Origin of the sequence: Carboxydothermus pertinax (assembly GCF_001950255.1) — a bacterium.
Lineage (GTDB): Bacteria > Bacillota > Z-2901 > Carboxydothermales > Carboxydothermaceae > Carboxydothermus > Carboxydothermus pertinax.
The window spans coordinates 1-46,413 of the sequence record NZ_BDJK01000015.1; the positions used below are offsets into that span (position 1 = coordinate 1).

Sequence of the window (46,413 nt, forward strand, 5' to 3'; positions counted from 1 at the left end):
CACTTTAATAATACCCGAGGGATACCCACCTTTTTCAATGCCTGTTTTAGCTTAAAAAAATATTGTGAACGATTCTCTGGCCTATCTACAATGGTAATTAAAAAAATACTTGACATTAACGACGAAATGTAATATTATAAAAGCAAATAAAATACCCCCGGGGGGTATAGGAGGTGCAAATGTACGTTCGCGATAAAGAAGGCATCTTAAGACGATTAAAGCTTTTGGAAGGACAAATTAGAGGCATTGCTAAGATGGTAGAAGAAGACCGCTACTGTATTGATATTTTAAACCAGATTGAGGCTTGTAAAGGTGCGCTGGAAAAGGTTGCCCTTTTAGTTTTGGAAGGCCATTTAAAAGGCTGTGTAAAAAGGGCAATAAAGACCGGCGAGGAAGAGCCGGTGATTCAAGAGCTGTTAGAGGTTTTAGATAAATTTATTAAATAAAGGGGGACGAGTTATCATGTGTGAAACTTGTGGAGCTCACAGCCACAATGCTGAGCAAACGGTAGTTTTAAAAGTTGAGGGCATGACCTGCAACCACTGCAAAATGTCGGTGGAAAAGGCCCTCTATAAGGTAGAAGGGGTTAAAATGGCCGCTGTAAATTTAGCCGAAGGGCTAGCAACGGTTTTATTTGACCCTAACTTAGCTACTGTTGAGCAAATGAAATTAGCGGTAGAAAAAGCAGGTTACGAAGTTGTAGGGGTACAATAAAACGTACCCCTTTTTTAACACAAAAAATTAATTAGGCGTTTAGACGCAAATTTTGGGACGGTGATGGCTATGGAGACGGTTAATTTAAAAGTTTACGGGATGAGCTGTGCAGCTTGCGTGAAAAAGGTAGAAAAGGGTGTATCGGGAATTCCCGGGGTAGAGCAGGTAGTGGTAAATCTCATCAATAATCAGGTAGCAGTAAAATATGACCCGGGAAAAACTGGTATTAAAGATTTTGCAACGGTCATTGAGGAATTAGGCTATGAGATGGGAGTTAATGACTACAAGTTCCGGGTGGAAGGCATGACTTGCGCTGCTTGCGTACAGAAAGTGGAAAAAGTGGCCCGGGGCTTTAATGGCGTCCTGGAAGCCACTGTGAATTTGCCGGCACAAACGCTTACGGTTAAAGCTTACGAAGGGGTTTTAGATGTTGGACGCCTTAAGAGGGAAATCCGGGAACTGGGGTATGAAATCTTTAATTATGAGGAAATTGACCCCTTGGCCAGGGAGCGAGAAGCCCGGGAAAAGGAAATTCGCCATCAAAGGCTAAAAATGCTGGTGGTCTGGCCGTTGGCGCTGTTGGCAATGCTGGGAACGATGCATAATTTATGGATTTTTAAATATTTCGTGCCGGAATTTTTGGGAAACAACTATTTCTTAATGGCCATAACCACGCCGGTGGTTATTTATGGTGGTTATGAGTTTTTTGTTAAAAGTTATCAGGGTTTAAAACGCGGAGTTACCGATATGAACCTTTTGTATGCTACCGGTATTGGCTCAGCCTATATAATTGCAGTGATTAATACCTTATTTCCAAAAGCTGGTTTTGGCGGACCCAAAGCTACTTTCTTTGAATCTGCCGCTCTTTTGACTGCATTTATTATCCTGGGGCGGTATTTAGAAGCTTTAACCCGGGGCAGAACTTCGGAAGCTTTAAGAAAATTAATCAGTTTAAAACCAAAAACTGCCCGGGTGCTAATTGACGGTGCGGAGAAGGAAATTCCTGCTGATGAGGTGGAGATTGGTGATTTGGTAGTAGTGCGACCCGGGGAGACGATCCCGGTGGACGGGGTTGTTGAGCGGGGAACGGCTGCTGTGGACGAATCAATGTTGACCGGTGAAAGTCTACCCGTGGATAAAGAAGAAGGAAGTCATGTTTTGGGAGGCAGTATCATAAAAACCGGTGCTTTAACCATCAAAGCAACTCGGGTGGGAAAAGAAACTTCGTTATCCCGGATAATAAAACTTATGGAAGAAGCTCAAACTACCAAAGCTCCTTTGCAAAATCTTGCCGATGTGGTGGCGGGAAACTTTATTCTGGGCGTGCATTTACTCGCGCTGGCCGCGTTTTTCTTCTGGTTTTTTTACGGCTACCAGGCGTTTTTCACTCCTGAAACCCGCTTTTTAATGTCTCCCGCGAAGATTGCCGAAGTAGGGGTTTTTGGTTTTTCCATGCTGGTAAGCTTAACGGTGCTGGTAATTTCCTGCCCCTGTGCAGTGGGCCTTGCTATGCCCAGTGCTATCATGGCGGGGACCGGTAAAGGAGCCGAATACGGAGTTTTGTTTAAAAACGCCGAGGTAATTGAAAAAATGACCAAAGTAAAAGTAATAGCCTTTGATAAAACCGGCACCATTACCAAAGGAGAGCCGGAAGTGACGGATCTCATTCCTTTCGAAATAAACGAACAGCAACTGCTTGAACTTGCTGGAGTAGCCGAAAAATTATCGGAGCATCCCCTGGCTCAGGCCATCGTCAAAAAATACCGCGAGGTAAACAAGGCTGAGCCTGCAGAGCCTACGACCTTTCATAATATACCAGGAAAAGGAATTATTGCTTCCTTTGCCCGCGTCAATATTCTGGCGGGGAGTGAAAAGTTTCTGCTGGAAAACAATGTCGATACGGCGCTTACCAGAGAAATTGCCGAAAAACTAAAAGCTGAAGGGAAAACCCTGGTTTATTTTGCTGCCGATCATCGGTTAGTCGGAGTTATAGCCCTTGCTGATACCGTTAAAGAAAGTTCCGCCAAAGCAATTGAACTTTTAAAGAGAAAAGGATACATTCCGGTAATGCTGACCGGGGATAATGAAGTTACCGCCAGGGCTATTGCCCAAAAGGTGGGAATTTCCGAAGTGGTGGCCGGCGTCTTACCCGAAGGCAAGGTGGAAGCAATTAAAACTTATCAGGAGAAGGGATATCTGGTAGCCATGGCGGGGGACGGTATCAACGATGCACCTGCCTTAACAGCTTCCGATGTGGGGATAGCCATGGGTACCGGTACTGACATTGCCAAGGAAGCTGGAGAAGTGGTTGTGGTAAAAGGGGACCTATTAGATATTGTCAATGCTTTAGACATTGCCCGGGCAACTTTTGGTAAAGTCAAGCAAAATTTCTTCTGGGCTTTTGTGTATAACACCCTGGGAATACCTTTTGCAGCGGGAGTCTTTTATCCCTTCACCCATTCCCTGGTAAGCCCGGAGCTGGCTGCTCTACTGATGGCTTTTAGCTCGGTGTCGGTGACCTTAAATACTCTACTCTTAAAAAGATTTAAGCCTTCCGGAAAGGCGGTGGTGTAAATGACCGAGCAAGAGGCTTTAAAGAAAAGCCGCGTAGTGTACTGGACGTTATCATTATTAACGGGTTTACTCTTTTTGGGGCTGGCTTTCTTAACGGGTAACTACCGGCCAACAGAGTTAATTGGCGGTTTTCTATGGGTAACTTTTTTAATGCTGATAGTTACAATGCCATTGGTGATACCGTATTATAAAAATAAGGCAAAATAAAATTAAGGGCTGACCGCTAAAAAACCGGTTCAGCCCTTTTTTATTTACTTAAAATGGATTAGAGTTGGATACGGTGATTTGTGGTAAACTACTATTATTATCGATTGTCTGCCCGCTTCGGAAGAAAAAATATTTTTTTTTTAAGTAAAGGTAGATTGAAATATGTTAATTGGTGCAGGGATTTAAAAAAATAAGACGAATTTATTTATCGAGGTGAAACGTATGTTTGATTTAAGCCCGGAACTCCAAAATAAACTTCGTGAATTAAATAGTTTATTAAAAAACCGCCGGGAAAATTTAAAAAACCGGGTGGCCATAAGAGAAATGCTTAAAAAGCGTGGAGCTAAATTTATTAGCCTTAAGAATTATGCCAGCAACGAAAACCTCCTCATTACCGGAATAGATGGTTCGGTAAATTACTACGGAGTCTACCCCTATCGCATCTTTTTTTTCCAGGCCTATGCGGCAACTCCAAAAGGCGATAAAATTATAGTAAGCGATGTTAAAGCACCTTTTTTAGAGGATAAACCAGATGATGATCCCAAAGATCGTGTGCTGCCGGCTTTAGAGCTTGAAGCTTCTTTAAAAGCAATAGACCGGTTTAAGCCGGATGTAATGCTTTTTGATGGGGGGTTTATCCGTTACCGCCGGCACGCTCCCGAAAGGTGGGAACAGGTGGAAAAGGCCCTTTTGGAAAAAGATGTCTTAGGAATTGGAATTATTGAAGAAGCCCAGTCTCAGGCAATTGCCAAAATCTTAACCGACCGGATAGGGATTTACGACCGGGAAATTCTTTTTGGCCTATTAAACCCCGGAGAGGCGCTTTTCTTTGACGAAACCTTAAAAGAAGGTTTCTTTACGGTTTTTGCAAGACTTAGCAGGCATCCCCAGGCTATTGCGGTGGATTTTTTAGAGAGTCAAAAAGAGCGGGCGAAGATGGCTTTAGAGCTTTTATATGCTCTAACTCCAGAAGGTTCTCGCGGAATTCCTTTTTTCCTTGATGTCATCGATTCCAAGACTAAATTATCGAAAGAAACGGTAGAGATACTCCTTGCTTCTTGTTTTGACCGGGAAATCTTAGAGTTATACTTACGACCGCTTCGGGAAGAGCGGCTGCTTTAAAGGGGGTGAATATGTCTTGCGCGTTATTGGTATTAGTACCCAGCAGTTTGTTTATCTGGCTTCGGAGAAAAAGAAGTTTTCGGTAAATGAAATCTTAATTGTAGAAGATCCCGATTTAGGGAATTTACGTGGGGTAGTAATTGAAGCCAAATCTCTAAACCGCTATCTTCCCTTATCTTTTGAGAAAGGTGCGGTTTTAGACCAAAAAGTTTTGGAGAGCTTAACAAAACTTGGGTTTAATCTTGGAGAAGAGGAAGTAAATATTGCTTATGTGCGCTTGTTAGATACGGCATCCTTTCCCATAAAAGTAGGAGCAAGCGCCCGGATCCCAACTTTTGCGGAAGTTTCTGACCTTTTGGTACGACAAACCCCGGATAAAGGACTTATCTTAGGAGAAATTGCCGGTAGTGAAGCTTTAGGCCCACTACCGCCGGAATATTCTAATTTGTATTGTCTCTTAGAAAATAACGAGCCAGTAGCAGGCAGGGGTGTACCTTTTATTTTTGATTATCGTTCCATGGCCGATTACCCTCATGTGGGGATTTTTGGCGGTTCGGGGTCGGGAAAATCCTTTGGTCTAAGGGTGTTTTTAGAAGAACTGATGGCTAAAAAAATTCCTTGTCTTGTTTTTGACCCCCACGGGGAAATGGAGTTTTCTGAACCCTATCCGGGAATCCCCAAAGAAATTGCCCGGGACTACCGGGAGCGGTATCTTGCTTTAAAAATCGGTGAAGAAGTGGGGATACGTTTTTCCGACCTTACCACCCCGGAGCTTATAAGCCTTTTAAATTCAATAAGCGGCATCAGTGAATCGATGGAAAGTGCTGTGGAAGCACTGTTTGAGCCCGGGCGGGACAGTGAGATTACTTTTTCGGATAAATTAAAAGCTTTAATTGAAGCTTTAGAAAATGAAAAACAGTTTAAAGGCTCAACTCTTTCCGACTATTTAGAAGGGGAAGCTCTGAAAAGGTATCTTTACGTCCGGGATATTTACGAAAAATATGGCTACCGGGTAAACCAGTACCAGAGCTTAAAAGGTATTCTCTGGCGCTTTGAAAGCTTAAGGGCCAAAAATCTCTTTTCTAAATCCGTCTCATTAGCCGAATCTGCCCTTTTGCAGAGAAAAACGGTAGTAATTCGAGGAAATTTAAGCCTTCTTAAAATCTATTCGGCGTATATAATAAGAAAAATGTACTATGCCCGGAGAAATTATGTGGATTTACGCACCTTTGGGGAAGCGGGCGAGTATTTTCCGCCGTTTTTCATTGTTACCGATGAAGCCCATAACTTTGCTCCTAAAGGGGATAAGGAAACCCCTACCCGCAGGATATTACGGGAAATAGCCCAGGAAGGACGAAAGTACGGGGTATTCTTAACTCTGGCGACTCAGCGCCCTGCTTTGTTGGACGAAACCATAACCGCCCAGCTGTCTACCAAATTTATTTTCCGCACGGTCCGAGCAACTGACATTGGCACCATCCGCGAGGAAACCGATATTACCGGGGAAGAAGCGGCGAAACTTCCCTACCTGCCTTCGGGTTTAGCTTATATAAGCTCTGCCTGGATTGGAAGGACCATCCCGGTGAAAATCCGGGCAACTCATACTAAAAGCCCGTACACCGAAAATCCCTTTGATGAACTAATAGAGCAGGGAAGTAAAGCTGATGAGAAATTATTTGCTGCCATAAAAAAGTTTCTTCCCCTTAAAACCACTTCACTAAATGCTCTTTTACCTTATATTGGTGATGAATTAGGAAAGGAAATAAGTTATGATGAGGTTTTAACTTTTTTAAATGACCAGGTGGAAAAAGGTATCCTTATTAAAACAGATCACAACCCTTTTGGTTACGAGTATGCCTTAAAGGAGTAGAGAAAATGCGCTTTTTGTATATAACCGATACCCATTTTCGGGGTAATTCGCCCCAGAACCGGCTGGATGATTTTCCGCAAACTTTACGCAAAAAAATGGAGGAAGTGGTCCAAACGGCCCAAAGCTTTCAGGTAGATGCGGTTTTTCATGGGGGCGATTTATTTGAAGTACCCAACCCTGCCATTAATGTGGTGGGCGATGTGGTGCGTTTTTTAAAAGATCTGAGAAAGCCTTTTTACATTGTTCCCGGTAACCATGATCTTTTCGGTCAAAATCCCCAAACTTTAAGTCGCACCATGCTGGGGTTACTGGGGCAGGTGGGGCTTATAAAAATTCTAGAAGCTGGAGAAAAAGTGTTTTTTGAAGAGAACGGGATAAAACTCCAGCTTACCGGTCAGGGATACCACTTTGACCTTGATACCGAACGCGGCCGGGAAGGCTATCTGGTAAAAAATAAAGAAGCGGATTTAGCTATCCACATCGTTCACGGGATGCTGTTAGATCGGCCGTTTCTCCAGACAGTGGCTTATACCTTAATTGATGATATAAAAGATACCCAGGCCGATTTAACTTTAACCGGTCATGCTCACTTAGGTTTTAAAGAAGTTACCGTAAATCACCGCAAATTTTTAAATCCCGGGGCCTTGGTCCGGACTACTGTACTGGCAGCGGAAGTAAACCGTAGGCCGCAGATGGTTTTAATTGAAGCAGGGAGAGACGGGATTACGACAAAGCTTTTACCTCTAAAGTCTGCCCTTCCCGGGGAGCAGGTCTTAAATATTGAAAAAGCAACGGAAATGAAACTAAGAGAAGAACGGCTGGCCCGGATAAAAAGCGAAGTGCGCACCTCCGGCGATTTTCGAAGCCTAAAACTGGAAAACATCTTAAAAGAAATCGCCCAAAAAGAGCAACTTCCCGAAGAAGTCCGGATTGAGGCAATTAAGCGTATAGCGCAAGCCGAAATAGAAATGGCCCGGGAGGGTGGGGAAGATGTATCTTGAAAAATTAATTTTAGTTAATTTTCAGTCCCATAAGTACACGGAGTTTAATTTTGAGCCAGGCTTAAATGTCATCGTTGGGGAATCGGACCGGGGTAAAACTGCTGTTTTAAGGGCTTTACGCTGGCTTTTTTATAACGAACCTAAAGGTACAGAGTTTATCCGGGTGGGGGAGAAAGAGGCTCGGGTGACAGCCTATTTTTCCAATGGCTTGATTCTTTCCCGGGAAAGAAGTGAGCGGAAAAATCGTTATGTTTTAATGAAGCCCGGGGAAGAACCGGTAGTTTTTGAAAAATTTGGCCAGGAAGTTCCACCGGAAATTGTTGAAGCTTTAAGGATTCACAAAGTTCGCTTAGATAAAGATTGGGAAGTCGCTTTAAACCTGGGAAGCCAGTTAGAACCTCCCTTTTTACTGTTTGAATCGGGTACCCGTAAGGCTAAAGCAATTGGCCAATTTCAGGGAGTTCATTTGTTAGATTATGCGGCCAAAAGTGTTTCCCGGGACATTAGAAGTATCGATGAGGAAATCCGTTATAAAAACAATGAAATTACTGCCTTAAAGGAGAAACTTACCGAATTTACCGATTTACCGGAATTATTTGCCCAACTAAATAACTTAAAAACCCGGAAATTCATTGCTAAAGATGCTTTTGAACGCTTAAATACCTTAAACGCTCTTTGGGAAAATTTAATTCAAACCAAACAAAAGATTAGAGAAAACCAGCAGATATTAAAAACCTTAGCGACAGTATCCATAGAAAAGTATGAAAAGATTGAAGCCCTTTATAAACATTACCAGGATTTAACCAGGCTAAAAACTACCTATCAGGGAATTATTTTAAAGAAAGAAGAAGCTATGGAGATTGTTAAACTAACTACTACAATGCCAGAGGTTCAGGAACTTCACAGCGATGCCTTAAACCTTTACTTTAAGGTTAAAACCTTGCGTCAACTTTTGGAAAAATACCAAAAGAGCAGAGAGCAGAGAAAAAGGCTTATGTTCTTTATCCGCGAATTAAAACCTGTAGAGGAGACCAATCAAGAGTACCAAAATCTTTTGCCAAAATATAGATTATGGCAGGATTTGGTTAAAAGTCAGCGGGAGTGGCAAAAGCTTTTAAAACACAAAAACTACTATGCCGGGATAATTTATAAATACCGGAAAATTCCTGAAGCTTCGCAAAAAGTAAAAGAATTAGAAGAAAAATTAAAACGATACGAGGAGTTTTGCCACCTTTTAACTACCCTGCAAACGATAAAACATAAAAAAAAGGAACAGGAGAAAGTAGTTGAAAAAATTACCCGGCAGGTTGTAAATCTCCAAAATCAGTACCGAGAAGAACTTTTAAAAGCGGGCCGGTGCCCAACCTGTAATACCCCTTTAGATGAAGCAACCGTTCGGAAAATCATTTTTTCGTAAAAGGGAGGAGATAGAATGAATTTTGAAGAAAAGCTAAATCAGTTAAAAAAGGGAATAGACGCTGCCTTAAACCATAAAAACCGGGCGGAAGCCCTGTTAATGCATGTCCAGGAACAGGAAAAGGAGCTTTTACGGCAAATTGCGGAGCTTGGAGTAGAACCGGACAAGCTGGAGGAAGAGATAAAACGGCTGGAAGAGGAACTTACCAGGCAAATTGCCGCAATGGAGCGGGAAATTCCCTGGGATTTAATTGAAAAGTTAGAGGCGAAGACTAAATGATGGAAAAATTAACCAAGCTCGAGACGGCAATTAATCTTTTAGAGCAACATTATCTCCTTCGTCAGGGGCAAAAGGCTCAACTGGAAATGGAACTTCAAGAAAAAGAACAAAAGCTACAGGAATTAGCAAAAGAAAGGGAAAAACTGGAGAAAACCCGGTATCTTTTATTAATTGCCGGGCAATATGCCCGGGAACAGGCCAAAAAATATTTGGAAGATATTGCTACCAGTACTCTTCAGTACGTTTTCGGTCCCGAAATATCTCTGGAAATTGAACTTGCCGAAAAGGCAGGGTCCAATACTGCAGAATTTTATGTAGTTTCGGATTATGGTAGCCTTAAAGTTAAAAACCGCCCTGAGGATGCTCGGGGCGGTGGTGTAGTAGATATTTTATCTTTAGCTTTACGCATCTTTCTTTTAAGTGCGGTAGAGCCAAAGATTGAAGGTCCGCTCCTTCTAGATGAACCGGGGAAACATGTTTCGGAGGAGTTTATTGGGTCCTTGGCGCTGTTTTTAAAAGAAACCTCCCGCCATTTTGGCCGCCAGGTAATCATGGTAACTCATAACCAGCACCTAGCAGGCATTGCCGATAAAGCTTTTTTGGTAGAATTAAAAGAGGGAACTTCCGAAATTAAAGAGTTAACTATTTAGAAGGTAAACGGTATTCCGCCCTTTATTTTTGGCTTTATACAGGGCTTCATCGGCAATTTTTACTACATCCCAAAAAGATTTGGCATTTTGCGGGTAGTGCCCAATCCCTATACTAAGGGTAAGGGGTATTTTTTGGTTTCTGGCCACAGCATGGCGGATCCGTTCCGCAATTTGGCGGGCTTTTTCCGGGGAGGTTTGCGGCAGGATAATAAGAAATTCTTCCCCGCCAAAGCGAAAAACTTTATCCTGGGTTCTTACCGAGCTTTTTATGCTAGTGGCGATTTGTTTTAAAGCTTCATCTCCGGCCAGGTGTCCCAGCGTATCGTTATATTGCTTAAAAAAGTCTATATCCGCCAGCAAAAGGGCATATTCAAGACTTGACTGGCTTGCCTGCCAGTCAAGCATTTTAGCTTCTTCTTCTAAAAGACGGCGGTTGTATAAGCCTGTTAAACTATCGGTATATGAAAGCATAAGTAGCTCCTTTACGTTTTTAACCTCGGCGCTTTCAAGGTGTTCTGAAAATTTTAATGGCAAAAGGGTTTTATAAAAGGCCAATTTTAAAAAAATTTCTGACAAGGCAATTGTTAAGAATGGTTTAAAAATACTTGTCAAATCAAAAGGGGTGTGATAAAAAATAGTAGAAAGTAGCATGCCAATAGGGATCGCTAGAAAAAAAAGCGGGAAATACGAATTTTTTATATCTTCCACATAAAAATAAACGCTTAAAAGTAAGACCAGTGGATACGATAGGCTATTTCTCCAGTTGAAGATAAAGTAAAAACTACTAAAGATATAGATGGTTAAAATAACCGTGTAACGGTTTAAGGGTTTTTTTAAAGTTAATCCATATCCGGTAAATAATATTCCTAGAGTGACTGCAAAAGGCGTAACCAAGAGGGATTTATAATCGTTTAAGAGAAATAGTAAAAAAATAAGAATCAACATCATTATTTTTTTGTTCATAACCTTCACCAAACCTTGTTTAAGACTGCTAAAAATTAAATTCAATAAATTTCCTTAAATACCTGCTAAAGTTAACCCAAAATTTACCAACAAAAATTGCAATAGACTGCAATAAACTTGCAAAAAATATTCACGGAGGTAGAAATTAGTGTTTAAGATATCCGTTTCGACAACTTTTGATGCAGCTCATTTCTTGAAAGATTATGACGGAAAATGCGCCAATTTACACGGCCATACCTGGCGGGTAGAAGCTGAAGTGGAAGGACAAACTACCAACGATTTAGGTTTATTGATTGATTTTGGAATGATTAAGGATTATTTAAAGGAAATAACATCCCGTTTAGACCATAAACTTTTAAATGATGTTTTGCCGGTAAATCCCACCGCGGAAAATATTGCCCGCTATATTTACCAGGAATTAAAGCCAAAGCTTATGGTTTATCCGGAAATAAAATTATGTGCCATTAAAGTTTGGGAATCTCCCAACAATTCTGCTACTTTTATGGAGTGATAAGATGGAAAAGGCTATCGTTTTGCTTTCGGCGGGACTTGATTCTACCGTATCTCTTGCCTATGGAGTAAAGACTTTTGAAGTTATTTTGGGTCTTACGATTAACTATGGCCAAAAGGCAGCGAAAAAGGAAATTGAACACAGTCAAAAAATCTTAAACTTTTACGGGATACCTCAGGAAATAATAGAGCTACCTTTTTTACAAAAAATTACCAAGACTTCGCTGGTGGCGGAATGCGAGGAAATACCAGCTAATGTAGATTTAGAAAGTGATGAAGCGACAAAAATATCGATGGCAAAGGTTTGGGTTCCCAATCGAAATGGCCTTTTTATTAACATTGCGGCGGCCTACGCCGAAAGTTTGGGGGCAAAATATATAATAACTGGATTTAATGCCGAAGAAGCTCAAACCTTTAGCGATAACTCTAGGGAATTTGTGGAAGCCAGTAACTTGGCCTTAAGCTATAGTACTTTAAATAAGGTGGAAGTGGTAAGCTTTACGCAAAATCTTGAAAAGGCCGAAATCTACCGCTTAGGTATTGAACTTAAAGCACCGCTGGACCTTGTGTGGAGCTGTTATTATGGTGGAGAGGAAATGTGTGGGAAATGTGAAAGCTGTCTACGCTTAATCCGGGCTCGAGGAGGAAAGTAGATGTTTACCCGCTTTATCGACCAAAAAATTGATTACGACGGATCGCAGTTAAGACCGCATTTTATTTATGAAAATTTTGGGCTAATTGGCGATGCCATCATTGCTTTTCGCGGTAAGGCCAGTGTGTTGGACCATCTGGTGGATTTAGAAGATAAAAAGAAAGAGGCTTTTATTTACAGTGAAGATATGCTCCACTTTATTGTGGAACATTTTGATTTAGATTTAGAAAAAGCCGTTTTAAGGCAAAGGCTGTTAATAGCCATTATTAAAGAAACCCTTGAAGTTTTTATCGATAAACCAATTGTGCGTATGGGCGATGATTTATTTATCGATGACCGCAAGCTTTCCGTATCCATTGCTACCAAATCTCTGGTTTCTACCTTAATTCATACTGGTATTAATGTAAAAAGCGACAATGCCCCGGTAGCAGCAATTGGCCTTAAAGATTTAGGTCTGGAAAATCGGGTAGAATATCTGGGCCGCTTTATTGTACAACGTTACGGCATGGAAATGGAATCGATAAATTTAGCCAAAGCTAAAGTAAGAGGAGTTTTTTAAAATGAAGTTAGGTGAATCCATGGCAAGCATCGTAGAAATCTTTCCGTCTATCCAGGGAGAAGGATTATCTGTAGGGGTTTCCACTCTATTTATTCGCTTTTCCGGATGTAACTTAAATTGTTCTTATTGTGATACCAAATATGCTAAAGAAGAAAAAGAAAAATTCACGGTTACTAAAGAAGATGGTACCGTTTTAGAATTTTTAAATCCTGTAACTCCAGAAAGATTAGTAGAAATTTTAAGAGAAAATTACGATTTTACTTACTTTCCCCAACTTGCTTTAACCGGAGGCGAACCTTTACTTCATGCTTCCTTTTTAAAAGATTTTTTGGCAAAATTATCCTATCCTGGAGATGTCCTTTTAGAAACCAACGGTACTTTGCCTGAAAAGTTAAGAGAAGTAATTAGTTATATTGATATTGTGAGCCAGGATTACAAGTTTAAACCTTTTGTTACTGAGGAGTTTAAAGCTGTCCACCGGGAGTTTTTGCGAATTGCCATCTACAAAAAAACGTATGTAAAAATGGTTATTTCCCCGGAAGTTCAAGATTTACCGTTTAATGAAGCTATTGATACTATAGCCCTGGTAAATTCTAAGATACCTTTAATTTTGCAGCCGGTAACGCCTATTACTTACTCCCTTGATTTTCTTTTCCAAAAACAAAAAAAGGCTTTAGAAAAGCTCTGGGAAGTTCGCTTAATCCCCCAGGTTCATAAACTTTTACAGATAAAATAATGTACTGGAGGCGTATCAATGGTAGATAAAGAAAAGATTGAGATAGCAGTCCGGATGATTTTAGAAGCTATCGGTGAAGATCCGGAGAGAGAAGGGCTTAAAGATACTCCGAAAAGAGTTGCCCGGATGTATGAAGAGGTTTTTGCGGGATTATCGCAGGATCCCTCGGAACATTTAGAGCGGTATTTTGCCGAAGAACATGAAGAAATGGTTCTGGTAAAAGACATTCCCTTATATTCCATGTGTGAGCATCATCTGTTGCCCTTTTATGGTAAAGCCCATGTGGCATATATTCCCAGAAAAGGCAAGGTTACCGGACTTTCCAAGCTAGCCCGGGTAGTGGAGGGTTTTGCCAAAAGGCCGCAACTGCAGGAACGGCTTACCAGTCAAATTGCCGATGCCATTATGGAGCGGTTAAATCCGCGGGGGGTACTGGTGGTGATTGAAGCGGAACACATGTGTATGACTATGCGGGGGGTAAAAAAGCCCGGTTCTAAAACTATAACTTCAGCTGTTCGGGGGATCTTTGCCACGTCCGTTGCAACCCGCGCGGAGGCTATGGCGTTAATTGGTCATCAATCACCGCTACGCGATTAATTGGATATAATAAAAGAGGTGAAGGAAATGAGTGAGAAAAAAGAAGGAAAATTGGAATTAATTGCCCAAAAGCATTTTTCTTCCTGGGATGAAATGTATCTAGTAGTGGATTTTTTAAACAAGCATTTAAAAGATAAAAAAGTAATGTTTGGCTTAAATAAAAAAAACGGCGAGATGGTTATGTCCATTTATGAAGTAGAGTAGGTGGGGACTGTGCGGCTATTACTAACCAATGATGATGGAATTTATGCCCCGGGGATTAAAGCTTTAAGGCATGTTTTGGAAAAAGAAGGTAAATATGAAATAACCGTTGTAGCGCCCGACCGGGAAAAAAGTGCCACCGGCCATGGGATTACCGTGCACCGGCCGCTTAGAGCTTTTGATATTACCTTTAAAAACAGCCAAGTACGGGGTGTTTCGGTGGACGGTACTCCAGCGGATTGCGTTAAACTTGCCGTTGAAGCTCTTTTGGATAAACCGCCGGATTTAGTTTTATCCGGGATTAACTCCGGTCCCAATTTAGGTACAGATGTGTTATATTCGGGGACCGTTTCGGCGGCTATTGAAGCGATGATTAATGGCATACCGGCAATAGCGATTTCTATGGGTTCTTTTGCTTTTGAAGATGAAGAATACTTACGGGCGGCAGAAATTTTTGCCCGGCTTTTGCCCGAGATTTTAAAGCATCCCTGGCCCCGGGATACTATTTTAAATATCAACATTCCTAATGTGCCCCTTACCGAAATAAAAGGGATTGCCATTACAAGACTTGGGGTGAGAAAATATATCAACGTTTTTGAAGAAAGAAAAGATCCCCGGGGACTATCCTATTACTGGATGTCCGGGGAAGTGGTAAATTACGAAAACGGCCAGGATACTGATACTGCCGCTCTTACCCGAAAAGAAATTTCGATTACGCCGGTTCATTTTGATTTAACCAACTACCGTTATTTAAACGAGCTTAAAACCTGGGTAAAAGCTTTAGAAGGGGCCTTGGCCACGGGCTAAGGCCTCTTCAGCTCTTTTAATCATAAGCTTTACCATATTGCCCCCTATTTTGCCGCCTACCCGGCCGCAGTCGCGGCTTGGAACATTACCCCAGTAATCTGTAGATGTGTCAATTTTACTGGTAATCCCCAGTTCCGAGGCGATTTCGTATTTAAGGGTATCGGCAACGTCAGCAGTTAAAAGTGTACCCTCGGGTATAAATTTTGCCATTTTACTATCACCCTTTCTTTTTTATTTTTAGTATTACTGCCGGCGACGGTGAATATTTGCAAAAAATAGTGGTAAGAATGTTATTTTTTTTATATAATAAAATCGAACATATATTCGAAAGAGGGAAGTTTTATGGTAGCTTATATCCCCTTAAATATTAAAACTGGCTATAGTTTTTTAGAAAGCAGCATTAAGCTTGAGGATTTAATGGAAAAAACCGTCCAGCAGGGTTTAAAAGCATTAGGTATTACGGATACCAATCTTTTTGGTGCTGCCAAAGCGTTTTTTTTAGCTAAAGCTTATAATTTAAAGCTTCTCCTCGGGCTTGAAGTTAAAAGTGAGGCAGGTCCACTTTGGCTTTACGCCCGGGATAACGAGGGTTATAAATTTTTGGTCAGGGCGGCTACCCGCAGGTATTTTGACCGGGAACTGTTGTCCCTTACCGAGCTACTAGAAGCCAAAGGACTTGTTATCCTTGCGGGGGCAGAATTTTTAGCGGCGGGTTTAAAAAAAGTCCTTTTGTTAAAGGAAGCTTTCGGCAGTGATTTTTACCTGCTGGTAACGGAAAAGGACCTTTTGTTTAAATCCGAAAGCCTTAAAACTTTTCTGGAAATTGAAAGAAAATACCAGTTGAAACTTGTCGCCAGCAATAATCCTTGCTTTTTAGAAAAAAGCCATTATTTTTATTGCCGGCTACTTTTAGCCATGAAAAACAATACTACCTTAGACCAGATTTACCGGACATCCCCCTATGCTTATTATCTTTCCCCAGAGGAAATGGCAACAATTTTTGCTCCTCTTGCCCATAGTTTAAAGACTACTTTGGAAATTGCCGAAAAAGTCGGTGACTACTTTGTGGAGGAAGAGTTAAAGCTTCCCGATTTTACCTGTATGAGCGAAAAGGATGAGTATTTAAGAAAACTGTGTACCGAGGGAGCCTATAAACGCTACGGCTACCTATCCCGGCAGATAGAAGAGAGGCTTAATTATGAGCTTGAAATAATAAAGCGCTTGGGATTTGCTGGCTATTTTCTAATTGTCCACGATCTTGTGCGTTATGCTCGCTCCCAGAACCTTGCCCTGGGTCCAGGAAGAGGCTCGGCAACGGGGAGTCTGGTACTTTACCTTCTGGAGGTTACCGAGGTTGATCCTTTACAGCACGGGCTTTTGTTTGAACGGTTTTTAAATCCGGGACGCAAAGTTTTACCCGATGTGGATTTGGACTTTGGCCATTTAGACCGCGATCAGGTGATTGGTTATCTTTTCCAAAAATACGGTGAAGACGGAGTAGCCCATATCGGTACGGTAATAACCTTTGCCGCCCGGGGAGCAGTGCGGGAAGTAGCCAAAGCTTTAGGCTATCCTGAAGCGTTAATAAATAAGGTTACTCCTCTTTTTCCCGCTTTTGGCCAAAGCAGTATTGAAAAGGCTCTAAGGGTCCTACCGGAGATGCAGGAGGCGGCAAAAGACCAGGTAGTTAGAAACTTGCTGAAACACGCCCGGTTTTTTGAGGGGCATCCCCGCCATTTTTCGGTACACGCTTCTGGGCTGGTGGTTGCCCGGCGGGAAGATTTAGCCCAAATACCATTAGCTAAATCCCCCCGGGGAGAAAAAATAACCCAGTACGATAAGGATGATGTAGAGCGGTTGGGGTTTTTAAAAGTTGACGTTTTAGGGTTAAGGCTATTAACCGCTGTTTACCGGAGCCGGAAAAATGCTTCTATTCCTTTAGATGACCGGGCAACCTGGGAACGGATTCAAAAGGCTAAAACCATTGGCTGCTTTCAGTTAGAAAGTGATGGTATGCGTTATTACCTTGGTAAGGTGGCACCTCAAAATATTGAAGAACTAGCCCAGGCTTTGGCTCTTTTTCGCCCCGGTCCGTTAGAAAGCGGGCAGGTAGAAAACTATCTTTTAGCAAAACAGCAAAAAGCTTTACCGGTATATCCCCACCCGGCTTTAAAGCCGGTTCTGGAAGAAAGCTACGGCCTGGTCCTTTATCAAGAACAGGTGCTAAAAATAGCAGCGCTGGTAGCCGGCTTTGATCTTGCCAAAAGCGATGACTTAAGGCGGGCGATGTCCAAACATGACCGGAAAATCATGGAAGGCCTTTATGAAGAGTTTCGGACGGGAGCGCTAAAAAACGGTTATACTCCCGAAGATGCCGAAAAAATTTTTGGTTTATTAAAAAATTTCGCCGGCTACGGGTTTAACAAAGCCCACGGTATTTCCTATGCTTATCTGGCTTATCACTCGACTTACCTTGCTACCCATTTACCCAAAACTTATTTTACTTTGCTTTTAAATTCCGAGGGAGGCTTTTATCCGCCGTCTTTTTATTTGAGAGAAGCTGTCCGGCGGGGAATTAAAATCCTGCTTCCGGATATTAACGAAAGTCATTATGGCTTTACCGAAACCGCTTCTGGGATAAGAATTGGCTTTAAAGATATCGAAGGGGTAGGGCCAAAGGCGGCAGAAATAATTTTGGCGGCCAGGTCCACTCTTTATACTTCCTTCTGGGATTTCTGGCAGCGGGCAGGATACAAACTTACGGCGGAAACCACCAGAAATCTCATTTTAGCCGGGGCGTTTGATTGTTTTGGCCAAAGCCGGGAAAGTCTTTTATATTCCTTAGAAATGTATAAAATTACCAAGCCGGTTCCGGGGCTTTTTCCAGAAATTGCTTTTTCTTTGGAAAAGAGAAAAACGACCGGCGACTATTTAAAAAAAGCCCAAAAAGTTATTGGTTTAAAATTCTGGCTGAATTTGGAGGCAAAAGTGGAAAAAGAAAGAGACGGGTTTATAATAACCGGGGAGGTGACCTTTGGCCGGCGCCGCTATACCCGTAAGGGAGAACCTTTTTTAACCCTAACCCTGGAGAACTGGCAGGAATTTTACGAAGTATTAGTCCCCTCCTCCCTTTACGGTAAATCTTTCTGGAGCTTAACGAAAAAGTTTGTCCGGATTTGGGCAGTAGAAAAAGACGGACGCCTTCTTGCCCGAAAGATTATCCCTATCGCTTAAAGAGACGAAATAAGCGGTTTAGTTCATATGAGGTGACCCCGCCCAGGAGAAGCAAGAGCCCAAGGTAAGAAAATCCGACAAAGAAAATTCCCAGGACAAGGTTAAAAGGGATTGTGGGGCTAAAAATTTTAGCAAATTCATAACCTAAAAGGAAAGAGCCAATAAAGGCTAAGATAACCTTTAAAATAGTTTTATCGCCGGTTAGGAAACGAAGTTCGAGCTTTAGGGCAAAAAAACTTAGCATAAATAAAAGAAGGTGGTAAAGACCGAAGGCAAGGCACGTACCGATGATCCCCAGGTGGATCGTTAGAAAATAGAGAACGAGAATTTTTACCAGGCTTGCGACTAGCATAATGTAAAAAGGGATCTGGGGTTTTGATAAGCCCTGAAAGATGCCGGTTACGGTTTGATACCAGTACAAAAAAGGTCCGCTTAAAGCAAGGATGGTTAAAAGCTTTCCGGCTTCCGGGTATTTAAAGAGGAAAGAAGTAAGGGGAGTGGCATAGAGAAGTAAGAGGGCGGTGACCGGAAAGCCGGCCATTAAAGATAGCTTAAAGGCATAAAAAGAACGTTTTCTTATTAAAGAAAAGTTGTCCTGGCCAAGAGCCTCAGCAATACTGGGAACTAAAGTAGTAGACAGGGTATTGGTTATTACCGCTGGAGTAAGAAGAAGGGTCATCGCTACCCCCGAAAATAAACCGTAGGTGGCTGTAGCTTCCCGGAAGGATAGGCCGGATAAGACCAGAACTTTGGGAATTAACAGAGCATCTAAAGCGGAGAGGAGGGTTGCCATAATGCGGGTAAGGGTTACCGGAATAGCTAAGGAAAAGATTTTTTTGAGATAAACTACGGGAAATCTTAGAGGAAACGTAAATTTTTTATCTAAAAATAATAGGCCTACCAAAAGCCCAACCGCTTCCCCGGCCAAAACGCCAAGGGAAGGTCCGCAAAGAGCTTCTTTTAAGCTTATTTTAATAAAGGCTGAAGTTAACGCTAAGGATACTGTAATCCTAACGATTTGTTCAATATTTTGCGCCAATGCTGGAACATTCCAGCGCAAAAGTCCGATAAAATATCCCCTTAAAGCTGATGACGCGGCGATTACGGGTATTGAAGGTACCAGCCATAAAAAAGCATAAAAACTATATTCCGAAGGAAATAAAAGATTGCGAAAAAAGGGAAGAATGAAAAAAAATACCCCTAAGACGGCAATGCTAAAAAATAAAAGGAAGATTATGGAGAAAAAAAGAAGGGTTTTACTCTCAGCACGGTTTTTAGAGCCTTCCTGAGCTATAGTTTGGGACAGAGCCAGAGGTATTCCCAGGGTTGCGACCACTAATAAAAAAACAAAAACCGGATAAGCCATATTGTAGTAACCAATCCCTTCTGCTCCCAAAAGCCGTACAATTAAAATCTGATAGATAAACCCCAAAATTCGGTTTAGAAAACTTACGAAACTCATGACAAGAGTTCCGTATAAAAGTGACATCCCAATACCCCTTTGCTTGATAAAGTTAGCGGTTATTAAAAAGTATGTTTAACAAAATTCCCTTAGAATTAAAAAAATTTAAAAAAAGAAAAGGAAAACCAAAAATTATGCTGAAATAATATATTAATATTAATAAAACATCAGCATAGGAGGGCTTTGGATGAGAAGCTACCCAACAGAGTTTTTAAGGAACATCGGTATCTTTGCCCACAGCGGGGCGGGCAAGACCAGTCTTACCGAAGCTTTGCTCTACAATACCGGGGTTTTAAGCCGTATGGGCCGGGTGGAAGACGGCAATACGGTTTCCGACTATCATCCAGAGGAAATTAAAAGGAAGGTGACCATTCACTCTTCCCTTGTGCCCTGTGAGTGGAACAATCACAAGTTAAACTTTATCGATACTCCCGGGTATGCGGATTTTATTGGTGAGGTAAAAAGTGTCTTAAAAGTAGTAGAAGGGGCAATTTTCGTGGTTTGCGCGGCATCCGGCGTGGAGATTCAGACGGAAGTGGTCTGGAATCTTGCAGACAATGCTGGTTTGCCGCGTTTTGTATTTATAAATAAAATTGACCGGGAAAATGCCAGTTTTGAGAAAACTTTAAACCAGATACGGGAGATTCTTTCCTCCAAAGTCGTACCTTTGCAGATACCAATTGGCGAAGGGGAAAACTTTAAAGGATATATAGATATCCTCAAAAATAAGGCGTACCTTTTTGATGGAAAAAGCCTAAAAGAAAGCGCCGTCCCCGCTGATTATGAGGATAAAGTTATGGAAGCCTGGATGCAATTAACGGAAGCTGCTGCGGAAAATGACGATGAGCTCCTAATGATGTATTTAGATGGTGCAGAATTAACTCCGGAACAGGTAGCTTTTGGTTTGAAAAAAGGGGTCATGGCGGGGAAAGTTTATCCCCTTTTTGTGGGTTCTGCTACAAAAAATATCGGAATTAAAGATTTGTTAAATGCCGCTTGTGAGCTCTTGCCGCCTCCCCCAAAACATTACGACCATCCAGTAGCGTATGTGTTTAAAACTTTAGCTGACCCCTATGTTGGCAGAATTAACTTTGTGAAAGTTTTGGGTGGAGCTTTAAAGCCTGAGACCACTCTTTATAACTTTAAAAAAGACAAACCGGAAAAAATTGGTCATATCCTCTATATGCGGGGAAAAGAGCAGGCGCAAACTGAAGAAGTACCGGCCGGAGATATTGCTTGCTTAATTAAACTTACCGAAACCGGTACCGGCGATGTTTTAAGTTTAAAAGATAAGCCTGTCGAGATTGAACCGATAGATTATCCTACTCCCAACATGACCATTGCCATTCTCCCCAAAAGTAAAAACGATGAAGACCGCCTTTCTACCGCTCTCCATCGTGCCTTGGAAGAAGACCCAACCCTTAGACTTGAGAAAAACTTGGAGACCCACCAGAACCTCCTTTCGGGGATGGGAGAACTTCATTTAGAAATTGTTTTAGAGTCAATTAAGAGAAAATTTGGCGTTGAAGTTGTTACTGAAGAACTGAGAGTACCTTACCGGGAAACGATTAGGAAAACGGTACAGGTGGAAGGCAAATATAAAAAGCAAACCGGAGGTCGGGGGCAGTACGGCCATGTGTGGCTGCGTTTAGAGCCGCTTCCCGATAAAGAATTTGAATTTGGGGAAGAGATTTTTGGCGGGGCAGTTCCCAAACAGTACTTTCCGGCGGTGGAAAAAGGTATCCGGGAAGCGTTAAATGAAGGGGTACTGGCCGGTTATAAAGTGATGAATGTGCGCGCAGTACTGTATGACGGCTCCTATCACCCGGTCGATTCTTCGGAGATGGCCTTTAAGATTGCTGCCAGTCAAGCCTTTAAAAAAGGTGTACGGGAAGCCAATCCGGTAATTTTAGAGCCGATTATGGAAGTGGAAGTTACCGTACCGGAGCAGTTTATGGGGGATGTGATTAGCGACTTTAACGGCAAACGGGGTCATGTCTTAGGAATGGAAACTCAGGGCCGCTGGGCTAAAGTTAAAGCCCATGTTCCCTATGCCGAAATGTTAAAATACAATATTGACCTAAAAGCCATGACCCAGGCTCGGGGCTTTTATACTATGACCTTTAGCCATTATCAGGAAGTACCGCCTAAACTGCAGGAAGAAATTATCAAAAAAGCAAACTTAAATAAAAAAGAGGAAGAATAAGCCTGGTTTTTTGCCAGGCTTTTATCTTCTAATAAAATACTAATCAAAATTGCCGAAATATTTCTTGGAGATGCAATTTATATGATTTTTTGATAAATTTTGAACCTAATATAACTTAAACTATAAAATTTTGCAGATTATTTGTTATAATTAAAACAAAAATGGGTTTAAGGGGCGAGAAACGATGGAGATAATGGTTGTTTTAGGTGTAGTTTTAGCTTTTGCCTCATTAATTACGGGATTTTTAATGGAAGGGGGTACTATTTCTGCTCTGGTAGCACCTTCAGCGGCTTTAATAATTTTTGGGGGAACAATTGGGGCCAGTATCGTGGCTTTTTCGACGGAAGAAGTATTAGCAATTCCCAAATATTTTAAAATCATGCTTACCCAGAAACTACCTAATGAATTAGAAGTAGTTAAACAAATTGTAACGTTATCCCAAAAAGCCCGGCGGGAAGGTTTACTAGCCTTAGAAAATGACCTGCCTAACATTAAAGATGATTTTCTGCGGCGGGGTTTGCAGTTAATCGTTGATGGTACCGACCCTGAGCTGTTCCGTTCAATCCTAGAAAACGAAATTTACGCCATAGCCGAAAGACACCGGGCAGGAGCCGAATTTTTTGAAGCGGCCGGAGGGTATGCTCCGACCATGGGGATTATCGGTACGGTGATGGGATTGGTGCACGTTTTAGGGCAACTTTCTACTCCGGACAAACTCGGTCCGGCCATTGCGATGGCTTTTACAGCAACTTTATATGGGGTTTCATCGGCTAACATTTTGTGGCTACCTTTTTCGGCAAAGCTCAAAAATTTAAGTAAAAAAGAACTGTTAATTCGGGAAATGATGTTAGAAGGTTTAGTTTCTTTACAGGAAGGTCACAACCCCTTGTTGATTGAAGAGAAACTTCGGTCATTCTTAAAACCCAAACTTAGGGAGCAAAACCTAAAAGAAGGTAAAGGTGAATTAAATGAAGCGGCGTCCGCATGAGGGAAAAAAGCCAAATCACGAGCGCTGGTTAATTACTTACGCTGATATGATTACGCTTTTAATGGTAATGTTTATAGTTTTATATGCCCTTTCTAATGTGGATGCGAATAAGTTTAGAGCTCTGGCGGACTCACTAAGTAAAGCTTTAGGGGGAGGAGGAATAGTTTTAACTAACGTTGGACCCGATGTGGTAACTGGGAGTAATGCAAGTGTAAGCGGCAGTATGGGCAAGTCCAATAACGAACAATTACCAGCGGTCGATGAAAAAGATTTAAAAGAAACCGCTAATTTGGCAATTATCAAGACAAAGGTAGAATCGTACATAAAAGCCAAAGGTTTAAACGCCAGCGTTACAGCGACCCTGGAAGAAAGGGGAGTGGTTATATCCTTTAAAGATGCCATTTTGTTTAAATTAGGCTCGGCAGAACTTACTCCCAAAGCTCGAACTATAGTCAGACAGATTGGAGAAATTTTACTTCCTTTACCCAATTATATCCGAATTGAAGGACATACCGATAACTTGCCGATTAAAACCAGTAAATATCCATCTAATTGGGAGCTTTCAACGGCACGGGCGACCTCGGTAGTACATGAGTTAATCGATGAACTGAATTTTCCTCCTTATCGCTTATCGGCGATAGGGTACGGGGAGTATCGGCCAAAAGTGCCCAATAATTCGGAACAAAACCGCCAAAAAAATCGCCGGGTTGATATAGTTATTTTAAAAACAAAGTATGATGTGGCCGAACCAAAGAGTGAAAAATCTGCGGGAAGTAAATAAAGGGGGGAAAGCAATGGGGGGATTTAAACTTCGGTTAAGCATCCGGGCCAAACTTTTTATCCTGACTTTTATCTTGGCTTCGATGATGGTAATTGGAGGAACGGGTGCGGTATTTTCTACCTATTTGGTTAACCAAAGCCATGAAAAGCAAAACAAAGAGCTTTTAGGAGAGCTTCAACGGTTAGGGGAAATAAAAACCTCTCTTTTTCAGTTTTTTAACTCTACCAACGATTACCTCCTTTTTCCTAATTCTCAAAGGCTGGCGGAGGTGAAGAAAAACTATCGGGAAATTTCTAATCTTTTGACCTCTGCCAAAAAATTGGCCCACAGCAGTGAAGAAAAGCAACAATATGATGAAATTGCATCGATTTTAAATAAATCCCAAAATTTATTAGAAAAAAATGCTATTAATACTAATTTCGAACAACGACAAACCGCAATGAATATGCTCCAAACCAATGCCAGGAATATCTTACATCACTTAAATAAACTGGAAGATATTGCTAAACAAGAAGATAACAAGGCACGGGAAAAACTTTTAAAAATCTTTAAAGTCGCAGCCGGAGCGGTGGGAGGTAGTACCGCTTTAGCGGCAATCTTAGCGATGACCATTGGGTATTTTATTACCAATCCCCTTATTGTTTCTCTACAAAAATTAAGAGAGACGGTGCGCAAGGTTGAAGAAGGTTGTCTTAATTGTACGGTTGAAATTAAACAAAATGATGAATTAGGGGATTTATCGAATGACTTAAATAACATGATCTTAAAGTTAAATAGTCTAATTTCCACAATAACTTCGGAGCTAGAAAACTTATACGGGGTTTCCGACCAGGTAGCTTCAGCGGCGGAACAAGTATCTAAAGGGGCGGTTGAACAAGCCGCCCAGGTCCAAGGTGCCACCACGGCAGTAGATGAGATTGTTCGCGGAATTCAGGAAGCCGCCAATCAAGCGGCTAATGCTGCTAAAGTTTCAGAAGAAACGATGATGCAAGCGCAAACCGGAGCAAAAACCGTATCCCAATTAAACGATAGTATGGAAAAAATTAACCGCGAGATAAATAATTTGGGAAATAATATTTACCGAATTACCGAGTTTTTGGCAGTTATTGAAGATATTGCTGAACAAACAAGCCTTTTAGCTCTTAATGCGGCCATTGAAGCAGCTCGGGCCGGTGAACATGGCCGGGGATTTGCGGTGGTGGCGGAAAATGTAAGAAAGCTTGCCGAACGTTCTGCTAAATCCACCAAAGAAATAGAACAACTGGTGGCGGAAATTCAAAAGAGCAGTAGGGAAACTTTTGCTGCCCTCCATGATGGTAATGAAATGGTTAACAAAAATAAAGAATCTTTTAACCAGATTTTAAATGCCGTTAATTCCGTAGTCGCAATGATTGAAGAAATAGCAAAATACGGCAATGATGTGGCAACGCGTGCCAGCCAAACCATTGAAATGATTAACTCGATTTCTGCAGTTACCCAGGAAACCGCAGCTACCACGGAAGAACTGGCGGCTACTTCTCATACTTTGGTTGAAACTTCCAATAAGATCAAGGCCCAAATAGCTTATTTTAATACCAGCAATTAAGGGAGGAGGCATTTTTATGACTGAAAATCTAACAAAAAAAAGTGAAGCGCAAATTGTAATTTTTACATTAAATCAACAACAATACGGCGTAGATATCGCTCAGGTGTTTGAAATTATCCGTATGACGGATATTACCAAAATTCCCAATACCCCTTATTTTGTGGAAGGAGTAATTAACTTAAGGGGAAAAATTATCCCGGTTATTGATTTAAGAAAACGCTTAGGTATGCCCGAAGTAGAGCGAGATAAAGCTACCAGGATAATAGTTGTGGATGTGGATGGCCTAACGGTGGGCATGATTGTGGACTCGGTGATGGAAGTATTTCGTTTAAACGATGTGGAAATCGAATCAACTCCCTCCATGATTAACGATATCGATTCGTCTTTTATTCAGGGGATTGCCATTAAAGACGAGCGGATGATTATCTTACTGGATTTAAATCGGGTCTTAAAGGGTGAAGAAAAGGAAGCTTTAGCAAATCTGTAAATTTGAGGTGAGCTATGGTGTTTTCCGATGCGGAAATGGCGGTTTTTTTAGATGAACTGGAAGAAAAAATTCAGGTATTAACCGATAATTTACTTTTGTTAGAACAGTCCGGAGAAGATGACCCCAAAGTTTTACAGGAAATCTTCAGGGCTGCTCATACCATTAAAGGTTCTTCGGCGGTAATGGGTTTTACCAAGATGTCTTCCCTTACCCATGAAATTGAAAATATCTTTGATAAGATGCGAAATAACGAATTAAAGCCCACTTCTTCCCTCATAAACATCCTTTTTGAAGCTTTAGATGCATTAAAAATTTTAAGGGATGAAATCGTTACCGAAAATGCGGAAAAGTATGATACTACCGAGATCATTGCCAAACTTAAAGAAGCTATTATGGGTACGGGAGCTAAATCTCCCGAAACTTATGCTCCTAAAGGGGAGACTGCGGAATTTTCTGGGGAAGAAATAGAAAAAATTAGGGAATTTGAGTTAAAAGGGTATCAGCTATCTGAAATCAAGGTATACCTTGATCCTGCTGCGGTAATGAAATCGGTCCGGGCATTTATCGTATTGCAGCAATTAAAGGAGCTCGGAACGGTGATCAAAACCGTTCCTTCCGAGGAAATTTTAGTAAAAACTGAAGATTTCAACGATTTTATCGTTTATTTGGCAACAAACGAAGATGACGACCGTCTGCAAAACATCTTATTAACCATCCCGGAAGTAGAACGGGTGGAAATTAGCGCTAAACAGTTAGAAGATAACATAGAAGCAAGAAATGAGGAAAAAAAGGTAGAAAAAACTGACGTAAAAGATATAGTTTCGGAAAAAACAGCAACGGTGGAAAAGCCGGCAGCAGAGGTAAAAACTAAAACTTCCGCTGTAGCTCCAGCGGAGGAGAAAAAGGTAACGCAGACCGTTCGGGTGGACGTTCAGAAGCTAGACACATTAATGAACCTGGTGGGCGAATTGGTCATTGACCGGACTCGTCTTTTAAGTGTCATTGATAAACTTTATACTCTCAGCCGGGAAAATAATGAATTAGTAGAGACCTTAGCGGAAGTATCCTCCCATGTCGGACAAATTACTACCGATTTGCAGGATGTAATTATGAAAGCCCGAATGTTGCCAATAGCTCAGGTCTTTAACCGCTTTCCTCGCATGGTACGGGATTTGGCCCAGAAGCTTAATAAAGAAGTTGAGTTTATTGTAGAAGGTAAGGAAACGGAGCTGGACCGAAACGTCATCGAAGTAATCGGGGACCCGTTAATTCATTTAATTAGAAATGCATTGGACCACGGGATAGAGCTTCCGGAAGAACGGGAAAAAATTGGTAAGCCACGGACTGGCCGTCTGCGGCTGGCGGCAGCTTACCTGGAAAATAATATTGTCATAACTGTAGAGGACGACGGTCGGGGTATAGACCCGCAAGCAGTTCGAGCTAAAGCCATCGAACAAGGAATTATTTCTGAGCGCGACGCAGAAATGCTATCCGATAAAGAGGCCATTAAACTAATCTTCCGTTCGGGACTTTCGACAGCCCAGAAGGTTAATGATATTTCCGGCCGGGGCGTAGGTATGGATATAGTGAAATCCCAGATCGAGCAGATAAACGGCGAGGTCCAGGTGGAAAGCCAGGTAGGGAAAGGGACAACGTTTACCATTCGCCTGCCCCTTACTTTGGCAATTATCCGGGCTCTTTTAGTAGAGCATCAAGGGCAAATCTATGCATTTCCCTTAAATTTTGTGCAGGAAACCTTAATTGCCGATCAAAACGAGTTTCGAAAGGTTTCCGGTTATGATGTGATGTTATTACGGGGCAAGGTGCTGCCGCTAATTTCCCTGTCCAAGCTCTTTAATCTGCCCGAAGAGCAGGAGCAAAAACAATGGTATTTTGTGGTAATCTTAGGTACCGGCAATCACCGGCTGGGCGTGATTGTTGATAACCTTTTGGGTGAACAGGAAATTGTGATTAAATCCCTGGGGGAATACCTCGGTCAGGTCAAGGGTCTATCGGGAGCTACAATCCTTGGCGATGGCCGGATCGGTCTAATCATCGATGCTCGAGGAATTTTGCAGGATAATGAAATAGGTGAATTAAATGTCGCGGTATAAGCTTTTTATTGTGGATGATTCGGCCTTAATCCGCCTCCGGCTGAAAACAAGTCTTGCTTTATGGCCCGAAATCCAGATAGTTGGGGAAGCGGAAAATGGTCAGGAAGCTTTAAAGAAAATCCCGTTGGTTAAGCCCGATGTAGTTACGCTGGATTTAGAAATGCCGGTACTGGATGGCCTAAGCACCCTGAAAGAGTTAAATAGGGTTTATCCGGTACCGGTGATCATGCTTTCTTCTTTAACTACCCAGGGGGCTAAGGCTACTATTGAGGCCCTGGAAAACGGGGCTGTAGATTTTATACCCAAAGACGGCGATTGGAACAAAGTTATTTTGGAACTTACGGAAAAGGTGAAAATAGCTGCATTAGCCAAAAAGCAGCCAAATCTTCTTACCGGGGAAACGCTGGGAGTAAAAAGCCTAACCCTTGGAAAAAACGGCCGGCAGTTAGTGGTGATAGGGGCTTCGACCGGCGGTCCTCCGGCTTTAAGAGAAATTATACCTAAACTTCCAGCAACGTTTCCGTCTCCGATAGTAATCATTCAGCATATTACCCGCGGATTTAGTAAACCACTGGCAGACCAGCTGGCCAGAGTTTCCCGGCTAAAGGTAAAGGAAGCGGAAAAGGACGAGCAGTTACTGCCGGGGACGGTTTATGTGGCCCCTGCCGGTTATACCTTTAAAATTGAAAAACACGGTGGTAGTTTAACCGCCAAAGTTATTGAGCCGGTGGAATACCTGCCGGCTCATTTCTACCCGTCGGTGGATGAGGCGATGCTTTCGGCAGCGGAAGTGGCGGGCAGTAAAACCATAGGAGTTTTGCTAACGGGTATGGGAAGGGATGGAGCGATCGGGATGAAAGCTATCAAAGAACAGGGTGGCTATACCATTGCTCAGGACGAGGAAACTTCGGTAGTTTACGGTATGCCAAAAGCGGCGGTAGAAATTGGTGGGGTTTCTAAGGTTTTGCCCCTGGCGGCAATTGCTGAAGAAATTGCCGCCAATATCTAAATAAATTACGTTTTTTTCCGAAATAATAGGTAGCACAATAGGATATGAGGGGATAGTATGCGGATAAGTCGGGTAGATTTTAAAAATGTAGTGGAGCTTTACACTAAAGCGATTCCTTCGGTGGCACGGATCGAGAAAAGTAAAACCGATGAGGTTGTTTTAACCGAAAGCGGCCAGGAAATCCTTAAACTCAGGAAAAAACTTGCGGAAATTCCCGAAGTGCGGGAAGAATTGGTAAGTAAAATAAAAGAAAAGATTTTATCCGGTGAGTACCAAATTGACGTAGAAAAATTGGCCGCAAAGTTAAAAGAATGGGGCGAATTTTAAATGGAGGAAGGGATTAAAGAACTTTTTAGGAAAGAAGTTCGGCTTTTAGCCGAACTTTTAGTTATCATAGATGAGCAAATTCAGAATATCCTTGAGCAAAAAATTGACGATTTTAGCAAAAATCTACAAAAAATGGCTGGAATAGCGACGGAAGTGGCGGAAGTAGAAAAAGAACGGTATGCGGCAACGTATGGCCGGGATTTCAGCGACGAAGACGCCGAAGTAATTACCGCACTTAAGGAGCATGCTCGAAAAGTGCAGGAGAAAAACGAAACATTAACGTTGCTTTTGCGGCAGGAGCTTTCCTTTAACCAGTTTTTGCAAAAAAATCTGCTGCCGGAGGGTAATAACTCGATTTTAGACCGGCAGGTATAAGGAGGAGCGAAATGTTTAATTTAAGCTTGGAAACGGCTCTTAGTTCTCTTCGGGCCCAGCAGCTGGCCCTGGACATTACTTCCCATAATATTGCAAACTCCAATACTCCTGGCTATACCAGGCAGCGGGTAAATTTTGCTCCCAATACCCCTTTTCCGGTGCCTTCCCTTTTTGCCCCAATGCAGCCGGGCCAGGTAGGTACCGGGGTAGTGGTGGCGTCAATTGAACGGGTTCGGGATACTTTTATGGACATTGAGTACCGCAAAGAAGTAATGAATTTAGGATACTGGGAAACCAGAAGTGATGCTTTAGATAAAATCCAGTTAATCATCAATGAACCATCCGATACCGGTTTAAACCAGTTAATGGACAAGTTCTGGAATGCTTGGCAGGAACTTTCAAAAAACCCGGAAAACCTCGCAACCAGGGCGGTAGTCCAGCAGACTGCTCAAGCCCTTGCGGAAACTTTTAACCACCTGCGGGGGCAATTAGATAGCCTGCAAAACGATTTGGACTTTGCGGTGCAAACTAACGTCGAGGAAATTAACTCTATTGCCCGGCAGATTCGGGACATCAACGACCAGATTTATAAAACCAATATAGTTAAATTTAACGCTAATGACCTCATGGACCAGCGGGATGAGCTGTTAAATAAATTAGCGAAAATTATTGATTTTACTTTAATAGATAATAACGACGGTACCGTTTCCATTGATATTGGCGGAAAGAAATTAGTTGATGGGTTAAATGTTAACTCTTTTAAAGTTGTAAAAAATGCTAATGGTTTTTTTGATGTACAGTGGAGTGATGGTACCCCTGTGAACTTAACTGCCCAAAAAGGGGAGCTTAGCTCTAATATCGTAGCCCGGGATGTTGATGTGCAGAAGATGAAAGATTACATGGACTCTTTAGCGAATACCTTGATTACGGAAGTTAATAATTTACATCATCAAGGGTTTGTTTTAGGATCCACTTCTCCCACTCCTGATGGGCCAGACTTCTTTACCGGAACTGATGCGAAAACTATTGCTTTATCTTCGGCGGTAAGTAACAATTTAAACAACATTGCGGCGGGGGCCACTAACAGTTCCGGTGATGGCGGTATTGCCTTGCAAATTGCCCAATTAAAAGATAAACTGACCATGGTGCTTCCCGGTTCCACAACCCCGACTGCCACGTTTAACGATTTTTACCGCACCATCGTATCCCGCCTTGGGGTTGACGCCCAGGAAGCGGACCGGATGTACCAAAACGAACAGCTTTTAACTAAAAACTTAAACAACAAGCGGATGGAATCGGGCGGGGTTTCAATTGATGAAGAGATGACCAATATGATTTTATACCAGAATGCCTACAATGCTGCGGCCCGCATCGTTACCGCTATTGATGAAATGATGGATATTGTCATAAACCGCATGGGCGTAGTCGGCCGTTAAGGAGGGTAAAGTAAATGCGCATAACTCCTGGAATGCTCAGGGATAACCTGCTTTATAACTTAAACCGCACCCTGGCCGATATGGAAAAAAGCCAGGAGATGCTGTCTAACGGTAAAGCTTTAACCAAGCCGTCCGATGATCCGGTAAAATTACTGCGGGCCATGAAATATCGAAGTGATATTACTCAGGGAGAACAGTACCAGAGAAATCTCGATGATGGTTTAAACTGGCTTAATACTACCGATACGGCTTTGGGTGAACTATCCGATCTTTTGCAACGGGTGAAGGAATTAACGGTGTATGGAGCAAATAGCAGTTTACCTCAGGAGTCGTTAAATTCCATTGCTGAAGAGATTAGACAAATTAAAGAGCAGGTAGGGGTTGTAGCCAATACCCAGTTTGCCGGGAAGTACATTTTCGGTGGGACAGAAGTGGATAAACAGCCGTGGGATGGTACCGCCTGGCAGGGGAATAATAGTGGAGTTTATTTTGAAATAGGAAACAACATTAAAGTCCAGGTTAATACCTTGGGCTCACCTTTATTTACCGATGTTATAAATACTTTAGACCAAATAATTAATCATTTAACTGCCGGGAATGTTTCTGCCTTATCTTCGGACTTAGGTTCTTTAGATAACAATCTAAACAGTGTTTTGGCTGCCCGGGCTGATGTGGGAGCTCGGACTAACCGGTTGGAGTTAATGCAAAACCGCCTTTTAGCTCAACTGGAATCAGAAAAAGAGCTATTATCCAAAACCGAAGATGCGGATATTGCGGCTACCATTATTGATTTAAAAAATCAGGAAAATGTTTACCGGTCGGCCTTGGCGGTAGGGGCACGCATTTTACCGCCAACTTTAGTAGATTTTTTGCGGTAAGCAAGCGAGCTGGTGGCAATGACTATTCTTAAAGTACAAGTTGATTCTACCCGATGTCGGGCGGATCTTGGATACTTAATTCCCTCGGAATTTTCCCGGGCTTATGCCAGGCAAGGAAGGGAAGAGGCGTTAGAAGGTACTGGTCGAAGAGCCGAGGAGGGTGATTATTTAGCAGCCTTTGAAAAAGGAAATACTATTGAAAATTTAGTTATACCGCCTGTAAACGAGGTAGAGCTCACAGTCCGAATGCTCCCCTCGGTAAGACCGGTGATAAAGTTTCACAGGAGCAATTCAGTGTTTTTGGATGTTTATATTTAATTTTTTAAGGTGGTGTTTATTTTGCGCCTTTTTTCTCCGGCATTAGGGGAAATCGAAGTCGATGAATCGCAAATCTTTTCCTTTCCCGAAGGGCTTCCGGGTTTTAGTCACTTAAAAGAGTTTCTTCTTCTAAGGCACCGGGAAAAGAGTCCTTTTTTCTTTTTAATAGCGGTAAACGAACCGGAAATTTATTTTATTTTGCTTGATCCTTCGAAATTTCTAACCGACTATGTCGTGGAGTTAGGTAACGAACAGCAAAGCCTTTTAAATATTACCGATGTCAAAGAAGTTTTAAGTTTAAACATTGTCCGTATTCCTCCCGAAGCTAAAGAAATAATTTTAAACTTAAAAGCTCCGGTAATTTTTAACCTAAAAGAAAAAATTGGCCGCCAGGTAATCTTGGAAGCTAACTACCCCGTTCGTTATCCAATCTCTTTAATTAAGGTAAAGGAGAAAACTAATGCTAGTCCTAAATAGAAAAGTAAACCAAAAAATTATTATTAACGGAGAAATTGAAATTACCGTCCTGGCGGTAGATAGCGAACGGGGACAGGTCAAGCTGGGTATAGCTGCTCCAAAGTATTACTCCATTTACCGGGAAGAACTGTGGCGGGAAATTGAGCGGGAGAATAAAGAGGCGGTGAGGGAAAGTATTGCAAAAATTTGTAAAGTAATTGACTAATTATATTTTTGAGGTGGCTAAAATGAATAGTTTTACTAAACTAGTTAAAAAAAAGTTAGTAGAGGAAACAAGAGCAAACGATACAGTGATTATGGGAAAAAGTAAAGATTGCTTTGATTTAGTAAAAATAAGAATAAATAATAAAGAAAATTATATCGGCAGTAAATATAATCACTTAAGAGATATTGAGTTACTATTAGAAAAAGTTAAGGAGGAAAAAAGCTATATTTATTTTATTTTTGGCTTGGGAGCAGGTGAATATATTGAACCTCTTTTAGAAAAGTTAGATGAAAAAAGTAAACTTATCATTGTTGAGCCAAACAAAAATATTATATTGAATTATTTTTTATTAAATAAAAAGGAAGTAAATGATGAAAGATTAATAATTATTGATTTCGACAAAAATTTATTTACAAATGTTTTTTATTCTTATGTAAAGGACGAAAATCAAAATGACGTAATATATTCAGTTTATGCCAATTATGATTATTTGTTTTACGTAGAATATAAAGATTTTTTGGAGATGCTTCGAGATTGTATAAGAAATCTTGCAATTAATCATAATACATATCTGATTTTTTCTGAGACCTGGTATTATACATATTTCAAAAATTTCAAAAGTGCAATAAAATCTAAACCAATAAATCTTTTAAAGGGTATTTTTAAAGGAAAGCCTGCCATTGTTGTGTCTGCTGGCCCATCTTTAGAAAAGAACGTTCATTTATTAAAGAATATTAGTGATAATTTCATTATTATTACTGGCGGAAGAACATTAAAAACTTTACTGGATCTTGGAGTGGAACCTGACTTTGTTTGTGTAGTTGATGCTGGAGAACCTTCTTATTTAGTTATTAAGGATGCTTTAAAATATCAATTTTCATCATACCTTTTATTTACTGAGATAACCAATGCGAAAGTTGTAGAAGAATTTCCTGGCGAAAAAGTGTTTTTTTCTGTGGAACAATCGACAAAACATTTATTGGACTATAAAGTTGATTCACTTTATACAGGAGGCTCTGTTGCTCATACCTGTGTAGACTTTGCTGTTTATTTGGGTTGTGATAATGTGATTTTAATCGGACAGGATTTAGCTTATACTGAGGATAAACATCATGCTGAATTGGCAACTTTTAATGAGGTAGATAAGGTAAAAAATATTAATAGTGAATACATTTTAGTTAATGGGCTAAATGGAGATAAAGTTAAAACGACCTCAGTTTTGGACGAATTTAGAAAAAAATTTGAAGGATATTTTGAAATGCATAAACACATTAAGTTTATCAATGCTACAGAAGGCGGAGCCTTTATAAATGGGGCAGAAGCGATGACGTTAAAAGAAGCTATTACTTTATATGGTAAAGAAAAGATTGATAAAACTAAAATATCTAAGGTATTAAGTGGCTTTGAGTTTGATTTAGAGTTAATAATGAACAACATTAAAGAACTTGCTGAACTGGCAACTAGAATTATTGAAAAAATTAATGATGCAAAATTAACTTTAGAACGACTAAGGAAAAAGGTAAGAAAAGGCAAAAATATTGGTGAAGAATTAAAAAAATTAGATGAGGTTGATTTATATTTACAGGATAAACTTAATAAATATGAGTTTATTAATTATTTAGCATACCCATACGTTTATGCTTTTATTGTAGATATGGGTTATGAAATAGGGGATAATGACGATGAAGTGAGCATGGTTAAGAAAATTTATAAAAAGAATAAAGAATTATATAATTTATTATTGGATTTATTTACAAAAACTAGAGGAATGTTAATAGATATCTTTGAGAAATGAGGAGAAAATATGGATCTTATAGCTGTAAAGAAGGAAATGAAAAAAATACTGCAAGAAACTATTTCTTTAATAAATTACATTGTAGCTGAAATTCAGGCAAAAAATTTTCAAAAAGCCTTAACTGATTATGTTGGGGTTATTGGAGTGATAGAAGAATTAATCAATTTAAAAATTAATTTAAGCACTTTAGAAAAAGTTGAAGAAACAGAAATTGAAACCTTAAGATCTGTTTTAAAAGAAGTTGTAAATGCTTTGGAAAATGCTGATTTTGTTTTGTTTGGTGATTTATTAGAATATGAATTAATACCAATCCTCGAAAAATGGGCGGAGGTTAATTAGGTGAAATTATGAACTCAAGAAAAATAGAGGTTTTGCTTGCAAAAAATAATAAAAATCATACATTAAAAATTAATAATATTTTTTTGCACAGTGCTTATAATCCCGTAAAAGAAGCTGAAACATTTGCAAAAAAAAATCTTGAAAAATTAAAAGATAGGCAACTTGTAGTTGTTTATGGCTTTGGATTAGGATACCATGTTAGAGAAATTTTAAAAATGTTAAATCAAAATGCTGAATTACATGTTTTTGACATTGACCATGAAGTATTTAATTTGGCAAAACGATATGGCAATATAAATGATATTTTAAACGATACCAGGTTTAATTTGTATGTTGGAGATAATGATGATTTTTATAAAAATTTTAAAGATATTTTAACTGTTGTTGAAGATATTATTATTTATGAACCTTCAGTACGTTTGCTGCCGGAAGAATATATTGATTTAAAAGATGCTTTATTTAATTTTATAATTGGCAAGAACTCCATAGAGAAGTACGGGGAATTGGCTAAAAAAAATATTGAGAGAAATTTAAGGTTAAATTATAAATTAATAGACGAATTTATTGAATTAAATAAAAATGTTACTAAACCTGTTGTCCTGGTAGCGGCAGGCCCTTCTCTTGATGAGACCCTTTACTATTTACGCAGAGTGAGAGATAAGGTTAAAATTTTTGCGGTAGGTAGTGCATTGAAAAATTTAATAAAAAATGAAATAATACCAGATATGTTTTGTATAATTGATCCTCAAGAAATAGTCTATGAACAAATAGAAGGTTTCGAAGATTTGGAAATACCTATGTGCTTTTTAGCTTCAGCCTCGAGCAAGGCTGTTGAAAGATATTTTGGCCCAAAGTATCTTTTTTTTAACGAGGAAAATGAATATGAGTCTGTGGTAGTAGAAACCGGCAAGTCTGTTTCTACTGCTGTTTTAAGCATTGCTATTTTATGTGGGGCAAAAACAGTTTTTTTTGCAGGCTTAGATTTAGCCTTTGTCAATAATAAATTTCATTGTAATAATTATCCTTATACTGATAATTTAAGTAGTTCAAATTACATGAAAGTTGAAGGAACTAACGGGGAATTTGTGAGCACAACGAGGGGCATGTATTATTATAAATTATGGATTGAGAAAAAGATCAGCCAGCACCAAGAGATAAAATTTATTAATTTAAGTAAAGGGGCTAAAGTAAAGGGATGTCAAACTTTAGATTTAGATGATTTATTAGCTTATATAGAGAAAAATTATTAAATTACTCTGATGTTATTTATAGGGAAAATCTAAAAGGGAGGAAAAAATTTTGCTTAATGAAAAAACGATATTAATAACAGGTGGTACTGGGTCTTTTGGAAAAAAATTTACGGAATATGTATTAACTAATTACAATCCCAAAAAAATTATAATATTTAGCCGTGATGAGTATAAACAGTTTGAAATGCAAAAAATATTTCCGGAAAGTAAGTATCCGATACGTTACTTTATAGGCGATATTCGCGACAAAGAACGATTAATGATGGCTTTTGAAGGAGTGGATTATGTAATTCATGCAGCAGCGTTAAAGCAAGTGCCGGCGGCTGAATATAATCCCTTTGAAGCGGTTAAAACGAATATTTTAGGCGCTCAAAACATTGTAGAAGCGGCATTAGCCAAAGGTGTAAAAAAAGTTGTAGCCCTTTCAACTGACAAAGCTGTTAGCCCTGTGAATCTTTATGGTGCAACAAAACTTGCTATGGAAAAAATATTTATTGCAGCAAATGCGTATGTAGGAGCAAAAGATACGGCATTTGTGGTTGTTCGTTATGGCAATGTTGTAGGAAGCCGTGGAAGTGTTATCCCTTTCTTTTTAGAACTTAAAAAACGTGGTAAAAAAGTATTTCCGGTTACTGATACTCGAATGACTCGCTTCTGGATAACCCTCGAAGAAGGGGTAAAGTTGGTATTATTTGCTTTGGAAAACGGATTAGGAGGAGAAGTATTCGTACCTAAAATTCCAAGTATGAAAATAACAGACCTGGTAAAGGCAATTGACCCAGAAGCAGAAATAGAGATTATTGGTATTAGACCTGGCGAAAAGCTACATGAAAGTTTAATTTCCGAAGATGAAGCTCGCAATACTTTTGATTTGGGTAATCGCTATGTGATTTTACCTCAATATGAATTTAGAAAAGGTGTATATGAAAAATATAAACAATTCCCAAGAGTTCCCGATGGTTTTATTTATCGAAGTGATAAAAATGATGAGTGGCTTGATCAAGCAAAGTTAATGGACATGATAAAGGGTGTGCAAAATGTCTAATATTATGCCATATAGCCGTCAACTTATTGAAGATGATGACATACAAGCAGTATTAAAGGTTTTAAAATCCGACTATTTAACCCAAGGGCCGGAAATTGCGGCTTTTGAAAAAGAACTTGCTGAATATACAGGGGCTCGGTATGCGGTACTATTTTCTTCAGGAACAGCAGCATTGCATGGAGCATATTTTGCTGCTGGCCTAAAAGCAGGAGAGGAAGTAATTACTACTCCAAATACTTTTGCTGCAACCGCCAATGCTGCTCTTTACCTTGGAGGCCGGCCGGTATTTGCTGATATTGAGTTAAAGACGGGAAATATAAATTTAGATCTTATTGAAGAAAAAATAACTACCAAAACAAAGATATTAACGGTGGTAGATTATTCGGGATATCCAGTTGATATGGATAGAGCTCGGGATATAGCGAAAAAATATGGTTTAGTATTGGTTGAAGATGCCTGTCATTCCTTAGGAGCGTATTATAAAAGCAAAAAAATAGGTACTCTTGCTGATATGACTATTTTAAGTTTTCATCCTGTAAAGTCTATTACCACAGGTGAAGGCGGTGCTGTTTTAACCGATAATGAGGAGTATTATCACAAACTATTGCTTTTTCGACAACATGGAATAAGCAAGGAAAATTTTATCAATGAAGCCCATGGTACATGGTATTATGAGATGCAGCTTTTAGGATACAATTACCGGATGTCTGATATTCAAGCGGCACTGGGACGTTCCCAGCTTAAAAAATTGGATCGTTTTATTGCCCGAAGAAGGGAAATAATTTCTTTCTATCAAGAATTTTTCAGTGATAATGAGTATTTTGATTTTACTGTTGAGGAAGAAGGATATTTTTCCAGTTGGCACTTATTCCCGATACGTTTGAAAGAACACTTAATTACCAAAAAACGAAAAATCTTTGAAGCACTTAGAGCCCAGGGATTATGGGTACAGGTTCATTACATCCCAGTCTACTGGCTTCCTTTTTATCAGTCTCTTGGATACCCAAAAGGAATATGCCCAAATGCTGAGAAATTTTATGAAAGTGAAATTAGTATACCAGTTTATCAAGCGATGACTTTAGAGGATGCTCGTAAAGTTGCTTCTATTTTGCTGGAAGTGTTGCAAAATGTCTAAAAAAATAGGGGTTATTATTCAGGCAAGAACAGGTTCAACGAGGCTTCCGGAGAAGGTTTTGTTAGATTTACCGTATGGATCAAGAATTCCTGTGTTACAGCAAGTGGTTAGTAGATGTAGGCGGAGTAAATATGCAAGTGAGATAATTGTAGCAACAACTAATAACCCGTCGGATGATAGAATTGTTGAGTTAGTTAAAAGACTAAAAGTGAAAATTTTTCGTGGCAGTGAAAATGATGTTCTTGAGAGATATTACCAAGCAGCTAAAAAATACAGGTTGGATGTAGTGGTGCGAATAACAGCAGATTGTCCTTGTGTGGATGCAGAAATAATTGACCTCGTGCTTGAAAAGCACCTTAACTCTGGAGCAGATTACACTTCAAATACTTTAGAGCGAACTTTTCCCCATGGTATTGATGTTGAAGTTATTGAGTTTCGAGCACTAGAGATTGCACATTATGAGTGCAAAAACCCAAAAATGCGTGAACATGTAACAATGTATATTTATTCTAATCCCCAGCAGTTTAGATGTGAAAATGTCAAAGCGCCAGCAGAATTAACTTTACCGGAATTAAGAATTACCTTAGACGACCGAAGAGATTATATCTTATTGTGTTCCATTTATGACTATTTATATGATACTCATAGTAACTTTAGCTGGAGGCAAATAATTGAGCTTGTTCGCCAAAAACCGTGGCTTATGGAAATAAATAAGGATGTCCGGCAAAAAAGAGTTTTTTCATCCATAAAAGAAGAGATTATTGAGGCAATACGGTATTTAAAACTTCAAGAATTTACGGGTGTTGCAGAGATTCTTGAATCTCTGGCGGATAAATATGGAAAATAAAAATGCTTGCATAATAACTGAACATGGCGCAGATATTGGAATGGGCCATTTAATACGCTGTTTTGCCTTGGCAGAGGCACTAATATATTTTAAGGTAAATCCTATATTTATTTTAAATAAGCCTTTTGCTTTTACAAATTCAAAATTTAGGCATTTAACTTATAAAGATGAAGATAATTTACTAGATATTTTGCTAACCAAATTTAGCCAAGAAACGATAATTATCATTGATTCTTATCTATTGTCCCAGGATTTTTACAACAAGGTTTTCCGGTATTTTCCTAAGTTAGTGAGTATCGATGACTACGAACGAATAGACTATCCGGGAGGAGCTGTTGTAAATCCAGCAATTTATGCCGATGAACTCTATAAAAAAAGAAAGGAATCGATTCAATATTATCTTGGAAGCAAATATGCTCTTTTACGACCACAATTTTGGAATTTACCGCAAAAAAGTTATCCGCTAGAAGCAAAAGAAATTTTAATAATTTTAGGAGGTACAGATATACGAGGTTTAACCTTACCAATCTTAACATATCTGGATAATAATATTTCAGCTAAAAAGATAAATGTTGTGGTAACTGATGCTTATCCACAAAAAAAGGAAATAAAAGAATATATTGAAAATAATAATGGACGACGCAATAACTTACTGCTACACCTAAACCCCGATAACATGGCGGAGATAATGTGGCGCGCGGATCTGGCAATTACTGCAGGGGGGCAAACAACATATGAGCTTGCAGCAACAGGTACGCCTGCTATTGGGATATGTGTGGCTGGTAACCAGAAGCTAAACGTTCAATATCTTTCTGCGAAAGGAATTTTATTAAATGCAGGGGATTATTGTACCCAAAACTTAGAAGATAAAGTTTTAAAATGTATTATTGACCTTGAAAATAATTTTGTACTTCGAAAAGAGATGGGGCAAAAAGCACAAACAATGGTAAATGCTAAAGGAGCAATAAAACTCGTCAATGATCTTTTAAAGTGGGGAAAAACCTATGTCTAAGATACGCTTTAAATCTTTTTTAGAGTTAACTCTTGAAGAAAAAAAATTGGTACTAAATTGGCGAAATAGCGATACCTTAAGAAAAAATATGATAAATGACCATATAATATCGTTTGAAGAACATTTGAGATGGCTGGAGAAATTAAGAGAAAGAAATGATCTAAAGTACTGGTTGGTTTACCTTGATGATAAACCGATAGGCGTATTAAATTTGCAAAAAATAGATTATGAAAAAAAACAAGCAGAATGGGGTATTTATATTGGCCCGGAAGAAATGCGTGGCAAGGGGTATGGTAAACTTCTTTTATTTGCTTTATTAAAACATTATTTTGACGAAATGAAATTTAAAACGCTAATCACAAAAGTATTAGAAGATAACAAGATTGCTATTAATTTGTATAATAAGTTTGGTTTTAAAAGTTATTCTAATGAGAAGATAAATAATAAAAGATATATCCTGATGCTTTTTACAGCAGAAGATTGGGAAAGAGAAAAGGAGAGGCTTAAACGTGAAGCAGGTGAAAATAGGTGATTTTGAAATAAATTCAAAATCGAAAACGTTTATAATAGCGGAATTATCAGCAAATCATCTTCAGAATTTTGATTTGGCAGTTAAAACTGTAGAAGCTGCAGCTAAAGCAGGTGCCGATGCAATAAAGCTTCAAACCTATACACCTGATACAATAACCCTTAAATGTGATAATGATTATTTTAAAATAAAACAAGGAACCATCTGGGATGGCAAAACTCTTTACGATTTATATCAGGAAGCATATACGCCCTGGGAATGGCACTATAAGTTAAAAGAAGTTGCAGAGGAGAATGGGTTAATATTTTTCTCAACTCCCTTTGATCCTTCAGCTGTAGATTTTTTGGAGAAATTGGCAGTACCTGCGTATAAAATAGCATCTTTTGAAATAACTGATATTCCGTTAATTGAATATACAGCATCCAAAGGAAAACCGGTAATAATATCTACAGGAATAGCTACCCTTGCGGATATAGAAGAAGCTGTCCAAGCCTGTCGACGTTGTGGAAATGAGCAGATAATTTTATTGAAGTGTACCAGTGCTTACCCTGCTCAAGTAGAAGAAGCTAATTTATTAACAATACCCAATATTGTTGAAACCTTTGATGTAATTGCAGGGCTTTCGGATCATACGATGGGAGTGGCAGTACCGATTGCAGCAGTTGCCTTAGGAGCAAAAGTAATTGAGAAACATTTTATTTTAGATAGAAAATTAGGTGGTCCTGATTCCGCTTTTTCTTTGGAGCCTGAAGAATTTGCTTTTATGGTTCAATCGGTACGAGAAGCAGAAAAAGCGCTTGGGAAAGTATCCTATGAACTTTCGGAAAAGACCAAAAAGAGTAGGGAGTTTGCCCGATCGTTATTTGTTGTAAAAGATATAAAAGCGGGTGAAGTATTTACAAGTGAAAATATAAAATCAATAAGACCAGGATATGGTTTACATCCAAAGTATTTAAAAGATATTTTAGGAAAGAAAGCAACGAAAGATTTAAAAGCTGGAACACCTTTACAGTGGGATTTTATAGATAAATAAATTGGTAAAGAAGAAGAGAATACATATTAAATTTTATAGATTTATGCCGAAATAAAAAATAGAAAGTTAGGTGGCCACCTGACTTAAAAATATCTGGCAGGGATGCCAAAGAAAAATTCAAGGAGGAGGATATATTATGGGTCTTCGGATTAACAATAATATTGAAGCTTTAAATGCTTGGAGGGCGCTGAATAATACTTCATCGGCTTTACAAAAATCGATGGAAAAACTTTCTTCAGGCCTTCGGATTAACCGGGCTGGGGACGATGCTGCTGGCTTAGCTATTTCCGAAAAATTAAGAGGACAAATCCGTGGCTTAAACCAAGCGGTAAGGAATGCTCAGGATGGTATTTCCCTTATTCAAACGGCTGAAGGCGGTTTAAATGAAGTTCACAATATCTTGCAAAGAATGCGGGAACTTGCTGTTCAAGCGGCTAATGATACTTTAACTACCCAAGACAGAGGGGCAATCAAACAAGAAATTGACCAGTTAGCACAGGAAATTACGAGAATTTCAAATACCACTGAGTTTAATACCAAGAAACTTTTAAATGGGTCTGTGAAGGGGATGTTATTCCAAATTGGTGCTAATGCAAATCAAAATATTTCACTCACTATTGTTAATATAGCAGCAACTGCTCTTAGTGTTAATGCGCTAGGAGTAAGTACTGCAGCAAGTGCAGCAAATGCAATTACGAAAATTTCGAATGCAATAGATACTATTTCAAATGTTAGGGCAAAACTCGGTGCCGTTCAAAACCGCCTGGAGCATACCATTGCCAACCTAAGCACTGCTGCTGAAAACTTAACTGCTTCCGAATCCCGGATTCGGGATGTAGATATGGCTCAGGAAATGATGAATTTTACCAAGAACCAGATTTTACAGCAAGCCGGTGTGGCAATATTGGCGCAAGCCAATCAGGCTCCTCAAGCAGTTTTACAGTTACTGCGGTAATTGTTTTAAGGCCAGCTCTTTTGAGCTGGCCTTAATTTAAAATTAATCAGAAAAAGGATTCACAAAAAGGATTATGATAATTTTAAAATTATGAATTATTTATAAAAAAAGTTAAAACTATAAAATTTATAATGTAAAAATTTTTTTGCATATTACTTTAGGTTTTTTAAAAATTTATAACTATCAAGCTTAATAGCTCTGAAAAAAATGTTTATTTTCCATAGATTAATGTGCTTGAATAACATTAACTTAAAAGGGTGAGTTTAATGAATATTAATACTATCGACCCTTTAAAATTAAATAACGTTAATTTGCTTAAAGCGTCTGCCGTTGAGCCGGTTAAAAATGTAGCAAATGAATCCGGGAGAACAAATAATTTTGAAACTGAGAAAATATCAAAAAATCAATTAGAAAATGCTGTTGAAAACTTAAATAAAGTAGTAAACTCCTTTACCCCCACGGAATTAAAATTTGAAATCCATCAAGATTCGAAAGAATTGATGGTAAAAGTTATTAATGCCGAGACTAAAGAAGTAATTAGAGAAATTCCACCGCATCAGGTTTTAGAAATAGTGGCAGAAATTAAAAAGCTTTTAGGGGTTTTGGTTGACACTAAAATATAAGAGGTGAGGGCAATGCCCATTCTCCAAATAGGTGGTTTGGCGTCCGGACTTGATACTAAAAACATTGTTAGTCAATTAATGCAAGTGGAAAGTAAACCGCTTGAGAACTTGCAAAAAAAGAAGGCTGATCTTGAAGCGGTAAGAACAGCCTGGGGGGAAATAAAAACCAAGTTAAGCAGTCTCTACAATACAATAAACTCTTTAATGAGTTCTTCTCTATATACTAATTTAACGGCGACCTCATCGGATGCAACGGTTTTAACAGCCCAAGCCCAATCAACGGCGGTCAAAGGGAGTTATAACATTCAAGTGCAAACTTTGGCCCAGAGCTATATTATTGCATCTAACCAGCAAACTTCGGTTACCACCCCTTTAAATTTAAATCCTACCACTTTTAAAATCGCTATCGGTGGGGTGGTCCAAAAGGATAGTTTGGGCAATGATATTACTATTTCCCTTGATGCTACCGATACTCTGGTAAGCATCCGGGATAAAATAAACAACGCCAAGGCAGGAGTTACTGCTTCGATTGTCGACAATAAGTTGCTGTTAACTGCTAATACGACCGGTGCAGCAAATTCCATTTCCTTTACTGCAATTACCGGCGATGCCTTGCAAGCTCTTGGATTGGCAGATACTAATGGTAACCCAATAACTACCGTGCAAGTGGGAACCGATGCCCAAGTGGTTATTAACGGTTTAACCCTAACCAGAAGTTCCAATGATATTTCAGATGCCATCTATGGAGTAAATCTAACTTTAAAGAAAACGGGAACAGTTACTTTAACGGTTGATAACGATACAGCAACAATAATCGATAAAGTAAAAACCTTTGTCAGCCAGTATAATGACTTGATGAACGATTTAGCTACTAAGACTGCTTATGATGCTACGACTAAGACTAAAGGAGTTTTATTTGGTGATTCAACAGCTCGGCAGGTTATGGCTGAATTACGGGAAATAGTAGGTAGTACTGTTGCGGGGTTGACTACCCAAGCTACTTACGGGAACAATACTTATACTTTAAATAATTTAATGGCAGTAGGAATTTCAACTTCGGGGAAAGAGGCAACATTGACTCTTGATGAAAACAAACTCACGGCAATGATAAAACAAAACCCCGCAGCTGTTGCTCGTATTTTTACCGATGATACAACTACGAATGAAAACGAAAAAAAGGGAATAATAGACAAGTTAGCAGTTTACGTGAGGAATTTAGCTGTGTATATAGTTTCAAGTGATGGAACGACTCATTACGATGCTATTTTAACAAGCAAGGATAAATCGCTGGCGGATCAAATAAAATTAGCCCAAGAAAATATTGATAAGTTTAACGATTATTTAGCACGCAAAGAAGAAGAATTATGGGCTAAATTTACCCAGCTCGAATCAGTGATGTCTCAGTTACAATCGCAAAGCAACTGGTTAGCGGCCCAACTAAGCGGTTTGTCGGGAGCTAACAAGAAATAGATGAGGTGAAAAAAGCCGTGAATAATCCTTATGCTCAGTATCAACAGCAAAATATCGCTACCGCCCCGCCAGAAAAATTGTTAATTATGCTGTATGACGGTGCGATTAAATTTTTAAAACAAGGGCTTAAAGCCTTGGATGACAAAAAGTATGATGATTTTAGCTATTATATAAGCCGTACGCAGGACATAATTTCCGAATTGATGGTTACTCTCGATATGGATTATGAAATTTCCAAAAATCTTTACCAGCTTTATGACTATTTCATGTACCGATTAATACATGGAAGCGTTAAAAAAGAACGGGAAAGCATTGAGGAAGTGCAGAAACACCTGGAGGAATTGAGAGAAGCCTGGGTTCAAGCGGCGGCTGCTAAAGAGAAAGCTGCTACTTAAAGGATGATAATCATGAAAACTTCTCAGGAAATTCTTAAAGATCTTAAAAAGCTTCAAGAAAAAATTACGTCTTCAAAAGATGAATTGGTGATAACTGATGAATTCCAGAAAATAAGTGAAAAATTTAAAAAATATTATTCGGGAGAAGAAGAGATTACGGTTGAGGAAATCCAGGAGTTATTACCGGAGTACGAAAAAACGATAAAGCATATAGAAGAGGAAAAGAAAAAAATTTTAACAGAAATTGAAAAGGTAAAGCAGGAACGAAAAGTGATTAATTCGTATTTAGCAAGGAGTTTTCGCACGGAAGGAATTTTTTTAGATAAAAAACGCTAATTCCCCACAAAGGGGGGGATAAAAGGTGATAATTCCCAATATTGATCCTCTGCTTTTACAGAAGTACCGGGAGCAGGTAAAACCAAAAGTTCCGGAAATAAAAAAGACCGCCGATGAGGTGCGGTATGAGCCGGAGTATGACGAAGAAAAAGAGTTTATTCCGAAGCTAGCGGCAGATGTATTTAATAGGGTAATAAATTTTTTAAACCCAACATTGGAATTCGTCTATGACGAGCAGGAAGATGTTGGTTATGTGATTGATAAACTTAAAAATAAAGTCTTAAAAAAAGTTGACCGGGAGTTTCTTCAGGCTGCCTTTACGGACCTTACCAAAACCATAGGGCTTTTGTTAGACGAGAGGGTATAGACCCTCTTTTTTTGTTTTGTGTTGACAATTTTCGTTATTTTTTATAATCTAATTTTTTGTAAAAAAGGTTCTCTTGAAAAGTTTGGCAAACCCGGCGAAAGCCGGCGACGCAAAGCTAAAGGGGCTAAGGCGGGATACCGCTATGCCAGCCAGCTGCCGAGGTTAAGGTCTTAAAGCCTCCTTGGGCAGGGGAGGTTTTTATTTTTAGTGCAGAAAAGTAAACCGGTAAAATATTTTTTCTCGAAAAAATTACAAAAAGGGGAAAAAAGTAAAGGATTTTCTCTAACTTTGTCAAATATATAAAAAAGCAGTGAGTGAAAGGGGAAAAAGGAGAGGAAAAAATGGATATTTTTGGAGGGGTTACTTACAACCTTTTAAAGCTTGGGATTGATGCGGCGACTAAACGCCAGCAAGCAATTGCGCACAATATTGCCAACGTCAATACCCCAGGATATCGGCGGGAAAAAGTGGTTTTTGAGGAAAAGGTCCAGGAGTTTTTAAAGCAGAAGGTCGGTGGTTTTACGTTAAAAACCACCGACCC

The 46,413-nt window shown here is 39.7% G+C and carries 51 protein-coding genes and 1 riboswitch; of the genes, 48 read left to right on the top strand and 3 right to left on the bottom strand.

The genetic code is table 11. The features are described from left to right. Positions 1-179: 179 nt before the first annotated feature. The 10 genes from cpu_RS05240 to cpu_RS05285 all read left to right on the top strand — a co-directional run bounded on the left by cpu_RS05240 (position 180) and on the right by cpu_RS05285 (position 9,834). On the top strand, positions 180-446 hold the full coding sequence (locus cpu_RS05240; RefSeq protein ID WP_075858991.1) for a metal-sensitive transcriptional regulator: 267 nt from the start codon (positions 180-182) through the stop codon (positions 444-446). Positions 447-462: 16 nt separating this feature from the next. Next, entirely contained in the window at positions 463-714 is a 252-nt protein-coding gene (locus cpu_RS05245) for a cation transporter (RefSeq protein WP_075858992.1), read from the top strand. A 69-nt stretch (positions 715-783) separates the two neighbouring features. After that, on the top strand, positions 784-3,288 hold the full coding sequence (locus cpu_RS05250) for a heavy metal translocating P-type ATPase (protein ID WP_234970194.1): 2,505 nt from the start codon (positions 784-786) through the stop codon (positions 3,286-3,288). Then, positions 3,289-3,495, top strand: coding sequence for a hypothetical protein (locus cpu_RS05255; protein ID WP_075858994.1), 207 nt, complete (start codon positions 3,289-3,291; stop codon positions 3,493-3,495). A gap of 222 nt (positions 3,496-3,717) precedes the next feature. Beyond that, a complete protein-coding gene (locus cpu_RS05260; protein ID WP_075858995.1) occupies positions 3,718-4,617 on the top strand; it encodes a DNA double-strand break repair nuclease NurA in 900 nt (299 codons plus the stop codon). 16 nt (positions 4,618-4,633) lie between these two features. Then, positions 4,634-6,487, top strand: a complete 1,854-nt coding sequence (locus cpu_RS05265) for an ATP-binding protein (RefSeq protein WP_075858996.1) — start codon at positions 4,634-4,636, stop codon at positions 6,485-6,487. Positions 6,488-6,492: 5 nt separating this feature from the next. Further along, positions 6,493-7,488, top strand: coding sequence for a metallophosphoesterase family protein (locus cpu_RS05270; protein WP_075858997.1), 996 nt, complete (start codon positions 6,493-6,495; stop codon positions 7,486-7,488). After that, on the top strand, positions 7,478-8,905 hold the full coding sequence (locus tag cpu_RS05275; RefSeq protein WP_075858998.1) for an AAA family ATPase: 1,428 nt from the start codon (positions 7,478-7,480) through the stop codon (positions 8,903-8,905). Before cpu_RS05270 ends, cpu_RS05275 begins: the two co-directional genes overlap by 11 nt. Positions 8,906-8,920: 15 nt before the next feature. Next, on the top strand, positions 8,921-9,184 hold the full coding sequence (locus cpu_RS05280; protein ID WP_075858999.1) for a hypothetical protein: 264 nt from the start codon (positions 8,921-8,923) through the stop codon (positions 9,182-9,184). Then, positions 9,181-9,834 carry a P-loop NTPase family protein gene (locus tag cpu_RS05285; protein ID WP_075859000.1) on the top strand — a complete coding sequence of 218 codons (654 nt, stop codon included), beginning with the start codon at positions 9,181-9,183 and terminating at the stop codon, positions 9,832-9,834. The genes cpu_RS05280 and cpu_RS05285 overlap by 4 nt, the downstream gene beginning before the upstream one ends. On the opposite strand, the gene cpu_RS05290 is transcribed toward cpu_RS05285, so the two are convergent. Continuing rightward, positions 9,823-10,797: a GGDEF domain-containing protein gene (locus cpu_RS05290; protein ID WP_075859001.1), complete on the bottom strand. Its 975-nt coding sequence runs from the start codon at positions 10,795-10,797 to the stop codon at positions 9,823-9,825. The two genes, cpu_RS05285 and cpu_RS05290, sit on opposite strands and share 12 nt — an antisense overlap. 148 nt (positions 10,798-10,945) lie before the next feature. On the opposite strand from cpu_RS05290, the gene queD reads away from it, so the two are divergent. The 7 genes from queD to surE are packed head-to-tail and all read left to right on the top strand — an operon-like array spanning position 10,946 to position 14,859. Next, positions 10,946-11,308, top strand: coding sequence for a 6-carboxytetrahydropterin synthase QueD (gene queD / locus cpu_RS05295; RefSeq protein WP_075859002.1), 363 nt, complete (start codon positions 10,946-10,948; stop codon positions 11,306-11,308). A 4-nt stretch (positions 11,309-11,312) separates the two neighbouring features. Next, entirely contained in the window at positions 11,313-11,960 is a 648-nt protein-coding gene (gene queC / locus cpu_RS05300; protein WP_075859003.1) for a 7-cyano-7-deazaguanine synthase QueC, read from the top strand. Next, positions 11,961-12,518, top strand: a complete 558-nt coding sequence (locus cpu_RS05305; RefSeq protein WP_075859004.1) for a DUF366 family protein — start codon at positions 11,961-11,963, stop codon at positions 12,516-12,518. Between the two features lies 1 nt (position 12,519). Beyond that, positions 12,520-13,254: a 7-carboxy-7-deazaguanine synthase QueE gene (locus cpu_RS05310; RefSeq protein ID WP_077177180.1), complete on the top strand. Its 735-nt coding sequence runs from the start codon at positions 12,520-12,522 to the stop codon at positions 13,252-13,254. 18 nt (positions 13,255-13,272) lie between these two features. Next, positions 13,273-13,851 carry a GTP cyclohydrolase I FolE gene (gene folE, locus cpu_RS05315; RefSeq protein ID WP_075859005.1) on the top strand — a complete coding sequence of 193 codons (579 nt, stop codon included), beginning with the start codon at positions 13,273-13,275 and terminating at the stop codon, positions 13,849-13,851. 27 nt (positions 13,852-13,878) lie between these two features. After that, positions 13,879-14,055: a YpmA family protein gene (locus cpu_RS05320; protein ID WP_075859006.1), complete on the top strand. Its 177-nt coding sequence runs from the start codon at positions 13,879-13,881 to the stop codon at positions 14,053-14,055. Positions 14,056-14,064: 9 nt separating this feature from the next. After that, positions 14,065-14,859, top strand: coding sequence for a 5'/3'-nucleotidase SurE (gene surE, locus cpu_RS05325; RefSeq protein WP_075859007.1), 795 nt, complete (start codon positions 14,065-14,067; stop codon positions 14,857-14,859). On the opposite strand, the gene cpu_RS05330 is transcribed toward surE, so the two are convergent. Continuing rightward, positions 14,833-15,069, bottom strand: a complete 237-nt coding sequence (locus tag cpu_RS05330; protein WP_075859008.1) for an alpha/beta-type small acid-soluble spore protein — start codon at positions 15,067-15,069, stop codon at positions 14,833-14,835. The genes surE and cpu_RS05330 overlap by 27 nt on opposite strands. Positions 15,070-15,201: 132 nt before the next feature. Here cpu_RS05330 and cpu_RS05335 point away from each other — a divergent pair, with 132 nt between their 5' ends. After that, positions 15,202-18,093 (top strand): DNA polymerase III subunit alpha, encoded by a 2,892-nt coding sequence (locus cpu_RS05335; RefSeq protein WP_075859009.1) that lies wholly within the window; start codon positions 15,202-15,204, stop codon positions 18,091-18,093. Here the strand turns inward: cpu_RS05335 and spoVB are convergent. Beyond that, positions 18,083-19,582, bottom strand: coding sequence for a stage V sporulation protein B (spoVB, locus tag cpu_RS05340; protein WP_075859010.1), 1,500 nt, complete (start codon positions 19,580-19,582; stop codon positions 18,083-18,085). The two genes, cpu_RS05335 and spoVB, sit on opposite strands and share 11 nt — an antisense overlap. A gap of 160 nt (positions 19,583-19,742) precedes the next feature. Here spoVB and fusA point away from each other — a divergent pair, with 160 nt between their 5' ends. The 30 genes from fusA to cpu_RS13320 all read left to right on the top strand — a co-directional run. Continuing rightward, a complete protein-coding gene (gene fusA / locus cpu_RS05345) occupies positions 19,743-21,761 on the top strand; it encodes an elongation factor G (protein WP_075859011.1) in 2,019 nt (672 codons plus the stop codon). A 184-nt stretch (positions 21,762-21,945) separates the two neighbouring features. Further along, a complete protein-coding gene (locus cpu_RS05350; protein ID WP_075859012.1) occupies positions 21,946-22,749 on the top strand; it encodes a flagellar motor protein in 804 nt (267 codons plus the stop codon). Continuing rightward, entirely contained in the window at positions 22,730-23,530 is an 801-nt protein-coding gene (locus cpu_RS05355; RefSeq protein ID WP_075859013.1) for an OmpA/MotB family protein, read from the top strand. The genes cpu_RS05350 and cpu_RS05355 overlap by 20 nt, the downstream gene beginning before the upstream one ends. Before the next feature lie 13 nt (positions 23,531-23,543). Next, complete coding sequence (locus cpu_RS05360; protein ID WP_075859014.1) at positions 23,544-25,115, top strand: methyl-accepting chemotaxis protein; 1,572 nt, start codon at positions 23,544-23,546, stop codon at positions 25,113-25,115. Positions 25,116-25,131: 16 nt separating this feature from the next. Continuing rightward, entirely contained in the window at positions 25,132-25,602 is a 471-nt protein-coding gene (locus tag cpu_RS05365) for a chemotaxis protein CheW (protein ID WP_075859015.1), read from the top strand. Positions 25,603-25,616: 14 nt separating this feature from the next. Continuing rightward, on the top strand, positions 25,617-27,716 hold the full coding sequence (locus cpu_RS05370) for a chemotaxis protein CheA (RefSeq protein WP_234970195.1): 2,100 nt from the start codon (positions 25,617-25,619) through the stop codon (positions 27,714-27,716). Continuing rightward, positions 27,703-28,725 (top strand): protein-glutamate methylesterase/protein-glutamine glutaminase, encoded by a 1,023-nt coding sequence (locus cpu_RS05375; protein WP_075859017.1) that lies wholly within the window; start codon positions 27,703-27,705, stop codon positions 28,723-28,725. The genes cpu_RS05370 and cpu_RS05375 overlap by 14 nt, the downstream gene beginning before the upstream one ends. A 57-nt stretch (positions 28,726-28,782) precedes the next feature. Further along, the gene (gene flgM, locus cpu_RS05380) at positions 28,783-29,052 is read left to right on the top strand and encodes a flagellar biosynthesis anti-sigma factor FlgM (protein ID WP_075859018.1); all 270 of its coding nucleotides are present in this window, start codon (positions 28,783-28,785) and stop codon (positions 29,050-29,052) included. Continuing rightward, a complete protein-coding gene (locus tag cpu_RS05385) occupies positions 29,053-29,427 on the top strand; it encodes a hypothetical protein (RefSeq protein WP_075859019.1) in 375 nt (124 codons plus the stop codon). A gap of 11 nt (positions 29,428-29,438) precedes the next feature. After that, entirely contained in the window at positions 29,439-30,863 is a 1,425-nt protein-coding gene (gene flgK / locus cpu_RS05390) for a flagellar hook-associated protein FlgK (RefSeq protein ID WP_075859020.1), read from the top strand. A gap of 14 nt (positions 30,864-30,877) precedes the next feature. Continuing rightward, positions 30,878-31,741 (top strand): flagellar hook-associated protein FlgL, encoded by an 864-nt coding sequence (gene flgL, locus cpu_RS05395; protein WP_075859021.1) that lies wholly within the window; start codon positions 30,878-30,880, stop codon positions 31,739-31,741. A gap of 18 nt (positions 31,742-31,759) precedes the next feature. Then, complete coding sequence (locus tag cpu_RS05400; protein ID WP_075859022.1) at positions 31,760-32,059, top strand: DUF6470 family protein; 300 nt, start codon at positions 31,760-31,762, stop codon at positions 32,057-32,059. Between the two features lie 21 nt (positions 32,060-32,080). Beyond that, a complete protein-coding gene (gene fliW, locus cpu_RS05405) occupies positions 32,081-32,536 on the top strand; it encodes a flagellar assembly protein FliW (RefSeq protein ID WP_075859023.1) in 456 nt (151 codons plus the stop codon). After that, on the top strand, positions 32,520-32,741 hold the full coding sequence (gene csrA, locus cpu_RS05410; RefSeq protein WP_075859024.1) for a carbon storage regulator CsrA: 222 nt from the start codon (positions 32,520-32,522) through the stop codon (positions 32,739-32,741). The genes fliW and csrA overlap by 17 nt, the downstream gene beginning before the upstream one ends. Positions 32,742-32,763: 22 nt before the next feature. Further along, positions 32,764-34,536, top strand: a complete 1,773-nt coding sequence (locus tag cpu_RS05415; protein WP_075859025.1) for a motility associated factor glycosyltransferase family protein — start codon at positions 32,764-32,766, stop codon at positions 34,534-34,536. Positions 34,537-34,545: 9 nt separating this feature from the next. Continuing rightward, positions 34,546-34,875: a DUF8042 domain-containing protein gene (locus cpu_RS05420; protein ID WP_075859026.1), complete on the top strand. Its 330-nt coding sequence runs from the start codon at positions 34,546-34,548 to the stop codon at positions 34,873-34,875. Between the two features lie 8 nt (positions 34,876-34,883). After that, positions 34,884-36,125 (top strand): motility associated factor glycosyltransferase family protein, encoded by a 1,242-nt coding sequence (locus cpu_RS05425; RefSeq protein ID WP_075859027.1) that lies wholly within the window; start codon positions 34,884-34,886, stop codon positions 36,123-36,125. A gap of 49 nt (positions 36,126-36,174) precedes the next feature. After that, positions 36,175-37,170 (top strand): UDP-N-acetylglucosamine 4,6-dehydratase (inverting), encoded by a 996-nt coding sequence (gene pseB, locus cpu_RS05430; protein ID WP_075859028.1) that lies wholly within the window; start codon positions 36,175-36,177, stop codon positions 37,168-37,170. Then, complete coding sequence (gene pseC, locus cpu_RS05435; protein ID WP_075859029.1) at positions 37,163-38,305, top strand: UDP-4-amino-4,6-dideoxy-N-acetyl-beta-L-altrosamine transaminase; 1,143 nt, start codon at positions 37,163-37,165, stop codon at positions 38,303-38,305. Before pseB ends, pseC begins: the two co-directional genes overlap by 8 nt. Further along, positions 38,298-39,152, top strand: coding sequence for a cytidylyltransferase domain-containing protein (locus cpu_RS05440; protein ID WP_075859030.1), 855 nt, complete (start codon positions 38,298-38,300; stop codon positions 39,150-39,152). The genes pseC and cpu_RS05440 overlap by 8 nt, the downstream gene beginning before the upstream one ends. Next, positions 39,142-40,164 (top strand): UDP-2,4-diacetamido-2,4,6-trideoxy-beta-L-altropyranose hydrolase, encoded by a 1,023-nt coding sequence (pseG, locus tag cpu_RS05445; protein WP_075859031.1) that lies wholly within the window; start codon positions 39,142-39,144, stop codon positions 40,162-40,164. The genes cpu_RS05440 and pseG overlap by 11 nt, the downstream gene beginning before the upstream one ends. After that, positions 40,157-40,696, top strand: a complete 540-nt coding sequence (pseH, locus tag cpu_RS05450) for a UDP-4-amino-4,6-dideoxy-N-acetyl-beta-L-altrosamine N-acetyltransferase (RefSeq protein ID WP_075859032.1) — start codon at positions 40,157-40,159, stop codon at positions 40,694-40,696. The genes pseG and pseH overlap by 8 nt, the downstream gene beginning before the upstream one ends. Beyond that, positions 40,674-41,726, top strand: coding sequence for a pseudaminic acid synthase (gene pseI / locus cpu_RS05455; RefSeq protein ID WP_075859033.1), 1,053 nt, complete (start codon positions 40,674-40,676; stop codon positions 41,724-41,726). Before pseH ends, pseI begins: the two co-directional genes overlap by 23 nt. Before the next feature lie 136 nt (positions 41,727-41,862). Further along, a complete protein-coding gene (locus cpu_RS05460; RefSeq protein ID WP_075859034.1) occupies positions 41,863-42,681 on the top strand; it encodes a flagellin N-terminal helical domain-containing protein in 819 nt (272 codons plus the stop codon). Between the two features lie 266 nt (positions 42,682-42,947). After that, positions 42,948-43,304, top strand: a complete 357-nt coding sequence (locus cpu_RS05465; RefSeq protein ID WP_075859035.1) for a flagellar protein FlaG — start codon at positions 42,948-42,950, stop codon at positions 43,302-43,304. A 12-nt stretch (positions 43,305-43,316) separates the two neighbouring features. After that, entirely contained in the window at positions 43,317-44,774 is a 1,458-nt protein-coding gene (gene fliD / locus cpu_RS05470; RefSeq protein ID WP_075859036.1) for a flagellar filament capping protein FliD, read from the top strand. A 17-nt stretch (positions 44,775-44,791) separates the two neighbouring features. After that, positions 44,792-45,169, top strand: a complete 378-nt coding sequence (gene fliS, locus cpu_RS05475; RefSeq protein WP_075859037.1) for a flagellar export chaperone FliS — start codon at positions 44,792-44,794, stop codon at positions 45,167-45,169. A 12-nt stretch (positions 45,170-45,181) separates the two neighbouring features. Beyond that, positions 45,182-45,505 (top strand): hypothetical protein, encoded by a 324-nt coding sequence (locus cpu_RS05480; RefSeq protein WP_075859038.1) that lies wholly within the window; start codon positions 45,182-45,184, stop codon positions 45,503-45,505. A 25-nt stretch (positions 45,506-45,530) separates the two neighbouring features. Further along, positions 45,531-45,872 (top strand): flagellar protein FlaG, encoded by a 342-nt coding sequence (locus cpu_RS05485; protein WP_075859039.1) that lies wholly within the window; start codon positions 45,531-45,533, stop codon positions 45,870-45,872. Positions 45,873-45,946: 74 nt separating this feature from the next. Then, positions 45,947-46,033, top strand: a riboswitch (cyclic di-GMP riboswitch). A 180-nt stretch (positions 46,034-46,213) separates the two neighbouring features. Further along, the coding region (locus cpu_RS13320; protein WP_234970196.1) for a flagellar basal body rod protein FlgB at positions 46,214-46,413 on the top strand (200 nt) is incomplete at its 3' end.

Excerpts from the sequence above, each read along its gene's own strand:
- cpu_RS05415 (WP_075859025.1), top strand. The coding sequence starts at position 32,764 with ATGAATAGTTTTACTAAACTAGTTAAAAAAAAGTTAGTAGAGGAAACA.
- flgL (WP_075859021.1), top strand. The coding sequence starts at position 30,878 with ATGCGCATAACTCCTGGAATGCTCAGGGATAACCTGCTTTATAACTTA.
- cpu_RS05255 (WP_075858994.1), top strand. The coding sequence starts at position 3,289 with ATGACCGAGCAAGAGGCTTTAAAGAAAAGCCGCGTAGTGTACTGGACG.
- pseH (WP_075859032.1), top strand. The coding sequence starts at position 40,157 with ATGTCTAAGATACGCTTTAAATCTTTTTTAGAGTTAACTCTTGAAGAA.
- cpu_RS05275 (WP_075858998.1), top strand. The coding sequence starts at position 7,478 with ATGTATCTTGAAAAATTAATTTTAGTTAATTTTCAGTCCCATAAGTAC.
- cpu_RS05310 (WP_077177180.1), top strand. The coding sequence starts at position 12,520 with ATGAAGTTAGGTGAATCCATGGCAAGCATCGTAGAAATCTTTCCGTCT.
- cpu_RS05240 (WP_075858991.1), top strand. The coding sequence starts at position 180 with ATGTACGTTCGCGATAAAGAAGGCATCTTAAGACGATTAAAGCTTTTG.
- cpu_RS05250 (WP_234970194.1), top strand. The coding sequence starts at position 784 with ATGGAGACGGTTAATTTAAAAGTTTACGGGATGAGCTGTGCAGCTTGC.
- cpu_RS05400 (WP_075859022.1), top strand. The coding sequence starts at position 31,760 with ATGACTATTCTTAAAGTACAAGTTGATTCTACCCGATGTCGGGCGGAT.
- cpu_RS05285 (WP_075859000.1), top strand. The coding sequence starts at position 9,181 with ATGATGGAAAAATTAACCAAGCTCGAGACGGCAATTAATCTTTTAGAG.
- cpu_RS05305 (WP_075859004.1), top strand. The coding sequence starts at position 11,961 with ATGTTTACCCGCTTTATCGACCAAAAAATTGATTACGACGGATCGCAG.
- cpu_RS05375 (WP_075859017.1), top strand. The coding sequence starts at position 27,703 with ATGTCGCGGTATAAGCTTTTTATTGTGGATGATTCGGCCTTAATCCGC.
- cpu_RS05440 (WP_075859030.1), top strand. The coding sequence starts at position 38,298 with ATGTCTAAAAAAATAGGGGTTATTATTCAGGCAAGAACAGGTTCAACG.
- cpu_RS05370 (WP_234970195.1), top strand. The coding sequence starts at position 25,617 with ATGGTGTTTTCCGATGCGGAAATGGCGGTTTTTTTAGATGAACTGGAA.
- pseC (WP_075859029.1), top strand. The coding sequence starts at position 37,163 with ATGTCTAATATTATGCCATATAGCCGTCAACTTATTGAAGATGATGAC.
- cpu_RS05480 (WP_075859038.1), top strand. The coding sequence starts at position 45,182 with ATGAAAACTTCTCAGGAAATTCTTAAAGATCTTAAAAAGCTTCAAGAA.
- cpu_RS05385 (WP_075859019.1), top strand. The coding sequence starts at position 29,053 with ATGGAGGAAGGGATTAAAGAACTTTTTAGGAAAGAAGTTCGGCTTTTA.
- cpu_RS05280 (WP_075858999.1), top strand. The coding sequence starts at position 8,921 with ATGAATTTTGAAGAAAAGCTAAATCAGTTAAAAAAGGGAATAGACGCT.
- cpu_RS05355 (WP_075859013.1), top strand. The coding sequence starts at position 22,730 with ATGAAGCGGCGTCCGCATGAGGGAAAAAAGCCAAATCACGAGCGCTGG.
- cpu_RS05320 (WP_075859006.1), top strand. The coding sequence starts at position 13,879 with ATGAGTGAGAAAAAAGAAGGAAAATTGGAATTAATTGCCCAAAAGCAT.
- flgM (WP_075859018.1), top strand. The coding sequence starts at position 28,783 with ATGCGGATAAGTCGGGTAGATTTTAAAAATGTAGTGGAGCTTTACACT.
- cpu_RS05290 (WP_075859001.1), bottom strand. The coding sequence starts at position 10,797 with ATGAACAAAAAAATAATGATGTTGATTCTTATTTTTTTACTATTTCTC.
- pseG (WP_075859031.1), top strand. The coding sequence starts at position 39,142 with ATGGAAAATAAAAATGCTTGCATAATAACTGAACATGGCGCAGATATT.
- cpu_RS05365 (WP_075859015.1), top strand. The coding sequence starts at position 25,132 with ATGACTGAAAATCTAACAAAAAAAAGTGAAGCGCAAATTGTAATTTTT.
- cpu_RS05330 (WP_075859008.1), bottom strand. The coding sequence starts at position 15,069 with ATGGCAAAATTTATACCCGAGGGTACACTTTTAACTGCTGACGTTGCC.
- queC (WP_075859003.1), top strand. The coding sequence starts at position 11,313 with ATGGAAAAGGCTATCGTTTTGCTTTCGGCGGGACTTGATTCTACCGTA.
- cpu_RS05360 (WP_075859014.1), top strand. The coding sequence starts at position 23,544 with ATGGGGGGATTTAAACTTCGGTTAAGCATCCGGGCCAAACTTTTTATC.
- spoVB (WP_075859010.1), bottom strand. The coding sequence starts at position 19,582 with ATGTCACTTTTATACGGAACTCTTGTCATGAGTTTCGTAAGTTTTCTA.
- cpu_RS05335 (WP_075859009.1), top strand. The coding sequence starts at position 15,202 with ATGGTAGCTTATATCCCCTTAAATATTAAAACTGGCTATAGTTTTTTA.
- cpu_RS05350 (WP_075859012.1), top strand. The coding sequence starts at position 21,946 with ATGGAGATAATGGTTGTTTTAGGTGTAGTTTTAGCTTTTGCCTCATTA.
- csrA (WP_075859024.1), top strand. The coding sequence starts at position 32,520 with ATGCTAGTCCTAAATAGAAAAGTAAACCAAAAAATTATTATTAACGGA.
- cpu_RS05460 (WP_075859034.1), top strand. The coding sequence starts at position 41,863 with ATGGGTCTTCGGATTAACAATAATATTGAAGCTTTAAATGCTTGGAGG.
- fusA (WP_075859011.1), top strand. The coding sequence starts at position 19,743 with ATGAGAAGCTACCCAACAGAGTTTTTAAGGAACATCGGTATCTTTGCC.
- cpu_RS05420 (WP_075859026.1), top strand. The coding sequence starts at position 34,546 with ATGGATCTTATAGCTGTAAAGAAGGAAATGAAAAAAATACTGCAAGAA.
- cpu_RS05245 (WP_075858992.1), top strand. The coding sequence starts at position 463 with ATGTGTGAAACTTGTGGAGCTCACAGCCACAATGCTGAGCAAACGGTA.
- folE (WP_075859005.1), top strand. The coding sequence starts at position 13,273 with ATGGTAGATAAAGAAAAGATTGAGATAGCAGTCCGGATGATTTTAGAA.
- cpu_RS05425 (WP_075859027.1), top strand. The coding sequence starts at position 34,884 with ATGAACTCAAGAAAAATAGAGGTTTTGCTTGCAAAAAATAATAAAAAT.
- cpu_RS05465 (WP_075859035.1), top strand. The coding sequence starts at position 42,948 with ATGAATATTAATACTATCGACCCTTTAAAATTAAATAACGTTAATTTG.
- cpu_RS05260 (WP_075858995.1), top strand. The coding sequence starts at position 3,718 with ATGTTTGATTTAAGCCCGGAACTCCAAAATAAACTTCGTGAATTAAAT.
- flgK (WP_075859020.1), top strand. The coding sequence starts at position 29,439 with ATGTTTAATTTAAGCTTGGAAACGGCTCTTAGTTCTCTTCGGGCCCAG.
- cpu_RS05270 (WP_075858997.1), top strand. The coding sequence starts at position 6,493 with ATGCGCTTTTTGTATATAACCGATACCCATTTTCGGGGTAATTCGCCC.
- fliD (WP_075859036.1), top strand. The coding sequence starts at position 43,317 with ATGCCCATTCTCCAAATAGGTGGTTTGGCGTCCGGACTTGATACTAAA.